Here is a 57671-nt window from a genome sequence, read left to right as displayed (position 1 = left end):
GCGGGGAACTATGACTAGTTTATGTCCTTCTTTGAGTTGGACGTCGGCAGCGCGTTCGAGCAGATCGCCACTCAATCCAGCGGCGAGTTTGCCCACCGTACTCATACTACAGGGGATAATCAACATCCCCTGCGTCCGATAGGAACCACTGGCGATATTCGCCCCGACATCCCCCCAGCGATGACAGCGCAATTTGCCAGCAGCGGGGACGCCAGCTTGTTTGCGCCAAAATTCGGCTTGCTCTTCAGGTTCACTAGGCAATCTAATTTGGTCTTCGGCTTGAAATACAGTGTATGTAGATCGTGATGCGACTAGTTCGATCTGATAATCGGCGGCGAGGAGATATTTGATCGCTCGGATCGCATAAATCAAGCCAGAGGCACCAGTGATGCCAAGAATTAGGGGTTTCATTACAGAGTTGATAATTGATAGTTGATATCGAGATTCTAGACGATCGATCCACTGGTGATTTGGCAATGATTTGAGCCATTCCCGAAAAGTGAGGTAGGAGCAATTCATCAATTGCTCCTACCTCACTTTTCGATCGTTAATTCATGCCCTCAGCCAAATTTCGCGTGCAGTTATTCATCTAAAGGTGCAAATTCCTCAGCCGCTGCTAATTCAGCGACGGGCGGAACTGATGCTAATTCTGAGTCTGAGTCTGAGTCTGAGTCTGATGCCGCTGCTGAGTCGGTAGCTGCTGCTTCAGAGAGCATACTGGTGACAGTGACCAGATCGATTTGCTGGCGATAGTAGTCTACACTCTTGACCTGGACTTCGACGCGATCGCCCAAGCGATAGGAGGTGCGATTTTTGCGTCCGACTAGACAGGCGTAGCGGGGGCGAAATTCGTACCAGTCATCTTTGAGCGAACTGACATGTACCAAGCCTTCGACGAGAGAGTCTTCGATTTCGACAAAGAAGCCATAAGATTGAACGCCAGTGATCAAGCCTTGAAAAATTTCGCCCGTGCGTGCTTTCATTTTCTCCGCTTTTTGGAGTCCGGCGAGATCGTTTTCCGCATCTTGAGCGATTTTAGTGCGATCGTTCAAATGAGCGATCGATCCGGCAATTTGGGCTTCTAGTTCCTGTTGAACTGTTGGGGTGAGTACGTTCCAGACGATCTGACCGTGACAGCTACTGCTCCCGAGATTGACGATTTCTTTCGCCCGCGAAGTTTTGCGATCGCGCCCATTGGCAAATACTTCATGCAGTACCCGCTGGACTAAGATATCGGGATAGCGGTGGAGTGGCGACACGGCGTGTGTATAACCATTTTCGATCGCTAATCCGAAGTGAGTACTCGGTTTGGTGCTATACACCGTAGTTTTGAGCAGCGATTTGAACAGGTAGTTGAGCACTTGCGGGACAGGTGAGTGAGCAAATTGGAGGCTGAGTCGTTGTAAGTCAGCGACGCTAACTTCGGCTTCGACTTCACCCTCAAAATTCAGTCCTAAATTGATCGCTAGCTTGATGGTGTCGTTGACTTCTACCAGTTCGGGATTGTGTTGGACGGCATAAATTCCTGGCACTTGCAGTGCTTGGAGATGAACGGCGATCGCATAGTTTGCCATCACCATCACGTCAGTGAGCAATGATTGTGGATCGTCCAAAAAGATGACTCCCAATCGCCCTTCATCGGCGAATGGTGCTTGTTTCTGGATCAGATCTACTTCCAATCCTCCTCTAGAGCGTCGCTGTGCCCTGAAGGCTGGGGCGATCGTGTTCCAGATCGGCTTGACAATTTCGACCGCTCTCGGGTCGATTTCGGCGGGTTCATCGGCTAAGACGGCATTGATTTGGGTGGGATTTAGCACCCAATCTAAGGCGATTCGACTTGGTTGGATCGTAAATTCGATCAATTCGCCGCGCTCGTTGAGCGAGAGAAACACCGAAATTGCTAGTCGTTCGGCTCCAGGGATGAATCCACAAGCTTGATGGACTGCCGCTGGCAAGAGGGGAATCGTATTTTCGCCCAAATACACCGCCGTACCGCGCTTTCTCGCCTCGCGATCGATTCTGTCGTCGGCGATGATATAGCTAGCTAGATCGGCAATATGCACCCCCAGCCGCCAGATTTCACCATCCAACTGTTCGATCGTCAGCGCGCTATCGATGGGTTCTAGGTGTGCGCTGACAGCGATTGTCGGTAGGTGCGTGAGGTTGACTCGTTTGCTAGCTAGCGGATCTTTCACTCCTTTGGCGATTTTGGCAGCAGCGGTGGTTATGGCTGGTGCGAATGTCTGATGGAGATCGTGCTTGCACGTCACGATGTCGATATCCGCCGCCGACTCTGCGGTAGTGCCCAGTACTCTAGCTACTTCACCAATCGGTAAATCTTGACCGATCGCGTGCCGCAGGACATCGACATGCACCAGATGATCGAGAATATCATCAAGGACGATCGGTGCGTGTCCATTGGTGGTACTGGCAGTATTTTCGCGCACCTCTAGCTCGAACAGGAGCCGATCGTCCAACGGGATCGCCCGATATCCACCCGTATCCAACCGCCGGATTTTAGCTAGTACCGAAGGATTTGCCCGCTCCAAAATCAGCTTGACAGATCCTTCTGGACTCCGCCGTCGGGTACCTTCTTTGATCGTCTCAATCAGTACCCGATCGCCATTCCAAGCATTGCTCAGATGACTCTCGCGGATGTAGATATCATCAGCACTCTCATCATCTTGGATCGCAAAACAAAAACCCTTGCTCGAACAGCGCAGCTTTGCCTCCACAATGTGCTCGGGCTGTTCGCGGCGAAATTTCCCTTTCTCCTTGGTTAAGATCCCAATTTTTTCAAGTAATTCTAGAGCTAGATCCAACTGCTCGATGCTTGATGTCGTTTCACAACCTAACTTCTTCTCTAGTAACTTTGGGGCAACTAACTTCTCAGGACTAATGTGCGATAGCAGCGTGGCGATCGAAAATTCCATATAGTTTAATTTACCTCCACCCAATGACATGTTCATTTATTAAATTTGTAGTACTGTTGACTGATGACATCTTTTGCAAAGGTACTCTTTTCCACAATTTTAGCAACAGTAAAATATCCGAACACGTCTTGGCTAGCTAGGCTTGACAGATTGTAGCGAAATCCGTCGCCGATTTTGTGGCTATTTACTACATGTTGCCAACCAAGTTACCCAGCCAGCGACTCGACCAGTATTGAATAACAGCTTTACGTTAACAGATAAGTACTAAATAATAATTTGCGAAGTTAGTAACAGCATCAGCGGCGATCGCAACAGTGGATGATGCTTATTATTATCATATTACCTTTGAGTGTCATTTCTGATACCATTTTGCTAAAAAGGGCATCAGAAGTTGGGTGTCGAAGGTCGTCAGTGATGGGATCGTCAGCGACAGCGTTCGCGGGTAGCGTACTGGAGCTAATCGACCCGATCGAGTTTTAACACTGCTCATCTCTTGACATATTATGGTGTTTATTACCATAATATAGAGGAGCTATTTTAAAAAAATAATGAATCCAGCCACGGCGGTCGCCACCATGCCCACTACAGCACAGCAATCGATACTATCCATCACCGATAGCGATTGTAGCTTGCTAACCGATCTGTATCAATTGACAATGGCAGCCTGCTATGTCGGCGAATCACTCGATCGATCGACTGCTAGTTTCGAGTTATTTGTGCGAAAACTACCAAAAGGTTTTGGTTATTTAATCGCGATGGGCTTGGCTCAAGCCTTGGAATATCTCACCCGACTTCAGTTTAGTGCCGCTCAAATTGAGGCACTTCAAGCTACAGGTATTTTTAAAAACGCCCCCGATAGGTTTTGGGAGCTACTAGCCACTGCTAGATTTACAGGTGATGTGTGGGCAGTGCAAGAGGGTACCGCTATTTTTGCCAACGAGCCAATCATGCGGATTGAAGCACCATTGTGGCAAGCTCAGATCGTCGAGACTTATTTACTCAATACCATCAACTATCAAACCCTAATCGCTACTAGAGCCGCTAGATTGCGCGATGTGGCGGGTGCCGATGCCACCCTGCTCGAATTCGGCACTCGGCGGGCTTTTAGCCCTCAAGCTTCGCTCTGGGCGGCACGGGCGGCGATTGCTGGGGGACTAGATACGACTTCCAATGTCTTAGCCGCTCTCAAATTGGGCTATCAACCTAGCGGTACGATGGCACATGCTTTAGTGATGGCAATCGGGGCAACCGCAGGCAGCGAGCAAGCGGCGTTTACGGCTTTTCATCGTTACTTTCCAGGCGCACCGCTACCGATCGATACTTACGATCCGATTGCCGCCGCGACAGAGTTGGCGGCACGGGTAGCAGCAGGCGAAATGGAGTTGTCGGGGATTCGGCTAGATTCTGGGGATTTAGTTACTTTATCTCATCAAGTTCGATCGATCCTACCAGATGTTGATATCTTTGCCAGCGGTGATTTGGATGAGTGGGAGATCGCCAAATTACGAGCGGCTAGAGCACCGATTAATGGTTATGGCTTGGGAACTAAACTAGTCACTGGCAGCCCCGTCAATGGCGTATACAAATTAGTCGAGATCGATGATATTCCGACGATGAAGCGATCGACTGACAAGATGACATATCCTGGGAAGAAACAGATTTTTCGGCAATTTAGTGATGGTATGTTTATTGGCGATACGCTCGGCTTAACTACTGAGGGTAGTGGATTACTGCAACTAGTGATGAGTAAAGGCGATCTGCTCCAGCCAGAGGAGACTCTAGCCACAATTAGAAAACGCACCGATCTAAATGTAGCGAGCTTACCTGCTGAAATTCGAGATATTAACTACGATCGAGCTACTCCCGTACATATTTCTTCAGCACTATCAACACTCACTCAAACATTGAAAGATTGGACTTAAATTAATTGATAATTGGGTTATTAGATCGGGCACTAGTGCATTATGGCTTTCGCCTAACACACCCTACATCCTCTAAAACCTAAAGCCAAAAACCTAAAGCCGAAAACCTAATTAAATGAAAGTTGCTCTATTTGGAACTAGTGCAGATCCACCGACAATTGCTCATCGAGATATTATTCATTGGTTGGCATTACAACAATTCGATCGGGTAGCAGTCTGGGCAGCAGACAATCCATTTAAAGCACATGGTGCATCACTCGAACAGCGATCGCAGATGCTAGAATTGTTAATCGATGACATCACTCCAGCGAATAATGGACATGTGAAAGTTTACCGCAATTTAAGTAGTAAGCGCACATTAGAAACATTAATAGTTGCCCAAGAAATTTGGAAGAATAGTGAATTTATTCTGACAATTGGTGCGGATTTAGTCGCTCAAATGTCACAGTGGTATCGAGTCAGCGAACTATTGAGTCAAGTTAAATTATTAATAGTGCCCCGTACTGGTAACAATATCGAACCTACAGACTTGCAACGACTCAGAGAGCTAGGCGCGCACATCGAGATCGCCTCACTATCGACACCAATTATTTCATCAACAGCAATTCGCAATACTCATTCAATTCAAGGCGTAGCTCCGATCGTTGCGACCTATATTCAACAACATAATTTGTATTCTATTAGCGATGAATCCCGTGACAGAGCGAAACTCAAATAACCAGATCCTTGCCGACTTCAAAGTTGGCGTAGATAATGCCATTTTCTCGATCGATACCCAGCAAAATCGATTGCTTGTCTTATTGGTAATGCGTCATGATGAACCCTATTTAGGCTATTGGTGTTTACCAGGTACCCTAGTACGCAAAGGTGAAGCATTGGAAGCTGCTGCCGATCGGATCTTATCAGAAAAAATCAAAGTTGATAACTTATACCTCGAACAATTATATACCTTTGGTGGCCCCGGACGCGATCCGCGTGAAGCAGCCGATAGTTATGATGTGAGATATCTATCAGTTAGTTACTTTGCCTTAGTTAGATATGAAGCTGCCGAATTAATTGCTACCGGAGTCGGGGGAATTGCTTGGTATCCGATTGACAAATTACCCGATCTCGCCTTCGATCATCAACAGATTATCGAATACGGACATCAACGACTCAGAAATAAATTAGAATATAGCCCGATCGCATTTGATGTATTGCCAGAACTATTCACCCTTAGCGATATTTATCAACTATATACCACCGTTCTCGGTGAAACATTCTCCGACTACTCCAACTTTCGCAATCGCTTAATTAAATTAAAGTTTCTCGAAGAAACAAGTATCAAATCCTCTCGTGGTAGCGGTCGTCCAGCTAGTTTGTATCGTTTCGATCCGGTGGCATTTGCGCCTTTAAAGGATAAGCCATTATTATTTGTATAATAAGAGTTAGATATTATTATGTCAATGGAGCATAAAGCCTTTATTTTTGATTATGAAGCATTTGAATTAGAGCTGAAAGAAATATTAGAAACAGCTCTCGATCTAAATGATACTGAAGGTTTAGAAAAATTTATCAAACTAAACATAAATTATTTAATAGATCCTTATGAAGGTGAACAATTATCTGAAGATTGGAATGAAATGCTCGAATATAGAGATCCACATGAGTATGGAGACTTTGCACTAACAAAATTTTATAATGCTACTGATGACATTGGGCTGAACTATGAGTGGATTGAAATCGGAGATATGCTATCTAGTGAATCTGGAGAATCTATATCTATATTTGGCAACTCAATAGGAAAGGATGGTAATTATTTCGATCCAGGTAAAATGGGCAGTTATTTTCAGTCATCTAGAATGGTAAAAGAAAATAATGATAGGATTAATATTCTCATAAAAAGCAAGCTAGTTTACAGGGAACTTCTGACTCCTGTTTCCTGCATGTTCGATGCTGCAACTTTATCAAACTAAAGGGCTGTATATATCTTTTTAATTACTAAGTTAGTCTAAAAATATCGTAGGGTGGGCAGTGCCCACCATCTAAACTACGAGAAATACTCTAAAATTTTGTATCGATCTATATAGACTCTAGAAAGATTGGGTGGGTTTGAAATACATTTCTAGTGGTATCTTTATTAGTTTCATAAACCCGCCCCTACAGATTTGATATTTGATTACCGATATATTCTGTTCAATTTCGCACAAAAATATCATGAAAATAGCTCTAGCTCAACTCAATCCTACTATCGGTGACCTCAAAAATAACGCCCAACAGATTTTAAAAACCGCACAGCAAGTAGCCACCCAAGGAGTAAAACTATTACTCACCCCCGAACTATCCTTGTGTGGCTATCCACCGCGTGACTTATTGCTCAATGCTCACTTCATCACCGAAATGGAGCAAAATCTCAACCAATTAGCCACAGAATTACCACCGGCTCTACATGTACTAGTCGGACTAGCTACCGTCAATCCTGATGCGATCGTCACAGGTAGTAAACCATTATTTAATAGTATGGCTTTATTAGCTGCTGGAAAGGTACAAAATATCTTCCATAAGCGACTATTACCGACTTATGACGTGTTTGATGAAAATCGATACTTTACCCCTGGTAATAAGGCAAATTACTTCACTCTAGATGGAATTAAAATCGGACTGACGATCTGTGAAGACCTGTGGAATGATGAAGACTTCTGGGGTAAACGTAGTTACTTAATTAATCCGATCGCGGAGTTAGTTGCACATAATATAGATCTATCAATCAATCTCTCAGCTTCCCCATATAGCGCGGGAAAACAACAGCTACGGGCAGCAATCTTAAAACATGCTGCAATTAAATACGATCGAGCGGTGTTATATGTCAATCAAGTTGGAGCAAATGACGATCTGATTTTCGATGGATGTAGTTTAGGATTCGATCGATCGGGTGAACTAGTATGTCGATGTACATCATTCGATCGAGACTTAATTATCATCGAATTTGATGAAGCAACCAAAGATTTAAAACCAGCTAAAATTCACCCTCAACCAGATGGTGCTGATGCCGAAATTTGGGCAGCATTAGTATTGGGTGTCCGCGACTATATTCACAAATGTGGTTTTCAAAAAGTAATCCTGGGCTTGAGTGGTGGCATCGATTCGGCACTAGTCGCGGCAATTGCGGCAGAAGCTATTGGCGCAGATAATGTCTTAGGTGTATTAATGCCCTCGACTTATAGCTCGTCACACTCAGTCACCGACGCGATCGCCTTAGCTGCTAATCTGGGGATAAATACCGAAACTATCCCGATTGGCGACTTGATGCAGGGATTCGATCGCACCCTAGAGTCACAATTTAAAGATACCGAGTTTGGACTAGCTGAAGAGAATATCCAGTCACGGATTCGCGGCACGTTATTAATGTCCATGTCCAATAAATTTGGTTACTTACTCCTCTCGACTGGCAATAAATCCGAGATGGCGGTTGGTTACTGTACACTATATGGTGATATGAATGGTGGTTTAGCCGTCATCGCCGACGTACCCAAAATGCGGGTATTTTCGATCTGTAAATGGTTGAATCGAGAGCGAGAAATCATCCCCACAAATATCATCACCAAACCACCCAGTGCCGAACTTAAACCCGGACAAATCGACCAAGATTCATTACCACCTTATGAAATCTTAGACGAAATCTTAGCAGCGATCGTCTGCGAACATCAATCGATCGAGCAAATAGTCGATCGCGGTTACGATTCGCAAGTAGTAACTAAAATAACTAGACTAGTAAAACTTGCCGAATTCAAACGTCGCCAAGCTCCCCCAGGTTTGAAAATAACCGATCGCGCCTTTGGTACAGGCTGGCGAATGCCGATCGCATCTAACTAAGCATAATAATTATCGTTCGATATATAGCAATTGGATAATGGATTATAAAATTCGAGCTTTAACTAATGCGGATGAGTCTATTTTATGGACAATGTTAATGTACGCCGCGCACGAATCATCGGTAGAAGTCATGCGACAAAATCCCGCTCTCAATCGATATGTCAAAGATTGGGGGAGAAGTGGCGATCTCGGCTTTGTCGCGATCGATGAATATCCGATTGGTGCGGCTTGGTTGAGACTATTTACTAGTAACGATCGCGGATTTGGGTATGTTGATGAGGGGATTCCAGAACTAGCGATCGCGGTAATTCCAGCAGATCGAGGTAAAGGAATTGGCACTAAATTATTGATGCAAACAATCGAGTTTGCTAGAAATATCCATCCAGCAATTTCTCTAAGCGTTCGTGCTGATAATCCGGTTGTTAATCTTTATCAGCGATCGGGTTTTGTTAAACTCGATGATAGTGAAATAATTGGTCGAACGGGAGTAACTTCATTCACTATGACGTATAGATATAGTTGAAGCGATCGAGATCCAAGTTCAGATTATAATTAATAGCAGAACTCAATGAGATTGGGATTATGATATCGGACTATCTCAACCGGATTTTACCTAGCACCGAAGAACTACCTTGTTCTGACGATATACCCGTGGATAATGAAGACCAGAATTTTTTACCCAACGTTTTATTATTTCTATTAAGCTCCATGTGGGCAGAGCGATTTGACTGGTATTTTGCCGCAGACATGGCAATTTATCATACAACTGGTGTCAATCCCAGAGTGCCCGTCGTACCCGATGGGTTCCTCAGTCTAGGTGTCGAGCGTCAAAAAGGTGGTAAATCGCGCCGCAGCTATGCAACCTGGGAAGAAAATGAGATCGTTCCGATGATTACTCTGGAAATGGTGTCCCAGACGCCAGGGAATGAATACGATGAAAAAATGGAAATTTACGCCAAGTTGGGTGTGCTCTATTACGTCATTTACAACCCTGAATTTTGGCTGCGCGATCGACATCAACCATTTGAAGTTCATAAATTAGGCGCGGATCGTAACTACCAATTACAAATTGGCGAACCTTACTGGATGCCAGAAGTGGGCTTAGGTATCGGTAGATGTCAGGGTGTGTTTAATGGGATCGATCGCGAGTTATTGGCTTGGTACGATCGCACGAATACTCGTTATCTAATGCCCGAAGAAGTCGCGCAGCAAGAAAGACAACGAGCAGATCGGATTCAACAGCAAGCAGATCGATTAGCCGAGCAACTTCGCGCTCTGGGTATCGATCCTGACATCTAGGTTGCATCTGAGTAGATAGTGACGATTTAAACACGACCCAGACAACCACAGCCTATTCCTGCTAAAATCAGTTATAAATACAGCAGTAACTTGAGTACAAATGCGTATCCTGGCTCTTGTCCCTGGTGGAATTGGCGATCAGATCCTCTTCTTCCCCACGATCGATAATCTCAAAGGACGTTACCCAGACGCAGAAATAGATGTCATCGTCGAACCCCGCTCGACGGCAGCATATCGCGTTTCCAAGTCTGTCCACAAAGTTATCCCGTTTGATTTCAAAGATACCAATGGCCCTGCTGACTGGGGTAATCTCTTAGGGATTATTCGCGATCGCGAGTATGATGTCGCAATGTCCTTGGGGCGCAGGTTTGGAGTCGGATTACTATTGTGGTTGACTGGTATCCCCGTCAGGATTGGGTTTACAGCGGGTATCAGTAATTTATTTTTGTCCAATCCCGTCATGTTGAATCTAAATCAATACGCGGCGGACATGTTTCACGATTTGGTCAGAGGATTGGGTGTAACCGATCCTTGTCCCGCTTTGGCGATCAATGTCCCAACAGCGGATATCGAGTGGTCTGAAGCCGCACAGCAGCAACTGGGCATCAAAGATAGCGGTTATGTGCTGATTCATGGGGGTTCGAGCAAATCCTCAGAAACCCTCGGATTTGACAAAATTTATCCAGTCAAACAGTGGCAACAGATCGTCAAAGATCTCCAAAAACGTCAACCGAATATCCCTGTGGCGATCGTCAAAGGTCCCGATGATGGCGAGTTTATCGAGTCGATGCTGGCTGTCTGTCCCGATCTCAAAGTAATTAGCCCCACAGATGTCGGCAAACTTGCCGCCACGATCGCAGGTGCCAATCTAATGCTCTGTACCGATAGCGGCCCGATGCACCTCGCTGTAGCCGTTGGTACATACACGATCGCATTATTTGGCCCCACCGATCCAGATAAATTATTACCCAAAAACGGTCGCGCGATCGCCGTCAAATCTCGAACTGGTAAGATTGCAGATATTCCACCTTCAGATATTTTGGAGAAAATCTGGAAAGGGTAAATCTTACTTGACATTCGATCGATATAAATAAGTCTGTGGGGATAGATGAATAATCGATCGCCGGATTAACTTAGATTCAGGATTGTTATCATTAGCTCATCTCATTCTCAGGAGTTTCGATCGTGTACGCAGTTGTTTCGGCAGATCGCATTTCAATTCCACCTGGCTCGGTACTTAGGATGCCTGGTTCGTGGCAAGATTTTTGTCAACTACGCGATAATCGGGGTGATGGCTCAATTCCCCGCCTCCGATATCATCATGGAGAAATTTTATTGATGAGTCCATTGCCCAGACACGGACGGGAAGCTAATCATATCGCAGATATCGTTAAGGCTTTGCTAGATGGTGAAGATCGTAATTATGAGGCATTTACACCGATTACGATGGAGTTACCGGAAGTGGGTGGCATTGAGCCAGATTATTGTTGTTATATCGATAACTGGCAAGCAGTCGTGGGCAAAGACCGGATCGACTGGAAAATAGATTTACCACCAGATTTAGCTATTGAAATCGATGTTACTAGTTTCACGTCAGAGTTGGATTTTTTACCTTTCAATGTACCAGAAGTGTGGATATTTAAGCAGTACCAATTAATGATTTACCAGTTAGTTACTGACAAATATGAAGTCAGCGAAACTAGTCGTTATTTTCCAGGTGTTTCACTTCAACAGACGATCGATACTTGTTTCGCAATTGCCAAAGAAAAAGGTACTGGAGCAGCAATTAGCCAACTACGTCGATTTCTGAACAATTGAGGAAAGGATATATTTGCCAGAAACGTAGATGGTGGGCAGTGCCCACCATCTACGTTTCGGACAATACTATCGATTAATCTAAGGACAATCACCAGCAAGTAAACATTGCCGTTGACAAAGAATCAAACCAAACCAAGACTGAGGATCTGTCCAGACTTTGAGCGGTTGCAGTGCGTGAGTGGTGAGCGTATCGCTCAATGTGGGGAGATGAAACTTCCGTGAGATTTCAGTGTGAATAGTTTCGCCTGATTGGAGTGAGATTTCTAAGTCCAGAGCTTTGAGCTGGACGGTTTGAGCTGTCAGACTTTTGAGGTGCATTTCGATCTGACTAGCAACGGGATTAAAGAAGGCGTAATGTGCGAAGTTATCGAGATTAAAGTTACCATCAAAGCGATCGTTCAGATGTTGCAACATGTTGAGATTAAAAGCAGCCGTAACGCCCTGGACATCATTATAAGCAGCTTCGAGGACATCGATCGGTTTTTGGAGGTCTACCCCTAATAAGAAAAATTCACCAGGTTGGAGAGCTTGCTGGACTTGGGTGAGGAAGAGATCGCACGATCGAGCGTCCATATTTCCCATCGTACTGCCCAGGAACATCAACATCCGGTTTTCCACCATGCGCGGGGGCAGTTTGGCGAGGGCGCGTTCGTAAGTACCTGCGACACCGCAGACGTTGAGCTGAGGGTAAGTTGCGAGTAATTCTAGTGCGGTGGTGCGGAGGATACCCGCGCTGACATCGATCGGGTAATAATGAAGGGGGTTATCGAGTTGCGAGTAGGCTGTTAGTAAGGTGTGAGTTTTGCGGGAGCTACCACTACCGAGTTCGACGATTTCGCAAGCTCCAGTTAATTCGATAATTTCTGAGACGTAGGTATCGAGGATCGCTTGCTCGGTACGGGTGGGATAATATTCTGGTAAGTCGGTGATTTGCTCGAATAATTGGGAGCCGCGATCGTCATAGAAGTAGCGAGGTGGTAAGGTTTTAGGAGTTGACCTCAAACCCGCGATGATATCTTCACCCCGATCGATCGTCGGTAGATCTTTGTCTACAGTAATCCATCGCAGTCGATCGTGTTCGGTCATTGTGGCGTTCATGTGGGTTTTTCCGTATTGATAGAGGTTGAGGGTGGAGTTAAACAAGGCGATCTTTCACAAGTTGGCACGTGTTACCGTAGCCAGTATCACAAAGTTGTAACCCACCTTTCTTTATCAAAAGCCCTATCTCTAAATAAAAACAGGTGGGGATTTCCCACCTTGTCGAGCGATTGAGTTGGCTCGTTCTGGAAAGATCGGTCAATCTGACCCCATGCTAGGATAGCGAAGGCGATTTACAACAGAGCAACGTGACCGAGGGGCAAATTTATCATCGCAAACAGAGCAGACAACCTGAAGATGTGGCGATAGCAAGGGCACAAATAGCCAGTCAAGAACTCTGGGGCGGCCCGCCGAGAAATTATCTGGGTAGCGATATCCCCAAAGTTAAAGCCTACTGGAATCAATTACCGTTGTTAAACGATGCCCAAACCCAAGAGAGCGGTATTGAGTTTACAACAATGGTAGAGGTAGATTCCTATCATCCCAAATTTGCTTATTGGTCGGGCGATAGAGAGGGCGTTCGCAACGAAGATGGGTCCGCTAAAATTAAGGTAACGATAACCTTTTGTAACCAATTTGATGAGGTCTATATCGCCAATGAGCAATCCAATACCGAAAGCTAGTCGGCGTGTGCGATTTGAAGAAGTGACTCCGGCACATGAATATGCCGCTTTTTTCAATGTTTCGATCGCACCTTTAGTCGCTCATCTTGGTTTACCCGTCTTTGATGGCTATGACGATCTCGACGATCTCCAGTTAGCTTTTTTGACACTGCCATCTGGGGAGACAGTGACATTAAGCGAATACGCTGGTGCGCCTGGAACGTCGCTATCTGTCGAAGTGGCGATGCAGAATATTCCCCAAATTATTTTTGACAGTTGCCAACAGCTCCGAGTATCTCGGCAAGAACTTGAGTGGGTTAATTCCGATTGGCAAGTAGAGGTTGAGGGACTGTACGCCAAACATGTCGAAATTCAAGGGATTGAAAGACTTTCTACAGTGGAAGAATTCCCTCAGAGTAATGAGTACGAACCCATTGATTGTTTCTACTATGCTCTAGAAATCTATACTAAAGAAAAATTGCCTGAATACTGGGCGATGCTCCAGCACAATCTCGGCTTGGCTTACTTCGATCGTATTAAAGGGGAACGATTGGAGAATTTGCAAAAGTCGATAGAGTGTTATCACAATTCTCTCGAAGTTTTCACACGAGATAAGTTTCCAGAAAAGTGGCAGATAAATCAGGAGGATCTGAGCCAGTCGCTGAAAGCATTGAAGGTAGAAGAACATAATTTGATTTCGCCCATCTTTAAATCTAAATTGAACTGTTAATTTATTAACCAAACTAAGCATGTTACTTAATCCAAAGCTTAGCTAAAATAGGTAACTTTCACAACTTTTCAGATAAAGTGTTTGCATCATATCCCAAAAGGAACGATAACGAAAAGCTCCAGGGTATTTACTACCAAGACCCCAAGATTCCCATTCATTTCTATTGTCGATAATTAATGGATTGAGCAGATAAACATAGCTCTCATCAACAGGACTAATTTGTAAAGCAGTCTTCATGTATCGACCTCTAATCCAACAACAATCTTGAGCTGCTCCATACTGAAAATATTTTTCATCGCTGATATCTCGACGACCGGAATTATCACAAATTTCTGCCCACTTTAGATTTTCCTGAATAAACCAATCGATTTTATCAGTATCACAGAACATATAGCGACGATCCAAACTCACATAACCGTTGCTAGCAGACAAAAAATTTCTATAGCCTACCGGAAGTTTGGTCTGAAGTTTTTGCTCTAGTTCGATAATTTGTGCTTCAGTTGCCCCTGGTAAATGGTAGCAATTATAGTCTGTATCTTCAGAATAATGATGATATTTAGACGGGCTAATATTTCTAGCCTTTAATTTTTCAAATACTTGCTGATTCCATTTGTCCAGAAAAATAGTCCAGTCTTCTATATTTGGAATAAAGCTAACCATCTTCTTGCACTGTCAAAACATCGTGTCCCATTTCCCTAAGTAGATGAATTATCTTCCTCTAATTCATCTACATCGATTTCTAGAGATCGATCGACATTAACTCGATCTTCAGATTCAGATTCAGATTCTAGATTAATTGCCTTACCTTCGACAAAATCTAGCAAAGCTGCTGTCTTAAGCAAACTGCGTAATAACCCTATTTTTAAGTCTCGATTGCGATGGATGGGAATAGAAATTCTCGACGAATTGTCTTCCTGTCCATAAATATGATGACTGCCTTGGATTCTAAGTAAAGTCCAACCGTTAGCTTCGAGTAATTTCGCTAGCTCCTTACCTGACATGGACTTCATATCGCAATTTCCATGACTTTAGACTTTTCATCCAGCGATAGTTGGGGAGCGTCAATCGATAAACAGCCTTCGATCGCTTCATATAAATTAGCTAATAACTCATCCCACGTATCCCCTTCCGTCGCACAGCCTGGAATTGCTGGTACTTCTGCCCAATAGCCGCCTTCTTCCGCTTCATGAACGATAACTTTGATTTTCATAACTATTATAGGTATTTACTGGAGTCAGGATAATTTTGCCATCTTCAACCTTCACGTCAAAAAATTTATTAGGCTCGATCTCATCGATAATACTTTGAGGTAAAGCGATATAATTTTCGGTGGTTAAGTTGGCGATCGTTCTTGATGGGGGGAACTCTTTGGTGGTAGTGGTGCCATCTTGATAATTGATAGTAACAGAATGCCCCTGTCGATATGCCTGATGATGTTTTCCCCGCACTCCTTTACTAAAATCGTACTCTGGGAGCAGATCGTCTTCATCAAATTGGGAAGGAGTATTGTTAGTCTTGCTCATAAATTCTTATCTCTCGATTAGTGGCACAGCGAGAACTAATGATGCGGATGGAATCACCTCGTTCGGTGTAAACGACAACTAGTAATCGACCGCGATCTGATATGCCGATGTCAATATAGCGATTTTCTTCAATTGAGTGTTCCAAGTCATCGATCGTGATTGAGCAAAGATCTACAAAAACTGTTTTAAATTCTTCAAAACTGACTCCATGCTTAATTGCATTAAGTTCTGCTTTTTGCTCATCCCACTCGAACTGTAAACTCATTATAACTAGATATTTATCGAAACTGAAAAAGGGTGAGCGATCGCCCACCCCAGATATTAATCTAAATTAGAATCGATTAACCCAAGACTTCTTTAGCTGTTTTGACAACGTTATCGACTGTGAAGCCAAATTTCTCCATCACAACGCCACCAGGAGCCGAAGCACCAAAACGATCGATTGTAACTAAACCACCATCAAATCCGGTGAAGCGGTGCCAGCCTTGGCTGCAAGCTGCTTCGACTGCTACCCGTTTGGTAACTGCTTTGGGTAAGACAGACTCTTTGTAAGCTGCGTCTTGCTCGTCGAATAGTTCCCATGATGGCATGGAGACGACGCGGACTTTTTGGCCTTCAGCGGTGAGTTTTTCCGCCGCTGTGACACATAGACTGACTTCGGAGCCAGTACCGATCAGGATGATGTCGGGCGTACCTTCGGAGTCCACGATCGTGTAGGCACCTTTGGCGACACCTGCGATCGAAGTACCTGCCAAGTTGGGCAGATTTTGACGGGATAATGCCAACAGAGTCGGATTGGTTTGGCTGGCTTTTTCGATCGCGACTTTGTATGCGCCGGATGTTTCGTTACCATCAGCGGGACGGATCACGGTGAGGTTGGGAATCGCACGCAAGGAGGCGATCGTTTCGATCGGTTGGTGCGTGGGGCCATCTTCACCCTGTCCGACGGAATCGTGAGTCATTACCCAGATCGCCCCCGCTTTGGATAGAGCGGAGAGGCGAATCGGTGCGCGCATGTAATCGGTGAAGATCAGGAAGGTGGCACCGTAAGGAATCAAACCGGAGTTGTGAAGGGCAATCCCGTTACAGATGGCACCCATCGCATGTTCGCGCACGCCGAAGTGGACGTTGCGATTTTGGTAGGCACCTTTTTGGAAGTCGCCGGATTCTTTGATTTCGGTGAGGTTGGAGTGAGTCAAGTCAGCCGAACCGCCGATCAAACCTGGTAAAACTGTCGCCAGTTTATTGAGGCAATTTTCAGAGTGTTTGCGGCTAGCTAGAGCTTTGTCTTCGGGGGTATAGGTCGGCAAGACGCTATCCCAACCGTCGGGAAGCTTGCGCGAGGTCAAACTTTCAAATTCGGCGGCTTCTGTGGGATATTTGGATTTGTAGCTAGCTAAAGCTGCTTCCCATTCGCCTTCAGCTTTGGCACCGCGATCGATCGCTTCGCGCATGTGAGCGACGGCATCGGCGGGTAATTCAAAGGGAGCGTAATCCCAGCCGAGGTTTTCGCGGGTGAGTTTGATTTCGGCTTCGCCTAGGGCTGCACCGTGGATACCTGCGGTGTTGCATTTGTTAGGGGAACCGTAACCGATGATGGTGGTGACCTTAATCATCGTGGGTTTGTCGGTGACTTTTTTGGCTGCTTCGAGTGCTGCACCGATCGCATTTAAATCGGTGTTACCATCTTCAACGTGGATGGTGTGCCAGCCGTAGGCTTCAAACCGAGCAGAGACATCCTCAGTAAAGGCGACATCGGTCGAACCATCGATCGAGATGTGGTTGTCATCATACAAGACGATCAGCTTGCCTAGTCCCCAGTGACCGGCGATCGAGGCGGCTTCACCGGAAATCCCTTCCATATTACAACCATCACCGACGATGACGTAGGTATAATGATCGACAATTGTCGCATCGGGTTTATTAAATTTAGCAGCTAGATGAGCTTCAGCTAGAGCCAAACCAACACCGTTAGCAATCCCCTGACCGAGGGGGCCAGTAGTTACTTCAATTCCGGCTGTCTCAAAGTTTTCGGGGTGTCCAGGAGTACTCGAACCCCACTGACGGAAGTTTTTGATATCTTCAATACTGACGCTATCATAGCCAGTCAGGTGCAACAGGGCATACTGGAGCATCGAACCATGTCCGGCAGATAATACAAACCGATCGCGATTGAACCATTGGGGATTCTTGGGATTGTACCGCATGAACTTTTGCCACAAGACATAAGCCATCGGAGCCGCACCCATTGGTAAACCTGGGTGACCGGATTTGGCTTTTTCGATCGCATCGACAGCGAGAAACCGAATGGAATTAATCGCGAGTTGGTCTACGGATTGAGCGGTTACAGGCATAATATATATCGATTTAACTACATAACTAGTGAAAATTAGGTGCTAACAGCACAGCTAGACAGGTGCAGGCTGAGGATCTAGTTCGCAAGTTTCGAGTTACACAGCACTACTCAACCAGAGCCAAATATCGCCCCTTAAAAGTAATGTTTTACCGCCGCAACTGAAATTTGCCAACAGATCTGCATCGATCTTAACAATTTCTATTTATCATCCCATTTGGTGGGGGCATGAGCAAGGGGGGAGAGTAGGCTTTAGGTTTTAGGCTTTAGGTTTTAGGTGTTAGGAAATGAATAGGACGCTTGCGTCCCATAACCTAATGCTGGTAAGTGAGCTATATCCCTTGGCGTAGCCTCGCCTTAAGAAATACTAAAAAAAGCCTAAAGCCTGAAACCTTTCCCTAAAGCCTAAAACCTAGAGCCTAAAGCCTGAACTCTTATCCCTAAAGCCTAAAACCTAAAACCTAAAGCCTAATTTTGTTACATAACATCACTATCCCTTCCATTTGCCCGTGGCATCTGGTATTACTAGGCGAGAGGTAGTCGATCGAACAAAGTAGGAACATGCCAAAATACGATAATATCTTCAACTCTGAAGAGTATGCCGAAGAGCCATTAAATGAAGCTGAAGGCTTGGCATCAATTGTGCTGATCGCTGCTTTAGCAGACAATCCCCAAGAATTAGTCGCCCCAGATTTATTCTTGGATATTCTGGCGGATTTTGATTTATATGTGGAGTATTCTGAAGAAGATTTATTATCGATGGTCGATCGATTGACCGCGATTGTTTCCGACCAAGGGCTGGGAGCATTATTTAATGCGGCGGATGAGGCAATTCCTGACGATTTAGTACCGGATGCCTATGCAGCGGCAATTTTAGCCAAGATGAATCCAGATACGGGCGAGATTCCGGCTGCTGCACAGGTATTTCTCAAAGAACTGCAAGCGGTAATGGATATCGATGATGAGGAAGCGGCAGAAGTGGTCGCCGAGATTCAAAAAGGTTTTGAAGCCAAAGAGTAGTTGGTTTGAATTTTACATTTTGATTTTTGTAGGGTGGGCAGTGCCCACCAACAGATTGTCGCTCGAATTCGATAAGTGCTAAATGTATTCGATCGCTAGTTTGTGCGTTATTGTTTGCAGTGAAAATTTCTGTTGAAGTTAATATTTATCTCGCAATTAGTGTAGAGTTTGCGACCGATAAAAACAGTTTAAATGATTTTTGCTACGGCTATAAGTAGTCTGTGGGCAGTGCCCACCCTACGTTTCTTAAAAACATATTGACTGAAGTTAGTTAGCGATCGGCTGCTTTAGATACCAATTGGGATTTATTTGGAGTAGCCATAGTTGCCAGCGCGGTAGCCGATCGAGAGTGAAGAAGCGATCGCCTTCAGCGGCGACAATAGAGCGAAAGGTATTGACATACCCAGCTTCATCATCGAACAGCGGAAATGCCCACAGCAGTTTTCCAGTTTGACGATCGAGCGCAACGGCTTGGGTTTGCCATGTGTTTGCCTTGACCCTGCGGAAGGTGAGGTATTGTCGATCGGTCACTGTAGCGGGTAAGTCCCGATAGTCGCCCTCGGTACTAAGTTGGGTTTGCCATTTGACTGCTCCAGTTTGGAGCGATAAAGCCATAACGTTAGTCTTTTTACCAAGATCGGGATGGTCGCGGCGACAACGGAGATAGATAGGATCGTGAATGTTTGGATCGCCAATTCGCAGTGGATAACAATTCAGTTGACTGTACTTTTTTTGCCAAAGTATCTGTCCCGTGTCGGCATCCATCGCCAACCACCCTCCCTCCGATCTGTTTTCGCCCTTGCCATTGTAGTGGCTGGTGTTAGAAAGTAGCAAGATATTTTCGATCTCGTTCATCTGAAAAATACCACCACCTTGAATATCTCTGCGGAAGCGAGGCTCAAGCGTCTTGCTGTTGTAAGCCATGACGGTGGAGGTGCCGCTGTCGTAAAACGAGTCTGGGGTATCTCCTGGCATTAGTCCAGAGGTTTCGAGAAATAGAGTGCGATCGTTAGCGGCGATGATATTGCGCGTATTGCTGCGTTTAGGTAGTTTAATGGTCGCACTCTGTTGTAGATTGCCTGTTTTGGGATTGAGAGTTTGCAGAGAGTTCGCGTTCCTAAGAGTATTTAGGATCGCCAATTTATCTGGTTGAGCGACTATACCCATTCCGTACCAGACACCAGGCGCAGAAAACCACCGACGTGGTGTCTGCCAGAGTTGTACCCCCGTTTTCAGATCGAGTGCATGTAGATCGTTTTCGAGCTGGACATAGAGTCGATTGGTTTGGATGAGAGTGGCTTGATTCGAGGCAATGTTGTATGGGCTACGATCGCGGCTGGTAGATCTACTCCAGAGCAGTTGGCCGGATTGGGCATCAAACGTCTGGATTTGATAGGCTCCGCAGTTGTCCTCTGCCGTTTTTACACAACCATCAAGCACAACTTTACCATTGCCCGCGATCGGGCCTTTGCTGTAACCGAAATCATCGGCAAGCGGATACACCCATTGCAGCTTGCCTGTGGTGGTATCGAGTGCCACCAGCGTCTTTCTGCCCTGGTTGGCGTAGCCCCATCCCAGCCAGCTTGCCACTGCGACAGCCCCGCCCAATAAGGTCAATTTCCAGCAGTGAGCTTTCAAGAAGTGCATCTAATGTCTCGATCGCCATAACAATAGTAATAACTTCAAATAATTATGGCGTTTTTCGGACAGATAGAATTGAATAATTTAATTATCGATCGCAGAAAGATGTGTACATAACTTCAACAGATCGTGTCTTAAACGCTGATTCGGTTGGGTTTTGCGGCTTAACCCAACCTACAACTGTCTACTTTGGTTAGTTGAGATGATTTGTTGGACTACCGCTTAATTGCGCCTGGAGTTGGTTAAGACCTAATAGTAATATTTGTAAGGGTTCTCGACCATTTTCCTGGGGAACGATCGCCATGTGGCTGGTGAAACTAAGCTGATTGACTTCGCGATAGGCGAGGGGGATCGATCGGATGGTGGCTGAGTCGATATCGAGGAGTACGGGTGCGTCTTGGATGGGTAGACCGCAAAATTCACCAAGTTGAGTATGAAATAGGATCAGGAATTTGGAGGAGTCGCGATCGGGGGCGATCGTGGTGAATTTTTGGCGGAGGTCTACGATGGTGAGGGTTTGGTCGCCGAGGTTCATCATCCCGATGCCGTCGGTGAGGGTGGGGCGATCTACTGGATAGACAATCGCCTTTTCGACGGCGGCGACGGGGAAGGCAAAGCGGTATTTCGCCATTGAGGTGTGTTCGATGTCGGCGAGGCTAAAGACGACGGTACGAATGGTGTCGGTGTCGTCATTGAGGCTGGATAAGCGTTGGGGGCTGAGGGTCGGGGTGAACATATTAGGTGTTAGGCTTTAGGCTTTAGGGATTAGGAATTAGGGATTAGGGCTTTAGGGATTAGGGATTAAGTAGTTAGATAGAAATTACGTAAACCTTAGCTGGTGGGCAGTGCTTCGTTTTGGTGGGCTTATCCCCCAACCCCCCCTTATAAAGAGGGGCTTTGACTGCTCTTCCCAAAGGGAAGAGCAGAGATCTTACTCCCTCCCTTGATAAGGGGAGGGCTGGGGTGGGGTAAAGATCTCCGCAGCAACTCAAAATTTTTAATCCGAACCCTAAAGCCTAAAGCCTAAAGCCTAAACCGCACTTGGCTGGGCGAGTTGCGCGACGATATCTAATAAATCGCGATCGGATTGGGGTTTGGTGAGGTAGTTTTTGGCTCCGAGGGTCATGGCGAGATCGCGGTGTTTTTGCCCGCCGCGAGTGGTGAGCATGACGATCGGGATTTGGGCGAGTTTGGGGTCTTTGCGACAGTAGCTGAGGAACTCGAAGCCGTTCATTTGGGGCATTTCGATATCGCAGACTACCAGGCGGATGCGGGGGTGTTCTTGGAGGCGGAGGATGCCTTCGCGTCCATGACTGGCTTGGATGACTTGACATCCGGCTTTGGTGAGGGAGCGGACTAGGCTTTGGCGTTGAACGAGGGAGTCGTCTACGACGAGTACTTGGAGCTGTCTACCTGGTGGGTTAGAGCTGCGGCTGTTGATGCTGTTGAGGGTATCGGCAACTGCATCGGGAAGCGGTGAATCATTTGCTGGAGCTAGGGCTGGTTGGGTTGTCGGTGGTAGGGCGGGTAGTTGGGTGGGTGTGGATTGAGGTGTTGCGGTGGGGGTATTGGTGCGGACTCGTGCTAGCAACTCGACGGGATCGAGTGCGAGGGTGAGGCTACCATCGCCGAGGACGCTATAGCCTTGGATATAGGTAGGCAATCCAAAGGTGTGACCGAGAGATTTGACTACTAGTTCTTGCTCGACGAGGATGCGACTGACTTCGAGACAGATTTGTTCGCTGTCGATATCGAGGAGGAGGAGGGCATTGTTACTATGTTTGGATGTGGCGGGGAAGAGGCTGAGTGCCTGTGCGTTGGGGACGATCGGGCACTGATAGGTGAGTAAGCTAGTGACTGGGTAAATGGGGATGAGTTTCTGAGCGGCACCATCGCCCCAGCGGAGGAAGTTGGATGTCCCTTTGGCAAAGGATTGGGACTGAATCCGATCGGGTGATGGGAGGAGTACCTGAGTGATGGCTTCGGAGCGCAGGGCGTAAACGCTGCCTTGGGACTCACAAATCATCAAGCGGGTGGTGGTGAGATTGAGGGGGAATTGCATGACGAAGGTGGTGCCTTTGCCTGCGATCGAGCGGACATCGATCGTCCCCTGTAAGGCTCCAATGCGGTCGCGGACGACATCCAAACCGATGCCGCGACCGGAAAGATCGTTGACTTTTTCGGCGGTGGAGAAACCAGGTGCAAACATGATTTCGGCGAGTTCGGCTTCGGTGGCGGTAGCGGCATCACTGGCGGCGAGGAGGTGGAGATCGATCGCGCGTTGGCGGATTTTGACCCAGTTGAGTCCTTGTCCGTCGTCGCTAACTTCGATCTTGGTGCGGTTGCCCTGGTGGTAGACTTTGATTGTCAATTTTCCGGTGGCTGGTTTGCCCTGGGTGGCACGGATTTCTGGTGACTCGATCCCGTGATCGTAAGCGTTTCTGACGAGGTGGAGGAGGGGATCGTAGAGCTTCTCGGCGATGATTTTGTCGATCGACACTTCGCTACCGATCAGTTGAAGCTGGGCGGGTTTGCGATGGGAGGCGACCATCTGTTGAAGCAAGCGGGGAAAGCGGTTGAGGACGCTAGCAATTTCGACCATCCGCGCTTCAAATAGTTCGGACTGAGCTTCGGCGAGGAGTTGCTGGCGTTTGCCCAATGTCATCCGCGATTTTTGGGTCATTTCTGCCAAGTTCCCAATATCGATGCCAAGTTTGGCGATATCGTCGGTCAGGTTTTGGATGAGAATGCCCAAGTCGCTGTAGACGTCCAATTCGAGGCTATCGAATTGAGCTTGAATTTGACTAGTGCGGTGTTTACCTTTTTTGGGTTGAGATTTATTCCGGCGAGCTGTAACGGATTTAGAACGTTCGCTCAGTAAGGTATTTTTGTCAGCCCAATCGCTGACAAGGCGAAGTTTTTGTTCGCAGCGACGGTATTGTTCGACGGTGGTTTGAGCGAGTTTTTGGAGTTGCTCGGCGCGGAGATATTGCTGGTTGTCGTCGATGAGCAGTTCGCCGATGGTGTGGCTGAGACGTTCGAGTTGAATGGTGGCGACGCGGACGCTGATAAGTGCCTCGGGCGGTGCGTCGCGTTCGGTGGTGGCGGCTGTGGCGGGATCTGCATCTGCATCTGCGGCGGATGCTGACTGTCCGAGCCAGATTGATTGGAAGATCCGATCGACTCCAGACCTAGTTGTTAGGGCTAGTTGGGAGTTGGGATCGACTGTGTTGGTAAATTGGGGGCTGAGTTCGATCGCGTCAATCGGGTATTCTGTCTGGGATCGCTCGGTACTGAAGTTGGCGATTTCTGGCTCAAAGTAGCCGATTTCGACAATCTCTGCATCGAAATCTTCGCTGGTTGACTCTTGAGGCTCATCATCGATAAGTGACAGCCATTCTGATGCGTCTGAAGTAGTATCGATCGGTTGCTCTGTAGCTCCAAGCTCATCATCGACTAGTGAGAGCCATTCTGATGCGTCTGAAGTGGTTTCTGGAGCTGACGAGTCAGTTATCGTTAGTTCATCATCAACCAAAGACAACCATTCCGATGCGGCGGAAGTAGTGTCTGTTACTGACGATGCAGTTGGTGCAGGCTCATCATCAACCAAAGATAACCATTCCGCTGAGCTATTTGACTCGATCGTCATCGCTTCAGGTACCGCTGTGATACCGCCTGTGTGCCAAGCGGCTAGTGCTGATGATACCTCACCACCGATCGATCGATCGCCACCGACGATCGCGATTTGGGCTTGTTGAAAGTTAGCTAAGACAATTGGGGCTAGCTCTAAGACTCCGGCTGGAGCGCGTTCGAGCGCGGCGAGTGTCGCCTGGGCAATTGCGGCAATACCTGGGAGACTGTAGGAGCCGCCCAGTTCTAATAAAAATTCGGCGAGAGAGTGGAGACTGGTGGTAACTCGCTCGGTATTCTGACTGGCGATCGCGGCTGATAAATCTTCGAGATCTTGGGGAATACTATCGGTGAAAATCGACCCGATCACGTCAAATCCCAGCTCAGCGGCGGTCGGGAGAGGAGTATCGCGCCCGAAGAAGTCGCCCAAATGCGTTTGGAGTCGGGCAAATAGTTCGGCTGTCCGTTCGAGGGTGGCGGCTTCGTCGTAGGGGACACCTGCGAGTAATGCACTCAAGGGGTCATAAAGGCAATCGTAGCCCTCCATCAACAGCAAACCCAGTTGCGGATCGATTTTGAGTTCGGGCGGGTAGAGAGCCTGGAAGACGTCTTCTAGGTGATGGGCGATCGTTTCGATCGTTTTGAACCCACAATTGGCGGCACTCCCTTTAATCGTATGTGCTGCCCGCATCAGGGTATGGACGCGCTCGATCGTTTTCTCTTCTACCAGACTGTATAGTGTTTGCTCGATTGTTTGGAGCAATTCCGCCGCTTCGATCTCAAAATATCGATCGAGTGACTCTTGAAAATCTAGATCGTCGGTCATAAGTGGTGGATGGTGGATGGTGGATGGTGGATGGTGGATGGTGGATGGCGAATGGTGGATGGCGATTCGCGCTCGTCGGTTTCCCCGACGGTTTAGCGAATCAAGACAGTGGATGGTGGATGGTGGGCGGTGAGATCGGAGTACCTAAGGTACTCGTCCCTATTTAAGTAAGGATGTTAGAGAGAACGCGTAAGCGTCCAATTCTAATCACTTATTCACTCATTCACTTATTCACCATCCACCATTCACCTTCCACTCCCTAATCCACCTTAAATCGGCTCACACTCGTCTCCAACACTTGCGAGGTGGTCATCAGTTGTTGGCAAGATTCGGAGATTTGGGTTGCGCTGTCAGAGGTGAGATTGGCGATCATCGCGACATCTGTCATGGCTGCGGTAAGTTTTTGGGATTGTTTGGTTTGGGTACTCGCCGAGAGACTGATGGCTTTGACTAGTTCGCTGATTTGGCTGGTGGCGACGACGATCTCGCTCAAGCTTTGGCGGGTTTCGTTGACGAGGTTGGTACCTTGGACGACTTGGGCGATGCCGATTTCCATCGCTTCGGTGACGTCGTTGGTGTCGATCCGGATTTCGTCTACGAGGCGTTCGATTTCAGTGGTGGCATTAGCGGACTGATACGCCAGGGAGCGGACTTCATCGGCGACGACGGCGAAGCCTTTGCCGTATTGTCCAGCGCGGGTGGCTTCGATCGAGGCATTGAGGGCGAGGAGGTTGGTTTGGGTAGCGAAGTTTTCGATTAAGTTAACGACTTTGGAGATCTTTTGGAAGGTTTCCCCGAGGCGTTTGATTTTTTTGGCGGTGGTGGATACGGTCGATCGAATTTCGAGGATCTCTTCAACGGTGTTTTCCATCAGCGCGTCACCAGTTTGAACGGTGCGATTGGCTGATTGGACGACTTGTTCGACTTTTTGGGCGAAGTCGGCGACTTCTTGGCTGGAGGCTGCCATGAGGTCTACTTGGGTCAAGGCGCGATCGAGTTGTTCGAGTTCTTGCTGGGCTTGGGCGGAGAGATTATTTACCAGGAGGTTGTTTTCGCTGGAGGTGTTGCTGACACTACTCGCGGCGGTCTGGACTTGGCGGACTAGTTCGCGCAAGCTCTGGATCGTGGTATTGTAGCCGTCAGCGATCGTGCCGATCTCGGTCTCAGATAGGGGCGCACGGACGGTCAGGTCGCCTCGGAAGGAGGGGCTAATCGCTTTGAGGACTCGCAAAGCCTCTTGTTCCAATTCCTGGCGGGTGGCGCGTTCGCGATCGACGCTTTGGGAGAGTTCGCGCTCCTGAGTGCGGACGCGCTCTAGGTATTCGGAGAGTTGGAGGGCGGTACCGATTTGGAGGGCGACTTGCTCGATGACGGCGCGTTCGGAGAGATCCCAAGCGCGGGGGGCGTCATTTTGATAGACGCCCAATAGTCCCCACAACTTATTGCCGATGAAAATCGGTGCCAGGATATAGGCTTTGGCTTGATATTTTTCGAGCGACTGGACGTAGCAATCGGGGAAGTTTTGGGTATAGATATTATCGATGGCGGTGGATTTTTCACCTTTGGCATACTTACCACCTTTGGTATTTTGGAGATAAGTATCGGTTTCGGTGTTGTCTTGTTGTGCCCATTTGCGGAGGACGCAGCGATCGTTTTTGGTACGATCTCCAGTCAGAACTTCATCTTTGGGCTGCTCGACGAGGAGGGATACCCAGCCACTGCCGACGGCTTCGGCGACGACTTGACCGCTCCAGTCGGGGTTAAACTGGTAGACGACTGCGCGATCGGTTTTGGATGCTTGGCGGATCTCTTGGACGACGCTGGTAAATACGTCATCGACGACCAGGGATTGGCGGATTTTGTCGGCGATCCGATTGATGGTTTGCTCTTGTTCGGCGCGTTTTTGGAGTTGTCCGATGTAGTCGATTTGCTCCATCGCAATCCCGACTTGTAGCCCCATTTGGCGGAGAGTTTCGAGTTCTTCTTCTTGCCATTTCCGCACGCCGGAGTTTTGGTACGCGGCAATCAGTCCCCACAGTTTGCGGTTGGCGCCAAAGATTGGTGCCAGCATATAAGCTCTGGCTTCAAACTGTTCGAGCAATTGGATGTGGCAAGTTTGGTGTCCGACGGTGTAGATGTCATCGACGGCAAAGCATTCGCCATCTTTGTAACGACCGCCTTCGGTGCGTTGGAGGAAGGTATCTTGAACGATGTGGACGGTTTCGATCAGATCGATCCAACCAGGTACGGCGGATTCAGCGATGAATCGCCCACCCCAGTCAGCATCAAATTGATAAATCGCCAACCGATCGCTATTGAGCAGTTTGCGACCATCTTGGGTGGCAACTTGGAAGACAGTTTTCTCGTCTTTGGCACTACGGAGCCGCTCTTGGAGTTTGGCGAGTCCCCGTTCCTGCTGGAGTCGCTCTTCCATTTTCTTGGTCTGAAACTGGGCGAGACGGCGGCTGGTGGTTTGTTGGATCGGGAAGCTAAATGTTTTGGCATAGTCGAGCATCATCTGGAGGTCGGATTCTTGCCAGTTGCGCGCGCCAGAGTTTTGGTAGACACCCAACATGCCGAGCAATTGGTTGTTTTTCAAAACTGGGACGACGATGTACGCCTTCATTTGCAGCGGTTCGAAGGATTCTAATAAACACCGATCGAATCCTTTGGCTTGAATATCATTGACGACGTAATACGGCTTATAATTCCCACCATTTATCGAGTAATCCAAATCTAGTGATGTTCCGGCTTTTGCCCAGTTGACACCAACGGATTCCGCGATGACATTGCTACTCCAGTCAGGATTGTAAGCGACGACCATCGCCCGATCGGCTTGGAGTTCGTGGCGGATCGTGTCGAGTGTTGCCTGCATCACTTCCTGTGCTTCCACCTCGATCGCGGCTAATAAATCGCGGCGTTGGGATAATTGCAGTAGGGGTTGATTGGGCTGGACTGCCAGCGTGAGTTCGAGGGACAATTGGTTCAAGCAAGCAGTTTCGGATTCCGTCCAGATGCGGGGGCGATCGCATTGGTGGACGACCAATAGACCCCACACCCGACCCAAGCTATAGCTATCGGTAGCTGCCGAGTAACCGTTGATCAAAATCGGGACGGCGATCGTCGCCTGTACTTGATACTGTTCTAAAATTTGCTTTTGGTAAGGGCTGGTTTCACTATTAATCAAGGCGATCGTCCGTTGGGCGCGATTCTCATTTTGAGAGGCTACGCCAACGTCGGTGAATTGCTCGAACCCAAAGCCAATTTGGGGGATTTCGGTATTCAGCGTGGGTGTCAAGCCGGATTGGACGGCTTCGGCGATCGATCGACCCATACCAGCCCCAGTCAATTGATAGATCAGGACGCGATCGACATTTAGCAATGCTTTGATATCGGCAACTGCACTATTGAATGCCGCCAACGGTGCTGTCGATTGTCTGATTTTGAGCGCGATTTGATAAGCTTTTTCTGCATCGATCCCCGCAGGTGTAGACACGCTCGTCGGCTGCGGATTGGTGCCTGGTACGGTCAAGAATCCTGCTAATTCTCGCGCTTTACGGATGTTTTGACGCAAGGTTTCGGAGCTGGGACTATTAGAATTCTCGATTTTAGCTTGAACATCTTGCAGGATTGATAACAGTTGTTGTTTGGCAGTAGTGCTAGTCATAGAATTTCGCTCTGAATTAAATAGCTGTTGTTCTGGTGCTGGGGTGGCAGGATTGGCTAGTTCCGCCGCTTTATCTTGTCGTTCGTCTGCTGAACTAAATAGATTCTTTAACATTTGGAATAGTTTTAGTAGTTAGATATTTAGTTATAAATCGATCGGTATTTGTGGCTAGAGTAGTTAGTGGATGGTGGATGGCGATTCGCTCCCGCCTTTGTTCCCCACTGGTCGGGTCACCCGCCCAGTTGACCATGGAAGCGCACCAAGCAGCGAATCAAGACAGTGAATGGTGGATTGTCTATTTCTGGGGTGGGAAGGTCATGCTATCTGAGATCTCGCATGACCTGCTGAAGATCCACTACTACCCGTGGTTGATGGTCGGCATCGATAAAATAACCCGCCAAAAATAACCGCATCCGATCGGTAAACATCGCCTCACCAATCGGCAAACACTGCTGAATGTCGTAAGTTTCGATCGTTCCTACGCGATCGATTAGCAACGCTACAGTTTCATTTTCGACCCGAAACAACATCCCCATCCCAGTAGTTACTCCTGGTGTATCGAGATAGCAAGTTCCACCCATCAGATGTGCCAAATCCAGCACCCAGGTAGCCTTACCTCCATAGTTAATAATGCCCAATAATGATTCGCTCATTTGGGGGACTGGCAAAATTTCTGAGATGAAAATCTTGATGGTCGCCTGTAAGTCTGCGAGTGGAATTAAAGCACTGAGACCATCGCCGATCGTGAAGCCCAAGAATCGGCGATTGTCTATACTCTGTTCGGGATTCTGAATTAAAAGTTGGCTAGTTTGAGCTGATGGCATGTGATTGATAACTCAATGATAGATCGATCGTTCATAACTTGTAATTTGATACTCCTAGTTCAACCAATCAACCGATTGACTGTTTGAAGTAAAGTTGGTTCGTCTACGGTTTTACTCAGATAGGCATCTGCACCACTCATATCGCCCCAAGTGCGATCGATCTCTTTATCTTTGGTCGAATAGATCACAACAGGAATATTTTGAGTGGATACTTCAGCTTTGAGCTTGCGGCATAGTTCAAATCCACTTTCTCCAGGCAAAATCACATCGAGGACAATTAAATTTGGCTTGAAAGTCTTTAGTCTGATTTCTGCTTCTTCGCCACTAGTGACAACCAAAATAGAAAATCCTTGACCTTCCAAACATTTTCTGAGTTTGTCGGCTTCCAACTTACTATCTTCAACGATTAAGATCTGACTCATAACTACCTACACAAATATATTTTTAAAGTATGTTTAGCACTGATGCTGATTTGACTGGTCTACTTAGAAAACTAGTCCCAGCCCTTATTCTCGTTCTTCAATCCCCTGTCGCCAGTCAATTTATTCCCTACTATTTATTTACATCCCGATCTCGTCATAGCTACTTACTACTTACTTCCATATATTTTTCAATCATTTTCAGGACTGATTCTGCTTCTACTGGTTTACCTAGAAAACCAGTTGCCCCAACCATTTTCGACCGCATTCGATCGATCAGTCCGTCTTTTCCAGTCAAAATAATCACTGGAATATGTTTCAAACTTGGCGTCTTTCTAATTTGTTCGCATACTTCATAGCCATTAGTAATGGGCATCAATAAATCTAGGAAGATAAAGTCTGGCTTGTTTCTAATCAAACTTGGCATAATTCTGAGTGGATCTTGAACTCCATAAGAACGATAGCCATGTTCGGTCAGGATTCTTTCTAGAGATTGATAAATCAAGATACTATCATCGATACAAGCAATCAGTGGCTTTTGTGGATCTAGCCCAGCAGGATTTGAGATTTGCCCGCTAAACTGTCCGCTCAGTGGGTTACCCAACTCTGACGAATTCGATCTACTCACTCTCGACTTTGGCTGAGATGAGAGGCTGATAAATCCCGCTCGTAATAGGGGCAAGATCGTCGTCGTGAAAGCAAGTACTGACTGACGATTGTTGACAGCTAGAGAGCGTAGCGATCGATTACCATCGATCGAGACAACCGTATGATGTAGCTCGGCATTATCAAGTTGAGAAATTTCGAGCGATTTGGAAACAATTGCAAATAAGCTAGGTGCATAGACAGCTAAACCCGCATTCGACCATTCTTGCCAGATTTGAATCGATCGCGTCAGGATCGGCTCGATTTCGAGCAATGGTAAGACTAGATTTAGTTGAGCATTACCAGCCCCAGTCTGATGAAACTGATAAGCCAACCGATTACCACTTTGCTGACTAAATTGAATGATGTCAAATAAGTTTTCAATCGTCATTCTTGCAGCCAGATCGGCACATTTTTGCCGATCGATCGATTCCTCTACTAGCAGCTCTGCCAAGATATGTGAGTCGAGCGCAGTTGTATGTGGATTATTAATTTGAGCGAGTTTTTCTGCTGGTAAATTAAGTTGAGCTAAACTCAGATTGCGCTGCCAACAACCGATCTCCTCAATTCCACCATCAACCCAGCCCAGCCGTCCCATCCGAAATGACAGCGTCCAACTCAAATTTGGTTCGACCTTAACGATCAAGTTACCGCTCATTGATTGAGCTTTGATATTTTTTAACTGGATGATTAAATCTTTAAAGCTCAGACCTACCGATCTCTCACTACTTTGAACCATTATCTTGTCACCACTACTGCTATAAGAACTTTAGTTAGAGATTCACCATAAAATATTTGGATAGATCGAGCAGCCCAAATGTATCAGCGATCGGCTAAAAATATTTGTAAACATTATCTTGAAATGACATTACCAATAACTTGTGGTGGATCTCTATTAATATGGTAGATATAGATAGATGATTTGGATGCGATCTCGATCGCCACAGACACTAGGCGATCTCGCTCCGATTGGCGATCGAGAGCTGCTATTTGACTCTCACTTAGCTAGTATTCCCAAATTCACGCCAGAAGCACAAGATCGACCAAAAATTTTTGCGCTGCCAAAATTGCCATCGAACGAGCCATTAGTCCACTCAGATGACCCCACGTCAGTTCAGGTTAAAAAATTGTGACAAGCGATCGCCTTTCTCAATTCCAGTCGCGGATAGCAGTCGCCAGCACCGTTGAGACATTTCGACCATCGCAATCCTAACTGAGCAAATAGGCTGATGTAGGGGGTGTTAGGCACAAGCTGCATGGGCACCACGATCGCTACTCAAGGAGCCGATCTAGAATTGCTATATTACGGCATACCCGCTCGATCGAACTCGGCGATGGTCATTTGAGGCGCGAAAATCCACCATGAAACTAGATCCACAACTCAACTAATATTCGTTAAGATCTACCTATAGATAGAGAGATAGTCCACTCCGTGGAGACAACCAGGAACTTATCAACTATCAAACACTTCAAAGAGAGTGTACCTCAAACCAAAGTTAGCTCGATTGGTTTCACACTTGGTGATATGACAACCCCCCGCTTCGCTAGTCAATTTTATCGTTTGACTCGTCCACTATTGCTGGGCATGTTCACTGGTTTAGTCGGTATTTTAAGTGGTACTCTCCCCGATCTTGCTGCCTCACAACCCAGTTTGCTGTTTGCTACGGTAGCGCGGGCAGATGACTTCAAAGACACCGAACTTCGCAATTATGCTGCGACTTTATTAGAAATAGAACCAATCCGCCAATCAGCACTCGCGCAAGTGAGCCGCGCCAATGGTAAGGGTGCCTTACCTAATCTAATTTGCAGTCAGCCCAATACGATGGAGAGTCTCAATAGCGAAGCAAGATCGCTATTTGTCAAATATTGCAATCAATGTGAGACGATTGCGGCGAAGAAAGGATTGAGTATTGACAGGTTCAACTATATTACTCAGGCGGTACAGTCCAGTCTTCAGCTCCAAAATCGGGTGCGGAGCTTCATGAATTAGCGCAAAGTGGTCGAACAACTTCTTGGTGTGTGGCGAAGTCCGCCTGCGGCGCAGTCCAGCAATTAGATGGCTCTCGTGGGCACAAAAAAAAGGGTGGACGCCCAGGCGTCCACCCTTTTTGAGTGATTATTTCAAGTTAGCAGCAGCAAAATCCCAATTTACCAAGCTTTCCAAGTAAGTAGTCACATAGTCAGGACGACGATTTTGGACATCTAGATAGTAAGCGTGTTCCCACACATCTAGCGTCAGTAGGGGTGTTTGTCCTTGAGTAAGGGGGTTTTCAGCATTGCCAGTTTTGGTGATTTTGAGGGTACCACCATCATCGACTAGCCATGCCCAACCACTACCAAATTGAGTAGTAGCAGCAGTTTTAAAGTCTGCCTTGAACTTGTCCAAGCTCCCGAAGGCTGCATCGATTTTTGCGGCTAATTCGCCAGTTGGTGCGCCGCCACCGTTGGGCTTCATGGATTTCCAGAAGAAAGCATGGTTCCAGGATTGAGCGGCATTGTTGAAGATGCCTGCTTTACTAGCATCACCAAAACTAGCCTTAACAATATCTTCCATCGACATATCCGCCATCGGTGTGTCTTTGATGAGATTGTTGAGGTTGGTTACATAAGTAGCGTGGTGCTTGCCATAATGAAACTTAAATGTCTCTGCGGACATGTGTGGCTCTAATGCACTGACATCATAAGGCAAAGCTTCTTGTACAAACGCCATCTGGAATGCTCTCCTAATAATTAATATTGTCTCTCTACGCCGATCATAGCAAATTTAGCTAGTGAGGCGGGAGGGGTACTCGGATATCCGTCATCACTTGCACCGATCTTGAGATCGTTCACTTGGCGTACCGGATGAGATCGATATTCTTGCAGATTCCAGCCTTTTTACTGAGATAAGTCCCTCCAACTGGCGGATGCTCGATCGATTTCTTGCCACTAGTATGATGATTATTAGTTACCCAATAACTACTGCAACGTAGATCGCTATTTACTGGTGGTCTATTTTTTATGGTCTTTTGACAGCAGTTGGCGCAACGCGATCGATTCGGTTCACTATATTAGCGGTGAGCAGGGATTACCCCTGGGAGGCTCAGCCAACGAACGACAAAAATGCCAAAATAGGTAATGAACCCAAGCTTAAATCAGCTATGCAGCCAAATATTGAAATCTATACCTGGCAAAGTTGCCCATTTTGCATTCGAGCTAAGGCATTGTTAAAAAATAAGGGTGTTGAGTTTACCGAGCACTCGGTCGATGGTGACGAACCAGCCCGAGCACAAATGGCTGCTAGAGGTGATGGTAGGCGTTCTGTGCCCCAAATCTTTATCGATGACACTCACATTGGCGGTTGTGACAATCTTTACGATCTAGATGCCCAAGGTAAGTTGGACGCTCTACTGGGTATTTAGGTATTATTGCTCGATCGAGTTTGTTGCCACAAAAAAGCAGCTAGCGGTTTGCTAGCTGCTTTTTGACTTATGAGCACGGAGGGACTCGAACCCCCGCTCCTCAGGACCGGAACCTGATGCTCTATCCACTGAACCACGTGCCCATTTCTATAATTAGATCATAGCACAACTACGGATATTTGACCGATGACCGCCTAAAATTCGGTGGCGCAGCCTCAGCTTTGCTGAATCGCACTCGGCGAGCGACCCGCGATCGAAACAGCCTAGTTCGCTCACGGAGGAACGCTCTAGGCTGCAATTACCAGTCAATTATGGGAATCGACTAGAAGATATATGCGGATGGGGAGACTCGAACTCCCAAGGACTAAGCCACACGCACCTCAAGCGTGCGCGTATACCAATTCCGCCACATCCGCTTGTTAAATTTTTTCTTGAGGTGCGTTTTATGCGCTTTGTTAAGATATCACGATTTGCTGGTCTAGTCAATAGGGGTTTAGGTTTTAGATTTAGGTATTTCAGCTTTTGTAGGGTGGGCACTGCCCACTACAAGGATTTTGGGCACGATCGAGCTTGTGCATAATTGAGATGACTCATCCCACAACGCGATCGCATCAGCTCAGATCTCCAACTAACTCTGAGATAGTCTTTTGACTTCCATACCGCCGAGGAGTCGATCGGTTTCACAGAGGAGATCGGGGATCTTGGTAGCGTGGGGGCTGTTGGCTAGACAAGCCGAAAAATCGAGTCGTTTGATATTAGTAGCTTTGGCTCCAGGAAACCAGTGTCCGCCATTTTCGAGCAGATTGTAACGCATTTGGGCGTATTCCACCATGTCATAAGCGATCGCGAGATTTCGGAGCCAGAGGATGGTGTGGATATTGATGTTCCCAGGGGTGTCTGAGTGGTCTGGCAAGCCCTGTCGCCATGTCCGTACCCACTCGGAACCAAGTTTATCCGCAGCGGCGTGTTCTAGGCGATCGATGATGGGTGGGAGCAGCTCGGCGGCGCGCTCTAATAGTGGTAGTGTTTTGAGATGTTCGTCAAAATCGCTGGGTGTTGCTGCGCCGACGCTAAGGGTATGAACTTGCGGATGACTCAGACAAAAAAGATTATTGAAGACAATCGGACTCAGGGGTTGACACAATTCGACTAGTTTGGCTGAGGGCTTATTTAGCAAACCACCTTTATTGGTTGGACTGATAATAAATACACCCACATCATGACGAGTTGCGGCGGCGATCGCTGCCCAATTAGTTTGATTGATATAATACCAATGGAGATTGACGTAATCAAATTTATCAGTTTCGATCGTGCGGACGATCGTCTCAGTCGAGCCATGAGTTGAGAAGCCAATAAATCTCACTTTTCCTTCAGCTTGGAGTTGCTTGGCGACTTCCCAACAGCCCCCGTCGCGCATCGCATCATCAAATGTTGTTCGATCGTTAATCCCATGTAAGCCGAGGAGATCCACGTACTCTAAATTAAGCCGCGAGAGGGATAGCTCGAATGTCTTGCGAAATTCTTGGGGATTAGCGACGGGCGCAACTTTAGTTTGAAAGATAAAATCTTGACGATTTAATTTTGGTAAGATCTGACCGAGTTGGACTTCTGAAGAACCATAAAATCTAGCAGTTTCAATGTGATTGATGCCAACGGCTAGCGATCGTTCGATGGTTGCTGCTAAGTTGCGTTGATTGTCGTCAGGAATCTCCGACATGGGGATGTCTTGCCATTTGTGCTGATAGCGCATTCCACCACATGAAAAGACAGGCATCTGGAGATTGGTACGACCAAAACGACGATATTCCATGAGGGGGCGGAGAGAGGGTAGAGGGTTTTAGGCTTTAGGCTTTAGGCTTTAGGCTTTGGGCTTTGGGCTTTGGGCTTTGGGCTTTAGGGATGGATGGAGGGTGGAGGGTAGAGGGTAGGAGATTCGGACAGCACCTGATTTATTGCTGGTTTCCCCAGCTAGAGTAATGTTAATTGTCCGTCGGCTTTTTTGGACTTGGATGGTTTGAGCGCAGAGTTAGCACCATCGACATTTGCTGCTAAATCGATCGATGGTGGGATCGTGGGAGTATCTGAAGATGATTCGATATCTAGCAATATGTCGCTACCGCCTGAGCCGAGACTATCTTCAGATAGTAACTCATTGGCGGCGGCGATCATGGCAGCGGCGATGTCTTGGAGATCGGGGCGATTGTCGAGATAGGTGGAGAGTGCTACCATCGGATCGCCAACGCTACAGCCGAGTTCGGGCAATCGGGGCTGACTCAGTTGGCTTTGGAGTTCGGCTTGAATCGTATAGTGATGCGCCGCATTCAACGCTTCATGAATCGCCGCACTACTGATTTGCTCGACGCGATCGGGACTGAGCTGATAGATTAATCGTACTACCACATCATCGATATCGACTTTGGCGATCGCGTTCAAGATATCTACTTGCGGCTGGTCGCTTTTGGAAACATCGATTTTAATCGTCCGAAATGTCCGCACTGGGAGGGGGCAAAATTCCCAGGTAGTTTCAAAGCTTTTACTAGCTGGCTGCACTGTTGGCTCAATGGTGACTAATACATAGCCCTTATCTTCTTTCTCCTCACTAAAATCGACCCGCTCGATACTACCAGGATAGACGACGGCGGGATCGTTAGTTTTATTGAGATTTTGATGGCGATGGACGTGTCCGAGTGCCACGTAGTCAAAGCAAGAACGCGTCAGGAAGGACAGGGGAATCGTAAACCCTCTCCCGACGGCTAAAAATTTTTCGGCTCCCAGAGTGGCATTATCCGCCATCAGATGGGCTAAGACGATCGTTGGTAAGTCGGGATTGAGTTTGCGGATTTCACCCTCCAAGCGCGGTTGGAGCTTGTCGAGCAATAATTGGTTGACTTCCAACATCGACAGATTTTCGGCAATCTCGCGGGTGAGTAGGGTAGAGCGATTGATCCACGGTAATGTCAAAATTTGGATCGCACCACTGCGAGTATTAATGATATGCGTATCGATCGCATCGCCGACGATCGTCCCAGGTACACCCAAAGAACGGTAAATCGATAAGCTGGCTCCCCCCTGTCCCTGAGAATGTTGATCGTGATTGCCAACTAGTAAGACGGTGGGAATATCCGCCGCCACCAGTCGATAAAATTGGAGAGCGAAGGCTTGCTGGATATAGGGTGCAGGTGTGGCATCGGGAAAGGCATCCCCACCAAATAGTACCAGATCGACTGGTTCAGCTAGGGCACGATCGATCGCCCGCGACAAGGATTTGACAAAATCTTGAAACCGCGTATTCAGTCCCGTTTCTGGGTCGATTTTACCATGAGCAAATCCACCGCCCATGTGGATATCCGATAGATGCAGAATTTTCATCAGATGAAGTGTGAGGCTGTAGGGATTGGCTGCCGATCGATGACCGAAGTATCTCAGTAACTATATACTAGCCGAATTGGCGCAGTTCGAGATCGTGCCTAGCTTAGTGGTGCCTTTGCTAGGATAACGCTCTGCGAACGGCTAGTTGTCTAGTGGGGAGATCTGCTACTACTAAATAATATGTACAATGTCGCCACCAAAAGAGCCAGCCAGTAAGGTGGGCACTGCCCACAGACCATTTACAACTGTAGGATTCAGGCACGATCGATGCTCGATCGTACAGAATCTACCTACTTCTCTCTAACTACATGTACCCGCTGAGTGAGCGTAGTCATCCCAGCCGGACGGATAAAGATCGTCGAAAACCAGTAATCGCCGGATTTGCCAGGAGCGCGGGCGACTTTAAATAAGCCGCCCGCCGTGAGCAATTCCAGCTTGTATTTGGGTGCTTGGGTATAGGCTTGGAGGGAGACTGGTTGTTCGATCGTTGCCCCCATCAAGACATCTTCACCCAAAGGTTCCGTGACGATCGCATCGAGATTATATTCAGTATTAGCTGGAATTTTAGTCGGTAGATTGAGGACGATCGTCGGTGGCTTGGCACCACTGGATACTTGAGTACGTTCTTGGAGGATTTGTTGCTGGACGATTTGTCCGCCGACGATCTGCTGCTCAGAGGCGATCGTCGATTGGAGATTGAAGGTTCTACCACCCACATTTTGAACGCCGACGATCTTGGTAACAGTGTTGGCTGTATAACCATTTCCCGCTGCCTTCCAGCCTTCGAGCGTAGTGGTGTAGGTGAGCTTGCTATAATTTTGCCAAAATTGACCCAGCGACTGCTGCCATCCAGCTTTATTCAATCCATCGCTGGTAGTGAAGTTGGAGCTATAGTAACGTGACAATTCTGGTAATTTGCGACCATTTGCCGCCGCATCAACATTCGCCAGCAGCGTCTTGAGGGCAGGAGGGGGATTCAGTTTGGAGCTATCAGCGCGTGTGGGACTAGTTATCGCTAGCGCAGAGCCGAGAATTAGGGTTGTAATTGCTAATTGATACCAAGCTCTGGCGAATTTAGGAGCTGCTAAAAAACGGGAGATGAGTTTTAGGGACATATCGGTGGGGAAGAGGGGATCGAGAATAGCGGAGAGAGCCTCAGCTCATTTTCGCTGGAAAGCAATCTGAATAAATCGATCGAGATTACATCTAGGATAGCAGCACAGCGATTCTCCTAGCGGAGATGCTACACCAACGGCTAAAATAGCTGTGTTGCAGGTCAGGAGTTAAACTATCAGTGTCAAAAGCAGCGATTAAGCTACTGGTTGCCGCAAGTGGCACTGGGGGGCATGTATTCCCCGCGATTGCCGTTGCCCAAAAGCTGGCGGGATATCAGATCGAATGGTTGGGTGTACCCGATCGCTTAGAATCTCAGCTAGTACCGCAAACATATCCACTACATACGATCCGTGTTGGTGGTTTTCAGGGGAAATTGGGGATCGGTACCTTCAAAACGATCGGGGGATTGATTGCTGGGATCTTTCAGGTGCGAGCATTGCTCAAGCAGGGTAAGTTTGACGCGGTGTTCAGCACTGGTGGTTATATCTCTGCCCCAGCGATTTTAGCTGGCTACTCACTCGGTTTGCCAGTATTTCTCCACGAGTCAAATGCAATTCCTGGTAAAGTGACTCGCTGGCTGAGTCCTTTTTGTACCAAGGTAGCAGTGGGTTTTGTCGCCACTAGTAAGTACCTCCCCCGTGCCAAGACGATCTATCTAGGTACACCCTGTCGCGCACAGTTCCTGACCCCCCAACCCCTCGATTTACCGATTCCCGAAAAAAGTCCCCTCATTGTCGTTGTCGGTGGCTCTCAAGGCGCGGTAGCCCTCAATCAGATGATTGGCGAGTGCGTGAAGATCTGGCTGGAGGCTGGAGCGACGATCGTCCATATCGTCGGCGGTGCCAATGCGGCAACAGCCACCGTCGTACATCCACAGTATATCGTCTTGCCTTTCTATGACAATATGGCAGGATTGTTGCAGCGCGCCGATTTGGCAATTAGTAGAGCTGGTGCCGCTACGCTCAATGAACTGATGATTACCCGCACACCCTCGATTTTGGTTCCTTATCCTTATGCGGCAGAAGATCATCAATATTACAATGCGAAGATCCTCGCGGCTGCCAATGGCGCGCTCCTATTTCGCCAAGAAAGCCTGACAGTAAAGTTCCTAGCCACCGAAGTTCTCAATCTGCTCCAAAATTCGCAGCGGCTGGCAACAATGGCATCGAATGTGAGTGCGCTAGGTGTGATTAATAGTGCCGATCTGCTTGCTGATACGATCGGTGAATCAATCAATGCTCATCAGCGATCGCCTCAGCCGACTCAGTAGCTCGATGGCTCTGAAGGTTGAATGTTATAGTGTGAGTAGATTCGGCGATCGAGACAACTATTTACAACTCAAATGATGAAGACAGCAACTTGGAACGGTGTGACACTAGCTCAGAGTGATGCCACCGTCGTGGTCGATAATAATCAGTATTTTCCAGCAGATAGTATCGATCGGCAATATTTCAAACCGAGCAATACTCACACTACTTGTGGTTGGAAAGGTGTTGCTAATTATTACACGATCGAAGTCAATGGTGAAACCAATGTCGATGCAGCTTGGTACTATCCAGAACCTAAAGATGCCGCCAAAAACATTGGCGGTTATGTCGCTTTCTGGAAAGGTGTGAAAGTCGCCTAATTGCCACTTTGAGCGGATTAACTATTCATCCGCTCGCCCTTCAAATTATTGACGCAGTTGTCGGATTAGAATGTCGCAGAGGACTAGATTTGACCGAGTACAAACTTCATCTCATGAGAAATTAATATGATAGATCTTCGCATTATCGAGGAATTGCAAGTTCAATTTGCTGAGATTCCAGATGCGCTCATCTCTTTAGAGACGATTGTTGATTGTGAAGGCAATCTCGAAGATGCGGCAATGGATCTGGCGATCCGCGTCGGACAACAACCAGAGATCGATAATGGCGAATGGTTGCCAGGTTTAGCCAAAAAATGCCGAGTAGCCGTCTGTCGCTCGGAATTTCGTAACGATGCTGTCGATGGCAACTTTTTGACACTATATCAGTACTTTTTACAAATTAAAATTTGTCCGAGGCTACTGATTTTACCCGTATTATTGTACGTGCATGAAGTAGGAGTGAATCGCTTCTGCGAACCCCTCGATCCAATTTAATTAGTTGATAGTTGATAAATCGCCATTGCTATTTCCAGAGATCGATGAGTTCGGCTTCGGTAGTTTGATTGATATAGTGTGGGTAGATGACCTCACGAAAGAGGGTTTTGGTGTGGGGGAAGATTTTGGCTTGGACGACGGGATTGAAATCGCGATCGAGTGTTGCTTTACGTATGGCTTGACGTTCGGCGGTGGGGTACTTGCCAAAGTGAATTTCGGGAATCCAAGTCGAGTGAATCATCAGTCCCAGACTGATATCGGGGTGGCTCAAGCGATAAATGGGCTTGCCTTTAAAATCGTCGGCGTGGAAGATCCAGATCTCATCTTTAGCAACAGTTTGGGGATTAGTTGGTTCGGCATCGGACATGATGATACAGGCAATATAGCCGTGAGTGGCAGGATCTTTGTCTGAGGGACAAGGATCTTTGCTGGGGATAAATTGGGGAGCGCGAGCCAGATAACCGATCGGAAATTCAAAGCTATCGGCGATCTCCATGTGCTCGGTATCTAGCCGTAGCAGCGTTGCTGGCATGTCAGATTGGGGTAAACCGGAGATCGAGATGACGCGGTTGTCGCGATCTTGATAAGCTCGATAGATCCGTTTGGGAATAGCTTCCCAGGTAAATCCCCACCCCATCCAATACAAACTAGTAATTTTTTCGCCTGTCTCTAGCTGGCGATCGCGGTTGAGGTTACGATGCGTATTTACAGATACCGACCAAGTGTTCCGTTTACTGGGATTATCGCCGATATCGCTGCGGAAATGGGCTTGGAGGACGGCACCAGTTTGGGCATCGATCGTATATCGCGCGACACTATTGAGATCGACGGGTGAAGGTTGGAATCCCCGCAAGTCTTGCCGCAGACATTTTGTCAGTGGGGCGACTGAGAGCTGATTATTGACCCCTGCTAGCATTTCGATCCCCTTGGTAATCGCTGGCGTAGCTTCGCAGTGGAGATTGACAGACTCATCATATTCGCCGATCCATTCGGTGACATCCCAGCCGCCATTATGCGCCGACATCAGGGTGATTTTGCCGTCAGGATTGCGATAATCGGTGACAAAGTGGGAGACTTCGCGGGGGAGGATGATTTTAACGGCGGTAACTGTACGCTGTTCGCCGAGCGGAACCTGTCGATCGAGATCGGCTCTCCTCACCACGTACAAGCTAGCATAAGGAATGGGTTGCACTAATTGTAGAAATACCAGCGATAACCAGTAGCCAATCTGGACTGAATATTTCCGAATCCCGCCAAATAAGAACGGCGCAAAAATTTGGGAGAGTTCGATCTTAAAAGCAATGTCACCAACGACAATATAATCTTCCGTCAAAGCCATCTGGTGAATCGCTTGCTGAATAATTACAGGTTCGCCATTGGGTAATACTAGCCGCCACTTCTCGAAAGATTTGCTGTCAAATCGATACCGGACGATCGCGGTAAATGCACCCCAGGGATGCTTGAGAATCACACCATCGCGACCGAGTTTGCCTTTGTACCACCGTCTGAGCCGATCGATCGCACTGAGTAAGCTCAATCCGGCTGAATAGTTGGCGGTGATCAATTCCCCAGCGGACGCATCTGCACACTGAAAATGGTCGCAGACAGGGTGAGCGGGATTGGAATAAGGCTGAAAAACTTGGGTCAACCAAGCGGGTTGTTTGGGAGCCAAACCTTGCCACTCGCTAGCTGCGCCGATCGGTTCGAGCAGTTCGAGGGAGTCGGGATCGATAATATGCGGACGTGCGGCATCGAATGTCGCCAGCAGATGCTCTTTGGTAGCCAAAAAAGCTGTATTCATCTGGTTGCGAGTGCCCAGCAGGAGGCTGTGACGCACCATCCCGCCATCCAGAAACCGATAACCAGGCTTATCAAATTTTGGTAATAATTGGGCGGCGAGATCGGCATAATAACACGGCGGTTTCATCATCCTGGTTTTGAGGATCGCCGTTCCAGCCTCAAATCCGAGCCGATACAACATCCCGTCGCCATTGAGTACCATTCGATCGCCGCTAGTACCGTTGGCTATGGGCGGCAATGGACAGGCAAAAAAGGCATATCCCCACAGATCGGCGGGAAGTTGCCAGGTAGTGGGGATTGAGGACTGGAGCTGTGCGGGCAATCGTTCGCGATACCTAACTAAAGTCTCGACACCAACAGTAATCAACCTGCCATAAATTGGCTGGGCGTTACTACCCAATGCCGCCAAAACTTCCGGCTCCAATGTGGCGGCTAGTTCGGGTGTGAGATACCAACATATTTGCAGATCCAAAGGTGTTGGATCGTGCTCGGCACGGCGTTTGCGGACATCTGGAGGATTGTTACCGATCGCTGAGTAGGGAGTAAAATTTACTTGTTGGTCAAAATTGGCGATCGATTGGAATTTGGACATTAGTAGTATTTATGTAAATGAAATCATCCATCATACTACTAAAGTTCCCACAATTTCAGTTATCAATCATCAACTAATTTAATACATCTCATATTTCATCAGTTGACAGGGCAAGGTGCCATTGTAAACTGTGGTGCGTTGGGCGGATTTTAGCCCGATCGATTTGGCTAATTCTTTATTGCCACTCAGGACAAAAGCCGTCCACCCTTTGAAGCGGTTTTTGAGCACGTCGCCGAGAAGTTTATAAAAAGCACCCAAATCCTCATCGCGTCCCAAGCGTTCGCCGTAGGGCGGATTGCAGAGCAAGATCCCGCGATCGCTCGGAGCTTCGACATCGGCTAAATCTAGCTGTGAGAATTGGATATAGCGTTCGACTCCAGAGCTGCGGGCATTGGCTCGCGCCTGCTCGATGATGTCAAAATTGCGATCGCTCCCGATAATAGTTGCTTGCAGGTCTTGTTTTTCACCTGTTTCTGCTGACTTTATCAGCCGATCGAATAACTCAGGATCGAAGTCTAGCCAGTTCTCAAAGCCAAAGCCATTCCGAAAAATGCCTGGAGCGATATTGAGGGCTTGCATCGCTGCTTCTAGAGGCAATGTCCCCGAACCACACAGCGGATCGACAAAAGCCAGATCTGGCGTCCAACCGGACATTTTCATCAAGGCTGCGGCGAGTGATTCTTTCAATGGGGCGTCGCCGACAGCCGAGCGATAGCCGCGCCGATGGAGGCTACTCCCAGAGCTATCGAGGCTGACAATACAGATGTCTTTGTCGATGTGGGCATTGATCCGAACCTGTGGATCTTGAATATCCACATTCGATCGTTCGCCAAACTTTTCAGTCTGTTGCTTGGTAATCGCGCGCTTGACTTGAACTGCGGTAAAGTGACTGTGATTTAGTTGCTCGTTTTTGCCCGTTACGGTGACAGCCATCGTCAGCTCTGGGGTGAGATATTCGCCCCAATCGATCTGCTGGACGCCTTCATACAATTCGCGATCGTCATTACTGGGAAATTCACCCAGCTTGACGAGTACCCGAAATGGCAACCGCGCCCACAAATTGACGCGATACAACAACTCGCGATCGCCCTGAAAAGACACGCCACAAAAGCCCTGCGCCACATCCTGCGCCCCCAACTCAGTTAGCTCCTGGGCGGCTAATGCTTCTAAACCTCTGGCGACTGTCGCAAAATACTCACTCAAAATAATTCCTCAGGTCATAGTTGGTTTAGATCCAAACCATTTCCCATTATTCCGCAGATCTGCGATGAGTGCGCTCGATCGCTCAAAATTTCAGGAATCACCATCGCTAGAATGGTAGCTAAGATAACCAGTCATCTTTGAGTCATCATGATGAACAGCCAAACCATGCAATACTGGCGAAAATTTATCATCAAATCGCTGCGATTGCTACTAATAGCGATCGCGATTTTGTTTGCGACTAGTGTCTATGCTCAAGGCGTGGAGCCGCGCTGGTTGGCAATTAAACAGATCGATGTGTCGATCGCGGGACTAGCTCCAGTATTTGAAGGGTATAAAATAGTTCAGCTCACCGATCTACACGCGCGATCGGCAGTGATGAATCGCCAACAGCTAGCACGAATTGCCAGAATTGCCAGCCAGCAGCAACCAGATCTCATCGCCTTGACTGGCGACTATATCACTAGTGGAGCGAGTAAGTCTGAAGAGATGCTCACCAATGCTTTTGGCATCCTCAAAGCCAAGGATGGTGTCTTTGCCATCATGGGCAATCACGATCGCGGCGAAGATAGTGCCCCGCTCGAACGCGCTTTCACAGCAGGTAATGTCAAATTATTGAACAATGCCGTTCATTCGATCGATCGCCAAGGTAGCCTGTTAAATATTGCTGGTGTTGATGATGTCTGGCTGCAACGGGCAGATCTGCCGACGACGATCTCACAATTGCCTGCTCAAAAAGGCACCAATATTTTACTCGCTCACGAGCCAGATTTTGGCGATATTGCTGCGGCTTACGGTCGATTTGCGCTCCAACTTTCGGGACACTCTCACGGCGGACAGATAGTCCTACCATTTGCGCCCAGAGTCACACCTGTGTGGGGCAAAAAGTATATTAATGGACTATATCAGATCGATAACATGCAGCTCTATGTTAGCCCTGGTGTCGGTACGACTGGCCCACCCAAAGCTAGATTCAACTGTCGCCCAGAGATCTCGGTGATTATTTTGCATCAAGCCTGAATTGACGTGCAGGTGGATGGTGAATGGTGGATGCAAAAGTGAATCGCTGTCTGTCTTGTCGCGCTATACCTGGAGGGAACCTGGTTGGGTTGGCAACCCAACCAAGAGCGCGCGCCGCAACTGTCAACTGTCAACTCTCAACTCTCAACTGTCTAAGGTGAGGTGTTGTCTGCCCCGCTGGACGGTGTGGATGGCATCGGTGAGGCGATCTTCCATGTCGTGCAACACCCGATCGGCGTATTCATCAGCACCAGCTTGGATGTGTTGACATTCGAGCCGGACATTTTCGCGCATCCGTTCGATTTCTTGGATATGGTAGGCGCGGAGTTGCTCGATCTCGACGATCGTCTGTTGTTTGAGATCTTCACATTCGGCGATCGCTAGTTGGCGGATTTGCCTAGCTTCCTGTTCGGCGCGATCGACAATTCCTAGTTCGTTGGCAACTTGATATGCGTGTTGATTGGCTTCGGCGAGGATCTGTTGGACTTGTTGTTGCGCCTCTCTCATCAGCAGATCCTTGAATTGCACGATCTCTTTGGCAGTGGCAATTATTTCGGGTAAATTCGATCGGAGCAGATCGATTTGCTCCAAGAGTTCTTCCTCATCAACGACGATCTTCCCGATTAATGGCACACGAGGACTATCGAGGATGATTTCCTCCAATCGTTCGATCGCCGCGAATACCGATCGATGGGGGACATGTGGCGGCTGGATTTGAGGTGCTGGCGATCGAGCGGCGATGGGTGGATCGGGCTTGTCGTCTGCACTGTCAAGCTGCGGTTCAAATGCTAGGGCTGAGTGGGTTGATTGTTGTAACATTGGTAGATTTCTGACGCAACATGAGGTGAGACAAGATGGTCGATCGACCCGTTGAATCTAGCGATTTCTTTCACCATGCTACTGCTGAGGAAACCATACTCTGTAGAAGTTGCTAAAAACACCGTTTCAATCTCTGTAGACAAAGTTTTATTGGTGTGAGCCATTTGTAATTCCTTCTCAAAGTCAGACATAACTCTGAGTCCTCGTAGTAGCACCCCCGCACCGATGAGATTGGCGTAGGTAACCGTCAATCCATCAAAGCTATCGACTGCTACATGCGGGAGATGTTGAGTCGCCGTCCGAATCTGAGCCAGACGTTGCTCGACCGTGAATAACGGTGATTTGCCAGGATTTCGTAAGACTGCGACAACTACGCGATCGAACAGCTTACTCCCCCGCTCGATAATGTCCAAGTGACCTAATGTAATCGGATCGAAACTACCTGGATAAATCGCAATCACTATTACTATCAGTTTGGTAACAACAAAATCGTACTTTAATCAAATAATTTACGACTGCATTTTAGTATATCCTCAATACCTCACAATTTCTTCACAATTTAGTGCTATTTTGTGATATTTCATCACCAAGTTGGAGCTAGCTTTTAGATACCTAGATCGATCGAACTCAATCTTCCAATAAACTCGGCATCTGACGGCGATCTTGGGGAATAAAAGTCCGATCGCGTGGTAACGAAGCTACCGCCTGTGTCAACAAGAATTCACCCCGCTCGATCGCTTCTTTGAGCGCGATGGCTACCTGTCGCGATCGATAGATACTTGCCAGTGGAGCCACTCTGACAGTCTTTCCTTCGATTTTGATTTTGCCTGACTTGAGTTGCTCGTAGTTGACTAGCCCGAACGTCGGACGTACCCGTCGCGGGATCGAAAAGTCCACAATCGGTGCGACGATATCTCGATCCTGTACCGCACACCGCGCGACGATCTCGGCATTCAATACCGGAATCGGTACGCCAACGCCCAGCATCAAGGAGGGGCCATAATTCTTGAGATAGCACCCGCGTACCCACTGGGAACTCATCTGCTTGGCATCCCCAATCAAGGCTAGAGTCGCCCCAGGGCCGATCGGGGTGCGGTTTTCGCCGCGTTTTTGGAGGGGAAAATGTTGGGTACCTTCCCACGCCACGTAGCCGATCCCCCCACCCAACCAAATCCGCGTCCCGATGCCAATGACGTCGAGATCGGGGTCATTTAATAAGGGTGAAATCGCACCAGTATTGGAGTAGACCGCGTTCCCCAATCGGGGCTGTAAGGGGCCGAGATACGTGTACAACTGCCGATCGCCACCATTTACCCCCACGATGAAGTTTTGGTACAAATTGCGGGGGTTGTAGAGGTAAAATTGGTTGATCGTATCTTTGGTAATCTTCGTCTCGAAGGTCGCGCGCGGATAGCAATCAGTAGCTTGACCGATCGCCCGTAGAGTCACCCCCTTACCTGCAATCAAATCGGCGATCACATGTGCGCCACCCCGCTCTTTGCGATCGTCCCCATCGCCAATTTCGCCTGCATAATCAACTAATTGCGTTGCCCCCAAGTAGAGATCCACAGCTCCAAAACCAGCATAAGCAGCCACCCCATCCAACGTACACGATCGAATCTTGATCGGCGGATCGGTATGTCCCAAATTGAGAATCGCCCCCGATGATTCCATCGGTTCAAAGCTCCCAGTGGTAATCACATCTACCAATTCGGCAACTTTTTCAATTCCTAATTCTGCTACTTTGATTTTGACTTCATCGATCGTCCATACTACCGCTGTTTGGTTGCTGATTTTGTCATTGATTTCATCGATCGTTTTCATGAATTAGCCAAATAAATAATCAATCATGAACCCATAGTGCTAAACCACCACCGCGCCCTCTAGCGGCAATACTAGTCGGACTAGCCCAAAAGAATGTGAAAAATGGTAACTCAGCAACTCTCAGTTGTTCAAAATCCTTCCCCAATCGCTTCCCACTCCGAATTTTGCCTTGATAAAGCGTCAGCCCTAATAGTTTGAATTGCAGCTCGGTAAAATCAAATGCTAAGAAGTTTTTCTGGCCAGGATAACGGCACGGCCCAGTAAATTGAAACCGGACGGTACCGACTAATAGTTTGTTGGTAATAGTACCAGTATTGCAGTCTTCAGATTGAGAATCGCGGGTGAAACTAATCGATGCTGGGGCGAATTTGGGCAGATAGTATCCCCGACCCAATCTAATTCCACCACGTTGTTTATCTTTGTTGGCTCCTGTTGCAAAGCAGAGTCTCCACTCACCTACTAGTGATGAAAATGGAATTACCAATCCCGATCGCTTGGTAGTTTTTTCGGCGGCGAGTAGAGCGGAGATCGTGACATCTTTGGTCGGGCGATCGGTAGATCGAGCTGCTTGTTCTAAAATAGTTGGAAAGTCAACAGTGGACATATAGCACAGGTAGGGCAAATAAGGATAGTTGAAAGCCAGACCCTGAGAATTTATTTCTGAGCTGGGTAAATAATGCGCCACCAGGTTAACTGGCGATCGATCTGTCGTAGCAACTGCACATCTGCGGCTGGTAAACTCAGATCCGGTGGAGCCTCCGGTGTGAGAAAATCAAAAGCCGCTCGAAATTGCGCTGGAGTCGCTGCCACAGGGGCATCAAAGTGGCAGGAGATAATCTGCCCAAAGTCCCATTGTGCGACACGATCGACCCAAGCGAGTGTCGATTGGGGTGCGCGGTTGAGAATCAACGTCTGGAGAATCGGTGCGACTAATAATTTGCCATCCCCACGCAAGTCGGTAAACCTTTGCTGCCATTGTGATTGCCAGTCAAAGGGATACAGCCCAAAATAGTTCTCTCTCGTCCGTTCTGGCGCAGTCAATGACTCGCGCCAAGTTTGACGCCAATTGCGGACTTTTAAGACGCTCGGTTGGAAATAAAAGGTAAATAAACAGATCCGGTGCCAACCCTTGAGGCGATTGCCATAGGTATCGACGATCGGATCGCTCGATCGCTCTCGGGCGTGAAATAATAACGAGTAGGGTGCAACTTGGACGATCGACGGTGGGACGATCGGGAGCGACACAATCGAGTCGGTGAGTAGGAGTGTCCGCGACTGTCGATGCCAAAAAGCCACCTCCGCAAACTGTCCTGGGCCAAGATCGATCGTGTCGAGGATGGCATAATCAAAGCAGTCACCAAACGGTGTGTGGATACTATCGGGGGGTAAAACATACGTGCGATCGCGCGGTAAACCCAACCAGCTCAATGGTAAATTGAGTGGAAAGCTCCACTGATCTGGTGCTACCCATACTTGCGCCTGCGGAAAGGCGCGGGCAAATGGGGCGACAAACACCTTGTGCTCTAGCCCCGAAATCGTTGGCAAAACAATATACTTAACATCACCATGAATGAGCACCAACTCAGCGACTAATTGCCGACATTCAGCCGTGGGCGCGACGGGTGCATAGACAAATAAACCACCTCCTTCGAGGCGGACTACCGTCATCCGAATTGGCACGATGACGTGAAAGATCCCTTGTACTTGGTCAAATGTCCAAATGGTATCTGGCACTACTTCCGTCCGCATGGTTCGTCGCTCACCATAGGGGTAGATCGGCAATGTCCACCACCATCGCCACGATCGATCTGCCGATCTAGCCTGAGTCAGAGTGTGCGCTCGCTCGTCTACAGTCACCGCCGTACCTCCGGCAGTAACTGTCGGCTCCGATCGTGAAGTGTCTGGATTGGCAACAATAGCATCGTCATCAAAGTACCTACCACAACTAACAGCCAGCATGAGCTGCTGTTGTCATGCTGACCGCAATCAAACCCGATCGCGTCATCGTAATGCGATCGTGCATCCTAAATTATATATTCTTATCCGAATTCCCGCGCAGCAATCCTCACTGTTTACCTCAAGCATACAGACAACCCGCGCTCTAATAAGTGAAGTCACCATCCACCATCCACCCAAAAGCATTCAAAACCAGCGGTTACCAAAAGATAGATAGAAAACACTAACTCAATCGGTCACAATATAGACATGAATCAAGTCAACTACTTGCGAATTAGCCTCATTGATCGCTGTAACTTCCAGTGTCAGTATTGTATGCCTGCTGGGGCTGAGTTAGAGTATCTCCATCGCCAAGAGCTGTTGACTGATGATGAGCTGTTGACTCTGGTGCGGGACGTATTTATCCCCGTGGGTTTCAACTGTTTTCGGCTGACTGGTGGGGAACCATTGTTGCGGCGGGGGATTGTCGATATTGTCAGATCGATCGCGAGTTTACCAGAGACCAAAGATTTATCACTCACTACCAATGCCTTTTTGCTCGCAGGCATGGCTCAAGATTTATATCGAGCTGGACTCAGACGGGTCAATATCAGCCTCGATTCGCTCCAGGCAGCTACCTTCGATCGGATTGTGGGGAATATGGGTCGATCGCGCTGGCAACAGGTCTGGGATGGGATTTTAGCCGCCGATCGCGCGGGATTTACACCCCTCAAGCTCAATGTGGTGGTGATTCCTGGTATCAATGATACCGAAGTCTTGGATTTAGCAGCTTTGAGCATCGACAAACAATGGCACGTCCGCTTTATTGAGTTTATGCCAATTGGTAACGATGAGTTATTTGGCGATCGCGGGTGGATTTCCTCAGAGTCGATCCGTCAACAAATTCGCGCACAATGGGGATTGACTGAAGCTCAGGTGCAGGGAAATGGCCCAGCGGATGTATTTACGATTCCTGGCGCGCAGGGGACGCTGGGATTCATCAGTCAGATGTCCGAGTGCTTTTGTGACAGGTGCAACCGGATGCGGCTTTCTGCGGATGGGTGGTTGCGTCCGTGTCTGCTCAATGAAACCGGACAACTAGATCTCAAAACTGCGCTGCGTAATGGTGTATCTACGGCTGAGTTGCGCTCGCAAGTACAAGATTTACTCGCTCTCAAACCAGAAATTAACTACAAAGGTCGAGAGTCTGGAAGTGATACCGGATCTTATCGCCGCACCATGTCTCAAATCGGAGGATAAGGTGTTGGGTTATTTCGTTTCAAGAGGCTACGCCAACGTTTCACTTTATCCAACCTACAAAACTTTCTTCCCTAAAACCTAAAACTTAAAACCTAACTCAAAGAGAGTAGATTTTGGATGCAGCCGCCATCCAAAATCCTGTTTTGATGCCTGTCAGAGAACAAAGGCGGACGGACATCGCCAAATCTCTATGCTTGTCGAGAGTAGTACTCGACGATGAGCAACTCGTTGACTTGAAGAGCTACCCACTCGCGTTCGATCGTGCCTGTAACTTTACCAGTTAAAGTAGGCTTATCGAATTCCAAATGGTTGGGAGTGTTCGCTAACCCTGGATATTGGAGATTGGCTTCTACCAATTTCTTGGATGCTTCGCGGTTGCGAACACCCACCACGTCGCCTGCACGACACTGATAACTAGCAATATCCACAGTACGTCCGTTGACGGTGACGTGTCCGTGGTTGACTAGTTGGCGGGCGGCGGGAATCGTCGGAGCCATGGCTAGCCGAAATACAGTGTTATCCAACCGCATTTCGAGTAATTGCAATAAAACCAATCCGGTGGAACCAGTAGCACGTCTTGCTTTGCGCACATAGCGGAGCATTTGCTTCTCGTTGACACCATAGTTCATCCGCAATTTTTGCTTTTCTTCGAGACGGATGGCGTATTCAGAACGCTTTTTCCGGTTTTGACCGTGTTGACCTGGTGGATAAGCACGGCGGGGTTCCTTCCGAGTTAGTCCTGGGAGGGAGCCTAAACGACGTGTAATTCTCAGTCTCGGTCCGCGATATCGGGACATAAATTTCCTTAGTGCTTGATACTTTACGCAAAACTCCCATTATTACATATCAGAGCCATTCTGACTAGCGATCGACATCAGAAATTGAGAATTGGGGAGCGGCGGTGGTGAGGGACGTTCGAGCTGACATGTCGGTTGGTAGAGATTGAATCGACCTTGGCTGTCGAAACAGGTAGGAATGCGATCGATCGCTTGACCATAGTTTTCTTGAGGAAAGGTCTGCACCAAGCCATTTCTGACCACTTCGCAGGGACGATTGATGCTGCATTGAGGCTGTTTGGCGGCGTTGTCATTGACGCCAGTATTGACAATGCCGACTACTTGCTGAGTTTTGAGCGAGATCATCGGCGAACCAGACATCCCACCGACGATACTGCACTGGTGCCGGATCGAGTTTTGCCAGTTGTAGATATCTTCGCGGACATTGGCGACTGCTCCGGCGCGACAGGTGGCAGCATGGAGGAAGTTTAGCTCTCCTTTGACACCTTCGGAGGGGACTCCGACGACGAGCAGCGGTTCGCCGAGTGCGGCAGGTGTGGCGGAAATTTGGAGCGGGGTAATTCCAGCAGCGGTCAATTCGCCTTGAGTTTTGGTCAATTCGAGGATGGCGATGTCATTATTTTTCATCGTGCCATACACCAACCGTGTGACGGGAATAGTCAACCGCTCGGCTCTAAAATCATGAAAGTAGTTGACAGTAAATTGGGTCTTGGTCGATCGATTGACGATGATTTCGCGATCGCCAGGTAATTTACCCAAACTGCCCTGACAGTGCCCGTTGGTGAGGACGTAGGCAGGAGCGTTGGCATTTTGACCTGTAGACACCAAAAATCCCGTACAGACTCCGTGGTTGGCATCGATGACGCCAATCCCGTTATATTTGCGACCGCCGACTGTCGAGAGCATCTGCCAGTTGACGCGATCGGAATTGACCTCGCGATCGGGTATTTTCATGCCAGCGCGATCGAAAATGGCGGCATTGACGTTACGATCTGGTAAATACCTAGCTGACGCGATCGATATTAACAGCCCCAGACTGACATTCCAGCCAAATCTCAAACAAGAACGAACGCGCATAGATACCTGGGGAAGAGGAGAGCGGAAGCCGAAGTGGAGACATGATGACTAGTACCAGAACTTGCTAAAGTAAGGAATACCCGCTCGCCTATTTCCACCCACCGATAATCATCTATGACGCAAACTTACACTGTTGAGATCCATCATCAGGGAGAAATTCACACGATCGAAGTTCCTGATGATAAGCAAATTCTGCGCGCTGCTGGTGCGGCGGGCATCTATCTCCCGACTTCTTGTAACTCAGGGGTCTGCACTACTTGTGCGGCTCAGGTAATTGAAGGGGAAGTGGAGCAGAGTGATGGGATGGGTGTGAGTCCAGAACTACAAGCGCAGGGGTATACTTTGCTATGTGTGGCTTATGCGCGATCGAATTTGAAGATCGTGACTGAGAAGGAGGATGAGGTTTATGAGTTGCAGTTTGGGCAGCATCAGCGGTAAACAGTTGACAGTTTAAAGGATTGCTCTGCCCAAATAAGATTGTAATACTTCGGGAATGGCGATCGAGCCATCTGGTTGTTGATAATTTTCTAAGATGGCTGCCATCGTTCTCCCGACAGCCAAGCCCGAACCGTTGAGGGTATGGACGAATTGGGTGCCTTTTTTCCCTGTTTCTTTGAAGCGGATATCGCCGCGTCGCGCTTGGAAATCTTGAAAATTGGAGCAACTGGAAATTTCGCGATATTTGCCAGCCGAGGGGAGCCAGACTTCGATGTCGTAGCATTTGGCGGCACCAAAGCCGATATCTCCGGTACAGAGTGCTAAGACTCGATAGGGGAGTTTGAGAGCCTGAAGGATGGCTTCTGCATCTTTGAGCAAGGCTTGATGCTCCTGCTCGGAGGTGTCTGGATGGACGAATTTGACTAGTTCGATCTTGTTGAACTGATGGAGCCGGATCAAGCCACGCGTATCGCGTCCCGCACTGCCAGCTTCGCGCCGAAAACAGGGGGTATAGGCACAGTGATGGATGGGGAGTTGTTCGCTACTGAGGATCTGTTCGCGATAGAGGTTGGTAACTGGTACTTCGGCGGTGGGGATCAACCACAAGTCATCATCGGCACACTTGAAGCCATCTTCAGCAAATTTGGGGAGTTGTCCAGTTGCTGTCATCGATGCTGTATTGACCAGGATCGGCGGACTAATTTCAGTATAACCTGCCACTATCTGGCGATCGAGCATGAAACTAATCAATGCCCGCTCCAAAGCCGCACCCGCACCGACGAGCGTCACAAATCGACTTTGAGCGAGTTTGGCACTGCTCTCAAAGTTGAGGATGCCTAGTTTTTCGCCGATTTCCCAGTGGGGCAAAATCTGGGCGTTAATAGGCAGATATTCATCGCCCCATTTGTGGAGTTCGACGTTCTCATCTTCACTGGCACCGATCGGAGTGGTATCGCTGGGCAGGTTGGGTAGTTGTAGGATCAGGGTGTGGATTTTAGCTTTGAGTTCGCGTTCGGCTGGCTCTAGCTCGGCTAACTGGGCTTTGACAGCATTCCCTTCCGCTTTGAGGGTCTGCACTTCTGGTGCATTGGGATCGATTTTCGCGCCCATTTTCGCGCCCACTAGCTTACCGATTTCGTTGCTGCGCGCCTGAAGTTGACTGCGAGTAGATTCGATTTCGCGCTGTTGTCGATCCAGATCGAGAATGGGTTGGATGTCGTAGACACCTATGCCTCTAAGATCTAGTTTTGTCTGTACCAATTCTGGATGTTCTCGAATCTGTCTAATGTCCAGCACCGTGTTTACTTTACCTAAGATTACTTCGCTAGATATATCTTACGATCCTGTCGTCTAGATTGGCGATCGATAGTATGGTCGATTGTCAGGGTTTGGCGGCGATCGGATATTTCAGGGTAAGATTAAGTTACGTATATTTTCACCACATTATTATTGCGATCGCCATTATGAGTGATACACCCATAGATCGACAGCTCATCGAACCCACTCCAGTCATCACCGCACCCGTGGACAAAACTACTACTACGACTGCGGTGATGGCAGCCCCGCCGACACCGGAAGAACTCAAATCCAAATTTGTCAAATATGCCATGCGAAACATGGTCAAAAAGGGCGGTAAGTCGCTTCAGCACTTTGCCCTCAGTGCTATTGGTCTGTTGACACTATTTGTCGGACTGGCATATCTGACTAAGTAAGCTCACATCTTGCACCATCATGTTCCGAGATGAATCTAGAATTAATCGTCCAAGATCGCTATCAGCCTAGTACCATCGACGAAACTACCTGGGTGAACTGGTTTCAAGCTTGGTTGCAGACACCAGGCTTGGACTTACCACCAGCTCAGACTTATGAATTGAGTCTGCGCCTGACTACCGATGCCGAAATCCAAGCTTTAAACGCCCAGTTTCGCAACAAAAATCAACCAACCGACGTCTTATCTTTTGCGGCGATGGAAGTCGATTTTCCCCAAATAGACGACGATGCCGCCGCAGATCTCTATCTGGGTGACATTATTATTTCTGTGGATACTGCTGTTAGACAAGCTCCCGAACATGGGTACACTCTAAGAAAAGAACTGGCGTGGCTAGCTAGTCATGGACTACTACACTTATTGGGATGGGATCACCCTGATGAACCAAGTTTACTGATAATGTTGCAACAGCAAGAAAATTTCTTGACACGCAGCGGTTTATAAATCTTATTGCCGATCGTGAGACTTTTAAGCTATATGTGTGACTCATTCGACCCATAAATCACTATTTTCCCTCTGGGAGCAACCGTCGATGCAGACTAAAATGGACGAATCGTCAACCAACCCAAGTCTCCAATCAGATATGAATAGCAAAGTAGCTACATCCTCACACCAAAACCGGATTAAAGCTTGGCGAGTAGCAACCAGTATCGGGGTGAGCTTCAAGTATGCGGCAGCGGGTGTGACGTATGCTTTCAATACTCAACGCAACTTTCGGATTCACTGCGTGATGGGTACATTGGCGATTAGTATCGGTGCGCTGTTGCAATTGACTAGCGTGGAGATGGCCGTCATCTGCATCACTAGCGGTCTAGTTTTGACTCTGGAACTATTAAACACCGCGATCGAGTCAGTTGTCGATCTGACTGTTGGTCAAAATTATCACGAACTTGCCAAGATTGCCAAGGATTGTGCCGCAGGTGCAGTACTGATTTCAGCTTTTGCTTCGGTCTTGGTCGGATTTTGTCTGGTGGCACCAAAATTGATGTTATTACTCTTGAGCCATCAGTAGGTAAGTGTGGCAATCTTCCTAGTGTCAAATTAGATGCCTAGGGTAGGGGGTGAAAATAGTCAACGGTGGATGGCGAAAAGTGCGGGAACAGGGGTTTCCCCGCTGGGGTTTGTTCCATGGTCGTCGTCTCGGGTCACCCGAGCCGTGGAGACAAAGGCCGGACAAACTCCGCAAGTAGAGCACCTTTTCAAGACAGTGGATGGTGGGTGGTAGCGCGTCTACTGCTTGACTGTTACAAGAGTAGCTAAATATTTAGTTTTGAATCGATCGGCGACCCTGTTAGACTAAGTAGGGTTGGATTAGTGTAACGCATGATATTAGTTATTGATAATTACGACAGCTTCACCTACAATCTCGTCCAATATTTGGGCGAATTAGGACAAGAATTACCGATTGCCAAAGATATCCGTGTCTATCGAAACGATCGCATTAGCTTGGCAGAGATTATTGCGCTCAACCCTAATGGTATTCTGATTTCACCAGGTCCCGGGCGTCCTGATGATGCTGGGATTACGCTAGAGATTATTAGGAAACTGGGTGCGAAGTACCCGATTTTGGGCGTATGTCTGGGACATCAAAGCATCGGTCAAGTTTTTGGTGGGGATGTTGTCGCCGCGCCAGTGTTGATGCATGGCAAAACTTCGGAAATCTACCATGATGGTACTGGTGTGTTCGAGGGATTGGACAATCCTTTCACAGCTACTCGCTATCACAGTCTAGTTATCGATCGAGCCACTTGTCCAGATTGTCTAGAAATCAATGCTTGGGTAGCCGATGGCACCATTATGGGCGTGCGGCATCGGGATTATCCCCACATTGAAGGGGTGCAGTTCCATCCTGAGAGTATTTTGACTAGTTCGGGCAAACAGTTACTGCGGAATTTTTTGACCTCAATTACCGCCACGGTGGGGACTTTGACAGCTAGCACCAGTAAATAAGAGCCAGAGGAGTCGATCTCAAATAATCTCCCAAAAAGATGTAACTCAGATCCGCTCCATTCCAATTATCGATCGATATGGCAACTCCGTTAATTTCTAGTTCTTGGCAAGCAGTGCTCGCCGCAGAGTTTGCAAAACCTTATTTTCAACAACTTCAAGACTTTATCAGTACCGAAAGACAAGCTCAAACGATCTTTCCCACCGCAGCAGATGTCTTTGCTGCCTTTGAATTGACGCCCTATGAACCTGAGTTCGATGAGGCTAGCCTCATCATCAAATCAATTACCTGACTGTGTTTGAGCCAATCACTACCAATCCTCAAAAACTAAGTGTTTCATAAATTATTATCAATAAGCTCTGCTTGTTGATAATTAGCGGTCA

56 protein-coding genes and 2 tRNA genes (1 of these 58 running past the window's edge) are annotated in these 57671 nt (G+C 47.8%); 26 read left to right on the top strand and 32 right to left on the bottom strand.

Annotated elements, in window-relative coordinates:
* On the bottom strand, window positions 1–411 hold the 5' portion of the coding sequence (locus ACEW9I_RS13735) for a flavin prenyltransferase UbiX (RefSeq protein ID WP_373540948.1). Its footprint begins 195 nt before the window's first position; only the first 411 of its 606 coding nucleotides appear in the window; the start codon lies at window positions 409–411; its stop codon lies off the left edge, out of view.
* A gap of 170 nt (window positions 412–581) precedes the next feature.
* Window positions 582–2933, bottom strand: a complete 2352-nt coding sequence (locus ACEW9I_RS13730; RefSeq protein WP_373540947.1) for a ribonuclease R family protein — start codon at window positions 2931–2933, stop codon at window positions 582–584.
* Window positions 2934–3481: 548 nt separating this feature from the next.
* Here ACEW9I_RS13730 and ACEW9I_RS13725 point away from each other — a divergent pair.
* From ACEW9I_RS13725 to ACEW9I_RS13685, 9 genes are all read left to right on the top strand, one after another.
* Window positions 3482–4855 carry a nicotinate phosphoribosyltransferase gene (locus tag ACEW9I_RS13725; protein ID WP_373540894.1) on the top strand — a complete coding sequence of 458 codons (1374 nt, stop codon included), beginning with the start codon at window positions 3482–3484 and terminating at the stop codon, window positions 4853–4855.
* Window positions 4856–4970: 115 nt separating this feature from the next.
* A complete protein-coding gene (locus ACEW9I_RS13720; protein ID WP_373540893.1) occupies window positions 4971–5573 on the top strand; it encodes a nicotinate-nucleotide adenylyltransferase in 603 nt (200 codons plus the stop codon).
* On the top strand, window positions 5542–6276 hold the full coding sequence (locus ACEW9I_RS13715) for an NUDIX domain-containing protein (RefSeq protein ID WP_373540892.1): 735 nt from the start codon (window positions 5542–5544) through the stop codon (window positions 6274–6276). Before ACEW9I_RS13720 ends, ACEW9I_RS13715 begins: the two co-directional genes overlap by 32 nt.
* Window positions 6277–6294: 18 nt before the next feature.
* The gene (locus ACEW9I_RS13710; RefSeq protein ID WP_373540891.1) at window positions 6295–6810 is read left to right on the top strand and encodes a hypothetical protein; all 516 of its coding nucleotides are present in this window, start codon (window positions 6295–6297) and stop codon (window positions 6808–6810) included.
* A 241-nt stretch (window positions 6811–7051) separates the two neighbouring features.
* The gene (locus ACEW9I_RS13705) at window positions 7052–8707 is read left to right on the top strand and encodes an NAD+ synthase (RefSeq protein ID WP_373540890.1); all 1656 of its coding nucleotides are present in this window, start codon (window positions 7052–7054) and stop codon (window positions 8705–8707) included.
* A gap of 37 nt (window positions 8708–8744) precedes the next feature.
* Window positions 8745–9230: an N-acetyltransferase family protein gene (locus ACEW9I_RS13700; protein WP_373540889.1), complete on the top strand. Its 486-nt coding sequence runs from the start codon at window positions 8745–8747 to the stop codon at window positions 9228–9230.
* Between the two features lie 59 nt (window positions 9231–9289).
* Window positions 9290–10006 carry a Uma2 family endonuclease gene (locus tag ACEW9I_RS13695; RefSeq protein ID WP_373540888.1) on the top strand — a complete coding sequence of 239 codons (717 nt, stop codon included), beginning with the start codon at window positions 9290–9292 and terminating at the stop codon, window positions 10004–10006.
* 100 nt (window positions 10007–10106) lie between these two features.
* Window positions 10107–11069 (top strand): glycosyltransferase family 9 protein, encoded by a 963-nt coding sequence (locus ACEW9I_RS13690; protein WP_373540887.1) that lies wholly within the window; start codon window positions 10107–10109, stop codon window positions 11067–11069.
* 122 nt (window positions 11070–11191) lie between these two features.
* Window positions 11192–11824 (top strand): Uma2 family endonuclease, encoded by a 633-nt coding sequence (locus ACEW9I_RS13685; protein WP_373540886.1) that lies wholly within the window; start codon window positions 11192–11194, stop codon window positions 11822–11824.
* A 78-nt stretch (window positions 11825–11902) separates the two neighbouring features.
* Here ACEW9I_RS13685 and egtD read toward each other — a convergent pair whose 3' ends face one another.
* Complete coding sequence (gene egtD / locus ACEW9I_RS13680; protein WP_373540885.1) at window positions 11903–12922, bottom strand: L-histidine N(alpha)-methyltransferase; 1020 nt, start codon at window positions 12920–12922, stop codon at window positions 11903–11905.
* Between the two features lie 248 nt (window positions 12923–13170).
* On the opposite strand from egtD, the gene ACEW9I_RS13675 reads away from it, so the two are divergent.
* Together ACEW9I_RS13675 and ACEW9I_RS13670 are read left to right on the top strand one after the other, a co-directional pair.
* Complete coding sequence (locus tag ACEW9I_RS13675) at window positions 13171–13545, top strand: hypothetical protein (RefSeq protein ID WP_373540884.1); 375 nt, start codon at window positions 13171–13173, stop codon at window positions 13543–13545.
* On the top strand, window positions 13520–14254 hold the full coding sequence (locus ACEW9I_RS13670) for a hypothetical protein (protein WP_373540883.1): 735 nt from the start codon (window positions 13520–13522) through the stop codon (window positions 14252–14254). Before ACEW9I_RS13675 ends, ACEW9I_RS13670 begins: the two co-directional genes overlap by 26 nt.
* Window positions 14255–14296: 42 nt before the next feature.
* Here the strand turns inward: ACEW9I_RS13670 and ACEW9I_RS13665 are convergent, their stop codons facing one another.
* The 6 genes from ACEW9I_RS13665 to tkt all read right to left on the bottom strand — a co-directional run bounded on the left by ACEW9I_RS13665 (window position 14297) and on the right by tkt (window position 18131).
* Entirely contained in the window at window positions 14297–14914 is a 618-nt protein-coding gene (locus ACEW9I_RS13665) for an SMI1/KNR4 family protein (protein WP_373540882.1), read from the bottom strand.
* A gap of 35 nt (window positions 14915–14949) precedes the next feature.
* A complete protein-coding gene (locus ACEW9I_RS13660) occupies window positions 14950–15264 on the bottom strand; it encodes a type II toxin-antitoxin system HicA family toxin (protein ID WP_373540881.1) in 315 nt (104 codons plus the stop codon).
* Window positions 15261–15464, bottom strand: a complete 204-nt coding sequence (locus ACEW9I_RS13655) for a type II toxin-antitoxin system HicB family antitoxin (RefSeq protein ID WP_373540880.1) — start codon at window positions 15462–15464, stop codon at window positions 15261–15263. The genes ACEW9I_RS13660 and ACEW9I_RS13655 overlap by 4 nt, the downstream gene beginning before the upstream one ends.
* Entirely contained in the window at window positions 15439–15777 is a 339-nt protein-coding gene (locus ACEW9I_RS13650; protein ID WP_373540879.1) for a hypothetical protein, read from the bottom strand. Before ACEW9I_RS13650 ends, ACEW9I_RS13655 begins: the two co-directional genes overlap by 26 nt.
* On the bottom strand, window positions 15764–16042 hold the full coding sequence (locus tag ACEW9I_RS13645; RefSeq protein ID WP_373540878.1) for a BrnT family toxin: 279 nt from the start codon (window positions 16040–16042) through the stop codon (window positions 15764–15766). The genes ACEW9I_RS13650 and ACEW9I_RS13645 overlap by 14 nt, the downstream gene beginning before the upstream one ends.
* Window positions 16043–16118: 76 nt before the next feature.
* Window positions 16119–18131 carry a transketolase gene (gene tkt / locus ACEW9I_RS13640; protein ID WP_373540877.1) on the bottom strand — a complete coding sequence of 671 codons (2013 nt, stop codon included), beginning with the start codon at window positions 18129–18131 and terminating at the stop codon, window positions 16119–16121.
* A gap of 560 nt (window positions 18132–18691) precedes the next feature.
* On the opposite strand from tkt, the gene ACEW9I_RS13635 reads away from it, so the two are divergent.
* A complete protein-coding gene (locus tag ACEW9I_RS13635; protein ID WP_373540876.1) occupies window positions 18692–19150 on the top strand; it encodes a hypothetical protein in 459 nt (152 codons plus the stop codon).
* Between the two features lie 267 nt (window positions 19151–19417).
* Here the strand turns inward: ACEW9I_RS13635 and ACEW9I_RS13630 are convergent, their stop codons facing one another.
* The 7 genes from ACEW9I_RS13630 to ACEW9I_RS13600 form a co-directional block, all read right to left on the bottom strand.
* Window positions 19418–20797 carry a PQQ-binding-like beta-propeller repeat protein gene (locus ACEW9I_RS13630; RefSeq protein ID WP_373540875.1) on the bottom strand — a complete coding sequence of 460 codons (1380 nt, stop codon included), beginning with the start codon at window positions 20795–20797 and terminating at the stop codon, window positions 19418–19420.
* Between the two features lie 187 nt (window positions 20798–20984).
* Complete coding sequence (locus tag ACEW9I_RS13625) at window positions 20985–21527, bottom strand: chemotaxis protein CheW (RefSeq protein ID WP_373540874.1); 543 nt, start codon at window positions 21525–21527, stop codon at window positions 20985–20987.
* A gap of 294 nt (window positions 21528–21821) precedes the next feature.
* Window positions 21822–25247, bottom strand: a complete 3426-nt coding sequence (locus tag ACEW9I_RS13620) for a response regulator (RefSeq protein ID WP_373540873.1) — start codon at window positions 25245–25247, stop codon at window positions 21822–21824.
* A gap of 259 nt (window positions 25248–25506) precedes the next feature.
* Complete coding sequence (locus ACEW9I_RS13615; RefSeq protein ID WP_373540872.1) at window positions 25507–29028, bottom strand: GAF domain-containing protein; 3522 nt, start codon at window positions 29026–29028, stop codon at window positions 25507–25509.
* A gap of 206 nt (window positions 29029–29234) precedes the next feature.
* Complete coding sequence (locus ACEW9I_RS13610) at window positions 29235–29738, bottom strand: chemotaxis protein CheW (RefSeq protein ID WP_373540871.1); 504 nt, start codon at window positions 29736–29738, stop codon at window positions 29235–29237.
* 59 nt (window positions 29739–29797) lie between these two features.
* On the bottom strand, window positions 29798–30160 hold the full coding sequence (locus ACEW9I_RS13605) for a response regulator transcription factor (RefSeq protein ID WP_373540870.1): 363 nt from the start codon (window positions 30158–30160) through the stop codon (window positions 29798–29800).
* A gap of 160 nt (window positions 30161–30320) precedes the next feature.
* Complete coding sequence (locus tag ACEW9I_RS13600; RefSeq protein WP_373540869.1) at window positions 30321–31541, bottom strand: response regulator; 1221 nt, start codon at window positions 31539–31541, stop codon at window positions 30321–30323.
* Between the two features lie 178 nt (window positions 31542–31719).
* Between ACEW9I_RS13600 and ACEW9I_RS13595 the strand changes: the two genes are divergently transcribed.
* Complete coding sequence (locus ACEW9I_RS13595) at window positions 31720–31935, top strand: hypothetical protein (RefSeq protein ID WP_373540868.1); 216 nt, start codon at window positions 31720–31722, stop codon at window positions 31933–31935.
* Window positions 31936–32327: 392 nt separating this feature from the next.
* Window positions 32328–32792, top strand: coding sequence for a DUF4168 domain-containing protein (locus ACEW9I_RS13590; protein WP_373540867.1), 465 nt, complete (start codon window positions 32328–32330; stop codon window positions 32790–32792).
* Window positions 32793–32918: 126 nt separating this feature from the next.
* Here the strand turns inward: ACEW9I_RS13590 and ACEW9I_RS13585 are convergent, their stop codons facing one another.
* Entirely contained in the window at window positions 32919–33512 is a 594-nt protein-coding gene (locus ACEW9I_RS13585; protein ID WP_373540866.1) for a superoxide dismutase, read from the bottom strand.
* A gap of 430 nt (window positions 33513–33942) precedes the next feature.
* On the opposite strand from ACEW9I_RS13585, the gene grxC reads away from it, so the two are divergent.
* Window positions 33943–34203 carry a glutaredoxin 3 gene (gene grxC, locus ACEW9I_RS13580; protein WP_373540865.1) on the top strand — a complete coding sequence of 87 codons (261 nt, stop codon included), beginning with the start codon at window positions 33943–33945 and terminating at the stop codon, window positions 34201–34203.
* Window positions 34204–34273: 70 nt separating this feature from the next.
* Here the strand turns inward: grxC and ACEW9I_RS13575 are convergent.
* The 5 genes from ACEW9I_RS13575 to ACEW9I_RS13555 form a co-directional block, all read right to left on the bottom strand.
* Window positions 34274–34346: transfer RNA gene (locus ACEW9I_RS13575), tRNA-Arg, on the bottom strand.
* Window positions 34347–34537: 191 nt separating this feature from the next.
* Window positions 34538–34619: transfer RNA gene (locus ACEW9I_RS13570), tRNA-Leu, on the bottom strand.
* Window positions 34620–34831: 212 nt separating this feature from the next.
* The gene (locus tag ACEW9I_RS13565) at window positions 34832–36013 is read right to left on the bottom strand and encodes an aldo/keto reductase (RefSeq protein WP_373540864.1); all 1182 of its coding nucleotides are present in this window, start codon (window positions 36011–36013) and stop codon (window positions 34832–34834) included.
* A gap of 158 nt (window positions 36014–36171) precedes the next feature.
* Window positions 36172–37575, bottom strand: coding sequence for an exonuclease subunit SbcD (gene sbcD / locus ACEW9I_RS13560; RefSeq protein WP_373540946.1), 1404 nt, complete (start codon window positions 37573–37575; stop codon window positions 36172–36174).
* Window positions 37576–37862: 287 nt separating this feature from the next.
* Window positions 37863–38687, bottom strand: a complete 825-nt coding sequence (locus tag ACEW9I_RS13555) for a nuclear transport factor 2 family protein (RefSeq protein WP_373540863.1) — start codon at window positions 38685–38687, stop codon at window positions 37863–37865.
* Between the two features lie 179 nt (window positions 38688–38866).
* On the opposite strand from ACEW9I_RS13555, the gene murG reads away from it, so the two are divergent.
* The 3 genes from murG (at window position 38867) to ACEW9I_RS13540 (ending at window position 40810) form a co-directional block, all read left to right on the top strand.
* Window positions 38867–39958 carry an undecaprenyldiphospho-muramoylpentapeptide beta-N-acetylglucosaminyltransferase gene (gene murG / locus ACEW9I_RS13550; RefSeq protein WP_373540862.1) on the top strand — a complete coding sequence of 364 codons (1092 nt, stop codon included), beginning with the start codon at window positions 38867–38869 and terminating at the stop codon, window positions 39956–39958.
* Window positions 39959–40033: 75 nt separating this feature from the next.
* Window positions 40034–40315 carry a DUF427 domain-containing protein gene (locus tag ACEW9I_RS13545; RefSeq protein WP_373540945.1) on the top strand — a complete coding sequence of 94 codons (282 nt, stop codon included), beginning with the start codon at window positions 40034–40036 and terminating at the stop codon, window positions 40313–40315.
* 126 nt (window positions 40316–40441) lie between these two features.
* Complete coding sequence (locus ACEW9I_RS13540; RefSeq protein WP_373540861.1) at window positions 40442–40810, top strand: hypothetical protein; 369 nt, start codon at window positions 40442–40444, stop codon at window positions 40808–40810.
* Window positions 40811–40838: 28 nt separating this feature from the next.
* Here ACEW9I_RS13540 and ACEW9I_RS13535 read toward each other — a convergent pair whose 3' ends face one another.
* Window positions 40839–43202, bottom strand: a complete 2364-nt coding sequence (locus tag ACEW9I_RS13535) for a carotenoid oxygenase family protein (protein WP_373540860.1) — start codon at window positions 43200–43202, stop codon at window positions 40839–40841.
* A 78-nt stretch (window positions 43203–43280) separates the two neighbouring features.
* Window positions 43281–44405: a class I SAM-dependent RNA methyltransferase gene (locus ACEW9I_RS13530; protein ID WP_373540859.1), complete on the bottom strand. Its 1125-nt coding sequence runs from the start codon at window positions 44403–44405 to the stop codon at window positions 43281–43283.
* 147 nt (window positions 44406–44552) lie between these two features.
* Between ACEW9I_RS13530 and ACEW9I_RS13525 the strand changes: the two genes are divergently transcribed.
* Complete coding sequence (locus ACEW9I_RS13525; RefSeq protein WP_373540858.1) at window positions 44553–45422, top strand: metallophosphoesterase; 870 nt, start codon at window positions 44553–44555, stop codon at window positions 45420–45422.
* A gap of 144 nt (window positions 45423–45566) precedes the next feature.
* Here ACEW9I_RS13525 and ACEW9I_RS13520 read toward each other — a convergent pair whose 3' ends face one another.
* The 5 genes from ACEW9I_RS13520 to ACEW9I_RS13500 form a co-directional block, all read right to left on the bottom strand.
* Window positions 45567–46241, bottom strand: a complete 675-nt coding sequence (locus ACEW9I_RS13520) for a DivIVA domain-containing protein (RefSeq protein ID WP_373540857.1) — start codon at window positions 46239–46241, stop codon at window positions 45567–45569.
* Window positions 46211–46702, bottom strand: a complete 492-nt coding sequence (coaD, locus tag ACEW9I_RS13515; RefSeq protein ID WP_373540856.1) for a pantetheine-phosphate adenylyltransferase — start codon at window positions 46700–46702, stop codon at window positions 46211–46213. Before coaD ends, ACEW9I_RS13520 begins: the two co-directional genes overlap by 31 nt.
* Window positions 46703–46868: 166 nt before the next feature.
* Complete coding sequence (locus ACEW9I_RS13510; RefSeq protein ID WP_373540855.1) at window positions 46869–48065, bottom strand: homocysteine biosynthesis protein; 1197 nt, start codon at window positions 48063–48065, stop codon at window positions 46869–46871.
* Window positions 48066–48084: 19 nt separating this feature from the next.
* Window positions 48085–48669: a hypothetical protein gene (locus ACEW9I_RS13505; protein WP_373540854.1), complete on the bottom strand. Its 585-nt coding sequence runs from the start codon at window positions 48667–48669 to the stop codon at window positions 48085–48087.
* 50 nt (window positions 48670–48719) lie between these two features.
* Entirely contained in the window at window positions 48720–49922 is a 1203-nt protein-coding gene (locus tag ACEW9I_RS13500; RefSeq protein WP_373540944.1) for a DUF4336 domain-containing protein, read from the bottom strand.
* Between the two features lie 348 nt (window positions 49923–50270).
* On the opposite strand from ACEW9I_RS13500, the gene moaA reads away from it, so the two are divergent.
* Entirely contained in the window at window positions 50271–51260 is a 990-nt protein-coding gene (gene moaA / locus ACEW9I_RS13495) for a GTP 3',8-cyclase MoaA (RefSeq protein WP_373540853.1), read from the top strand.
* Window positions 51261–51448: 188 nt separating this feature from the next.
* Here moaA and rpsD read toward each other — a convergent pair whose 3' ends face one another.
* Together rpsD and ACEW9I_RS13485 are read right to left on the bottom strand one after the other, a co-directional pair.
* On the bottom strand, window positions 51449–52057 hold the full coding sequence (gene rpsD / locus ACEW9I_RS13490; RefSeq protein ID WP_373540852.1) for a 30S ribosomal protein S4: 609 nt from the start codon (window positions 52055–52057) through the stop codon (window positions 51449–51451).
* Between the two features lie 42 nt (window positions 52058–52099).
* On the bottom strand, window positions 52100–53134 hold the full coding sequence (locus ACEW9I_RS13485; protein WP_373540851.1) for a serine protease: 1035 nt from the start codon (window positions 53132–53134) through the stop codon (window positions 52100–52102).
* Window positions 53135–53248: 114 nt separating this feature from the next.
* On the opposite strand from ACEW9I_RS13485, the gene ACEW9I_RS13480 reads away from it, so the two are divergent.
* Window positions 53249–53572, top strand: coding sequence for a 2Fe-2S iron-sulfur cluster-binding protein (locus tag ACEW9I_RS13480; RefSeq protein WP_373540850.1), 324 nt, complete (start codon window positions 53249–53251; stop codon window positions 53570–53572).
* A gap of 12 nt (window positions 53573–53584) precedes the next feature.
* Here the strand turns inward: ACEW9I_RS13480 and serS are convergent, their stop codons facing one another.
* Window positions 53585–54868, bottom strand: a complete 1284-nt coding sequence (gene serS / locus ACEW9I_RS13475) for a serine--tRNA ligase (RefSeq protein WP_373540849.1) — start codon at window positions 54866–54868, stop codon at window positions 53585–53587.
* 74 nt (window positions 54869–54942) lie between these two features.
* Between serS and ACEW9I_RS13470 the strand changes: the two genes are divergently transcribed.
* The 5 genes from ACEW9I_RS13470 (at window position 54943) to ACEW9I_RS13450 (ending at window position 57580) form a co-directional block, all read left to right on the top strand.
* Window positions 54943–55284, top strand: coding sequence for a DUF3285 domain-containing protein (locus tag ACEW9I_RS13470; protein ID WP_373540848.1), 342 nt, complete (start codon window positions 54943–54945; stop codon window positions 55282–55284).
* A gap of 29 nt (window positions 55285–55313) precedes the next feature.
* On the top strand, window positions 55314–55784 hold the full coding sequence (gene ybeY / locus ACEW9I_RS13465) for an rRNA maturation RNase YbeY (RefSeq protein WP_373540847.1): 471 nt from the start codon (window positions 55314–55316) through the stop codon (window positions 55782–55784).
* Window positions 55785–55872: 88 nt separating this feature from the next.
* Complete coding sequence (locus ACEW9I_RS13460; protein ID WP_373540846.1) at window positions 55873–56352, top strand: diacylglycerol kinase family protein; 480 nt, start codon at window positions 55873–55875, stop codon at window positions 56350–56352.
* Between the two features lie 311 nt (window positions 56353–56663).
* Complete coding sequence (locus ACEW9I_RS13455) at window positions 56664–57290, top strand: aminodeoxychorismate/anthranilate synthase component II (RefSeq protein ID WP_373540845.1); 627 nt, start codon at window positions 56664–56666, stop codon at window positions 57288–57290.
* 77 nt (window positions 57291–57367) lie between these two features.
* Window positions 57368–57580 (top strand): hypothetical protein, encoded by a 213-nt coding sequence (locus ACEW9I_RS13450; RefSeq protein WP_373540844.1) that lies wholly within the window; start codon window positions 57368–57370, stop codon window positions 57578–57580.
* Window positions 57581–57671 lie beyond the last annotated feature (91 nt).

The sequence above is a fragment of the Chamaesiphon sp. genome (assembly GCF_041738855.1).
In the GTDB taxonomy this organism is placed as follows: Bacteria; Cyanobacteriota; Cyanobacteriia; order Cyanobacteriales; family Chamaesiphonaceae; genus Chamaesiphon.
The sequence above is the reverse complement of the archived record's forward strand: the minus strand, read 5'-3'. Positions and strand labels throughout refer to the sequence as shown.

What these genes read in the sequence shown, in the direction of transcription:
- ACEW9I_RS13650 (WP_373540879.1), bottom strand. Translation starts at nt 15,777, where the DNA reads ATGAGCAAGACTAACAATACTCCTTCCCAATTTGATGAAGACGATCTG.
- egtD (WP_373540885.1), bottom strand. Translation starts at nt 12,922, where the DNA reads ATGAACGCCACAATGACCGAACACGATCGACTGCGATGGATTACTGTA.
- ACEW9I_RS13710 (WP_373540891.1), top strand. Translation starts at nt 6,295, where the DNA reads ATGTCAATGGAGCATAAAGCCTTTATTTTTGATTATGAAGCATTTGAA.
- ACEW9I_RS13605 (WP_373540870.1), bottom strand. Translation starts at nt 30,160, where the DNA reads ATGAGTCAGATCTTAATCGTTGAAGATAGTAAGTTGGAAGCCGACAAA.
- ACEW9I_RS13485 (WP_373540851.1), bottom strand. Translation starts at nt 53,134, where the DNA reads ATGCGCGTTCGTTCTTGTTTGAGATTTGGCTGGAATGTCAGTCTGGGG.
- ACEW9I_RS13660 (WP_373540881.1), bottom strand. Translation starts at nt 15,264, where the DNA reads ATGAAGTCCATGTCAGGTAAGGAGCTAGCGAAATTACTCGAAGCTAAC.
- ACEW9I_RS13630 (WP_373540875.1), bottom strand. Translation starts at nt 20,797, where the DNA reads ATGCACTTCTTGAAAGCTCACTGCTGGAAATTGACCTTATTGGGCGGG.
- ACEW9I_RS13470 (WP_373540848.1), top strand. Translation starts at nt 54,943, where the DNA reads ATGGTCGATTGTCAGGGTTTGGCGGCGATCGGATATTTCAGGGTAAGA.
- moaA (WP_373540853.1), top strand. Translation starts at nt 50,271, where the DNA reads ATGAATCAAGTCAACTACTTGCGAATTAGCCTCATTGATCGCTGTAAC.
- ACEW9I_RS13535 (WP_373540860.1), bottom strand. Translation starts at nt 43,202, where the DNA reads ATGTCCAAATTCCAATCGATCGCCAATTTTGACCAACAAGTAAATTTT.
- ACEW9I_RS13525 (WP_373540858.1), top strand. Translation starts at nt 44,553, where the DNA reads ATGATGAACAGCCAAACCATGCAATACTGGCGAAAATTTATCATCAAA.
- ACEW9I_RS13615 (WP_373540872.1), bottom strand. Translation starts at nt 29,028, where the DNA reads ATGTTAAAGAATCTATTTAGTTCAGCAGACGAACGACAAGATAAAGCG.
- tkt (WP_373540877.1), bottom strand. Translation starts at nt 18,131, where the DNA reads ATGCCTGTAACCGCTCAATCCGTAGACCAACTCGCGATTAATTCCATT.
- ACEW9I_RS13545 (WP_373540945.1), top strand. Translation starts at nt 40,034, where the DNA reads ATGAAGACAGCAACTTGGAACGGTGTGACACTAGCTCAGAGTGATGCC.
- ACEW9I_RS13700 (WP_373540889.1), top strand. Translation starts at nt 8,745, where the DNA reads ATGGATTATAAAATTCGAGCTTTAACTAATGCGGATGAGTCTATTTTA.
- ACEW9I_RS13480 (WP_373540850.1), top strand. Translation starts at nt 53,249, where the DNA reads ATGACGCAAACTTACACTGTTGAGATCCATCATCAGGGAGAAATTCAC.
- ACEW9I_RS13645 (WP_373540878.1), bottom strand. Translation starts at nt 16,042, where the DNA reads ATGAGTTTACAGTTCGAGTGGGATGAGCAAAAAGCAGAACTTAATGCA.
- ACEW9I_RS13540 (WP_373540861.1), top strand. Translation starts at nt 40,442, where the DNA reads ATGATAGATCTTCGCATTATCGAGGAATTGCAAGTTCAATTTGCTGAG.
- ACEW9I_RS13505 (WP_373540854.1), bottom strand. Translation starts at nt 48,669, where the DNA reads ATGTCCACTGTTGACTTTCCAACTATTTTAGAACAAGCAGCTCGATCT.
- rpsD (WP_373540852.1), bottom strand. Translation starts at nt 52,057, where the DNA reads ATGTCCCGATATCGCGGACCGAGACTGAGAATTACACGTCGTTTAGGC.
- grxC (WP_373540865.1), top strand. Translation starts at nt 33,943, where the DNA reads ATGCAGCCAAATATTGAAATCTATACCTGGCAAAGTTGCCCATTTTGC.
- ACEW9I_RS13655 (WP_373540880.1), bottom strand. Translation starts at nt 15,464, where the DNA reads ATGAAAATCAAAGTTATCGTTCATGAAGCGGAAGAAGGCGGCTATTGG.
- ACEW9I_RS13670 (WP_373540883.1), top strand. Translation starts at nt 13,520, where the DNA reads ATGAGCAATCCAATACCGAAAGCTAGTCGGCGTGTGCGATTTGAAGAA.
- ACEW9I_RS13730 (WP_373540947.1), bottom strand. Translation starts at nt 2,933, where the DNA reads ATGGAATTTTCGATCGCCACGCTGCTATCGCACATTAGTCCTGAGAAG.
- ACEW9I_RS13555 (WP_373540863.1), bottom strand. Translation starts at nt 38,687, where the DNA reads ATGTCCCTAAAACTCATCTCCCGTTTTTTAGCAGCTCCTAAATTCGCC.
- ACEW9I_RS13520 (WP_373540857.1), bottom strand. Translation starts at nt 46,241, where the DNA reads ATGTTACAACAATCAACCCACTCAGCCCTAGCATTTGAACCGCAGCTT.
- ACEW9I_RS13565 (WP_373540864.1), bottom strand. Translation starts at nt 36,013, where the DNA reads ATGGAATATCGTCGTTTTGGTCGTACCAATCTCCAGATGCCTGTCTTT.
- ybeY (WP_373540847.1), top strand. Translation starts at nt 55,314, where the DNA reads ATGAATCTAGAATTAATCGTCCAAGATCGCTATCAGCCTAGTACCATC.
- ACEW9I_RS13665 (WP_373540882.1), bottom strand. Translation starts at nt 14,914, where the DNA reads ATGGTTAGCTTTATTCCAAATATAGAAGACTGGACTATTTTTCTGGAC.
- ACEW9I_RS13620 (WP_373540873.1), bottom strand. Translation starts at nt 25,247, where the DNA reads ATGACCGACGATCTAGATTTTCAAGAGTCACTCGATCGATATTTTGAG.
- ACEW9I_RS13705 (WP_373540890.1), top strand. Translation starts at nt 7,052, where the DNA reads ATGAAAATAGCTCTAGCTCAACTCAATCCTACTATCGGTGACCTCAAA.
- ACEW9I_RS13450 (WP_373540844.1), top strand. Translation starts at nt 57,368, where the DNA reads ATGGCAACTCCGTTAATTTCTAGTTCTTGGCAAGCAGTGCTCGCCGCA.
- ACEW9I_RS13715 (WP_373540892.1), top strand. Translation starts at nt 5,542, where the DNA reads ATGAATCCCGTGACAGAGCGAAACTCAAATAACCAGATCCTTGCCGAC.
- ACEW9I_RS13635 (WP_373540876.1), top strand. Translation starts at nt 18,692, where the DNA reads ATGCCAAAATACGATAATATCTTCAACTCTGAAGAGTATGCCGAAGAG.
- ACEW9I_RS13585 (WP_373540866.1), bottom strand. Translation starts at nt 33,512, where the DNA reads ATGGCGTTTGTACAAGAAGCTTTGCCTTATGATGTCAGTGCATTAGAG.
- ACEW9I_RS13725 (WP_373540894.1), top strand. Translation starts at nt 3,482, where the DNA reads ATGAATCCAGCCACGGCGGTCGCCACCATGCCCACTACAGCACAGCAA.
- ACEW9I_RS13600 (WP_373540869.1), bottom strand. Translation starts at nt 31,541, where the DNA reads ATGGTTCAAAGTAGTGAGAGATCGGTAGGTCTGAGCTTTAAAGATTTA.
- ACEW9I_RS13695 (WP_373540888.1), top strand. Translation starts at nt 9,290, where the DNA reads ATGATATCGGACTATCTCAACCGGATTTTACCTAGCACCGAAGAACTA.
- ACEW9I_RS13625 (WP_373540874.1), bottom strand. Translation starts at nt 21,527, where the DNA reads ATGTTCACCCCGACCCTCAGCCCCCAACGCTTATCCAGCCTCAATGAC.
- ACEW9I_RS13595 (WP_373540868.1), top strand. Translation starts at nt 31,720, where the DNA reads ATGATTTGGATGCGATCTCGATCGCCACAGACACTAGGCGATCTCGCT.
- ACEW9I_RS13690 (WP_373540887.1), top strand. Translation starts at nt 10,107, where the DNA reads ATGCGTATCCTGGCTCTTGTCCCTGGTGGAATTGGCGATCAGATCCTC.
- ACEW9I_RS13610 (WP_373540871.1), bottom strand. Translation starts at nt 29,738, where the DNA reads ATGCCATCAGCTCAAACTAGCCAACTTTTAATTCAGAATCCCGAACAG.
- ACEW9I_RS13460 (WP_373540846.1), top strand. Translation starts at nt 55,873, where the DNA reads ATGCAGACTAAAATGGACGAATCGTCAACCAACCCAAGTCTCCAATCA.
- ACEW9I_RS13455 (WP_373540845.1), top strand. Translation starts at nt 56,664, where the DNA reads ATGATATTAGTTATTGATAATTACGACAGCTTCACCTACAATCTCGTC.
- ACEW9I_RS13720 (WP_373540893.1), top strand. Translation starts at nt 4,971, where the DNA reads ATGAAAGTTGCTCTATTTGGAACTAGTGCAGATCCACCGACAATTGCT.
- ACEW9I_RS13590 (WP_373540867.1), top strand. Translation starts at nt 32,328, where the DNA reads ATGACAACCCCCCGCTTCGCTAGTCAATTTTATCGTTTGACTCGTCCA.
- ACEW9I_RS13510 (WP_373540855.1), bottom strand. Translation starts at nt 48,065, where the DNA reads ATGAAAACGATCGATGAAATCAATGACAAAATCAGCAACCAAACAGCG.